We start from the raw sequence: 55,017 nt of genomic DNA on the forward strand, positions 1-55,017 counted from the left end.
CGCGGCGGGCCCACGGAGCAGGACCGGAGCGAGGGCATGCCGAGCCACAGCGAGGCACCGAACGAAAGGGGCAAAAGCGCTTGGTTACTTGGCGCTTCTCCAAGTGACTCGCCGTAAGGGCGAAACCAATAGCCGCCGTTACCCCAATAACGGATATGTACACCCCCCAAAAAAACCCAAACACCCCACACAAAGCCTTCGCGAGCAAATCCCACCAACACCGCGAAAAACAGAATTACCGCAAACACGAGCCGTTTTCGCTACTCTGGCTCAAAGCACCCATCGCCCCGCCACTCACCCGACCGAGGCACCATGATCATTTCATCCGCATCCGACTATCGCGAGGCAGCCCGCCGCAAACTCCCCCGGTTCTTGTTCGATTACATCGATGGAGGCGCTTATGCGGAGCACACACTAAGGGCCAACAGCGCCGACCTGACAGGCATCAGCCTGCGTCAGCGCATTCTGAAAAACGTCGAAACCCTGAGCCTGCAAACCACCCTCTTCGACCAGCCCCTCGCAATGCCGATCATCCTGGCGCCCGTAGGCCTGACAGGCATGTTCGCCCGTCGAGGCGAAGTACAAGCCGTGAAAGCGGCGCAAAACAAAGGCATTCCCCTGTGCCTGTCGACGGTCTCGGTGTGTTCGATCGAGGAAGTGGTGGCGCAAAGCCAACAATCCATCTGGTTCCAGCTGTACGTGCTGAAAGACCGGGGCTTCATGAAAAACGCCCTGGAACGGGCCAAGGCCGCCGGGGTGAAGAACCTGGTGTTTACCGTCGACATGCCCACGCCCGGTGCCCGATACCGGGATGCGCACTCGGGCATGTCCGGACCGTTTGCGTCATCGCGGCGAATACTTCAGGCGATGACCCGGCCCGACTGGGCCTTCAACGTCGGCGTCATGGGACGCCCGCACGATCTGGGCAACATCTCGAAGTACCTTGGCAAAGCCGTCACGCTCGAAGACTACATGGGCTGGCTGGCGAACAACTTCGACCCGTCGATCAGCTGGAGCGATCTGGAGTGGATTCGTGACTTCTGGAAAGGCCCGATGATCATCAAGGGCATTCTCGATCCTCAGGACGCGCGAGACGCCGTCAGCTTTGGCGCGGACGGCATTGTGGTATCGAACCACGGCGGACGACAGCTGGACGGCGTGCTTTCCACCGCCAAGGCATTGCCGCCCATCGTACAAGCGGTGGGCAATGATCTGACGGTGCTGGTCGACTCGGGGATCCGCTCGGGGCTCGATGTCGTGCGGATGCTGGCCCTGGGCGCGAAAGGTGTATTGCTGGGGCGATCGATGGCCTATGCCCTGGCCGCCGACGGTCAACGCGGGGTGGAAAACATGCTGGATATTTTCGCCAAAGAGATGCGCGTGGCCATGACGTTGACCGGAGTGACCTCGATTGCTCAGATCGATGAGTCGACGCTGGTGCAGGCGGTTCGTGAACTGAACGCTTGATCGTAAAAACGCCCTGTCGATGCAGGGCGTTTTCAATCACTCGACGTCTTTGAGAATCTCGAACTTCACCTGATCGGGATAGAACGCAATGTAGCCCCGAATCTGTTCTACCGACACCTTGGGATCTTCATAACTCCACGCCGCATTCGCGCCCTCATGCCCCGGGACCTGCAGGCTGAAATAGCTCGCATCACCCTTGTAGGGGCAGTAACTCGTGTGGTCGGTGCGGGCAAAATACTTCTCGTCGATATCCTCCCGGGGCACGTAGTACACCGGAGGGTAATTGGCCTCCAGCAGCACCAGCGCGCGCGCCGACGCAGCCACCTGAATGCCGTGAAACTTCACCAACAGACAGCCAGGCTGCTCGGCGATGGTAATGACAGGGCTAGGACCGGAGCTTTTCATGAAATGCGTTCCTCGGGACGGTGAAAAACCTGTGGGAGCGTGCGATGCGGCAATCCGACTTGCCCGCAATGGGTCGCACAGTGCCCCAAAACTTGAGAACACAGCTTTGTCAGGTATAACCCAGATTTCATCAGCGCGACGGCTTCACAGCCGAACGGGGCGCTGAAGCTATCCGTCGCAGGACCGGCACAAGCGCAGAGGCGGATAACGTCAAATGCAGAAGCGAGATGCCGTTCGTTGCAATGAGTCGAAACGCACGAGCTGTACATCCATACAGATAAAGATTGCTCCATCGCTCATCAGCCGCCATTCTGTGCACCTCCCGGCAGTTGATGAACGATGGTGGTTATGCGGTTGTACCTCTGTGAAAAACCTTCCCAGGCCAAAGACATTGCGGCCGTGCTCGGCGCCCGGCGTCGCGGCGACGGCTGCTGGTTGGGAACGGACGTCACGGTGACCTGGTGCATCGGCCATCTGCTGGAAACCGCGCCACCGGATGCCTACGACGCACGCTACAAGCGCTGGGTGCTGGCGGATCTGCCGATCATTCCGGACAAATGGAAAATGACCGTCAAACCGCGCACCGCCAGTCAGTACAAGGCCGTCAAACGCTTGCTCGGCGAGGCCGATGAGTTGGTGATCGCCACCGACGCCGACCGTGAGGGCGAAATGATCGCCCGGGAACTGGTGGAGCATTGCCGTTATCGTGGGCCGATCCAGCGGTTGTGGCTGTCGGCGCTGGACGATGCGTCAATCCGCAAGGCATTGGCTGCGCTGAAGCCGGGGGCGGAGACCTTCAGCCTTTATCATTCGGCATTGGGCCGTTCACGGGCCGACTGGCTGATCGGCATGAACATGAGCCGGTTGTTCACGCTGCTGGGGCGCCAGTCCGGTTATCAGGGCGTATTGCCGGTCGGTCGAGTGCAAACGCCGACCCTGCGTCTGGTGGTGGACCGCGACCGCAGCATCGCCGATTTCGTCCCCGTGGCTTACTGGGCCATCGACGTGCAGCTGCTGCACGATGGCACCGCGTTCACTGCACAGTGGCGTGCGCCGTCCGACGTTTGCGACGACCAGGATCGCTGCCTCAATCAGGCACTCGCACAACAGGCAGCTGCGGCGATTGGCAACGCGGCGAGCGCCCGGGTGATCAAACTGCGTACCGAGCGCATGCGCGAAGTGGCGCCATTGCCGTTCGATCTGGGCACCTTGCAGGAGGTCTGTTCGAAGAAACTCGGGCTTGGCGCTCAGGAAACCCTCGACATCGCCCAGGCACTCTACGAAACCCATAAAGTCATCACCTACCCTCGCAGCGACTGCGGTTACCTGCCGGTGAGTCAACACAGTGAAGCGCCCGGTATTCTCGCCGCCCTGCGGCAAGCAGATCCGACGCTGAACGCCTTGCAGGACCACCTTGAACCGCAACGGCGCTCACGGGCCTGGAATGACGCCAAGGTCAGCGCTCACCACGGCATCATCCCCACGGCTGCGGCAAAGAACCTGGATCGACTGGTGGGCAAGCAGCGAGCGGTCTACACGCTGATCCGCGCGCGGTATCTGGCGCAGTTTCTGCCCAACCATGAATACGACCGGACCCAGGCCGACTTCGACTGTGCCGGTGAAGCCTTGCGCGCGGTCGGCAAGCAGATCGTCGAACCCGGCTGGAAACGCGCCCTGCCCGAGGCCCTTGCTCCGGCCAAGGGCCGCGAAGTACCGGCGCCGCAAACACTGCCGACATTGAGCGAAGGCCGTGATTGCGCGGTGGCCGAAGTGAAGCTCAAGGACCTTTGGACGCAGCCGCCCAAACCGTTTACCGAGGGTGATTTGATCAAGGCGATGAAGAACGTCGCCAAGCTGGTCGAGGATCCACTGCTGAAACAGAAACTCAAGGACACCACCGGGATCGGCACCGAGGCCACCCGCGCCTCGATCATTCAGGGCCTGCTCGACCGTGGTTATCTGATCAAGAACGGCAAGGCCCTGGCCGCCACCCCGGCGGCATTCAGCCTGATCGACGCCGTGCCGCGCGCGATTGCCGACCCTGGCACCACGGCGATCTGGGAGCAGGCGCTGGACATGGTGCAGAGCGGCGAAATGAGCCTGGAAGAATTCGTCACCAAACAAGCGGCGTGGATGAGCAAGCAGGTTGCCCGCTGCTCCGGCCTGAGCCTGACCATCAGCGGGCCTGCAAGCCCTGCCGGGCGAGGTGCCACACCCTGGAAAAACAAACGCAAGCCGGCCAAACGCAAGCCATCGACCGGCGCCAAACGTGCAGCAAAAACGCCGGGTAAAGCTTGATGGCACTTCGACTGGCCAGCGATGGTCTAGTGTTCTTCAAGCCCGGCTACAGCCCTGTTTCCTGAAAAGGCATCGACCATGATTATCGTGCACCACCTGAACAACTCCCGCTCCCAGCGCATTCTGTGGCTACTGGAAGAACTGGCCATCCCTTACGAACTGAAGCTCTATCAGCGCGATCCGAAAACCAACCTGGCCCCGCCGGAACTGAAAGCGATCAACGCCCTGGGCAAATCGCCGGTCATCGAAGACGGCATGCAGAAGCTGATTGAGTCCGCCGCAATTATCGACTACCTGATTCGTCGCCATGGCGAGGGGCGGCTGCAACCCGATCCGTCCACCCCGGCCTACGATGAATACGTGCAGTGGCTGCATTTCGCCGAAGGCTCGGCCATGTTGCCGCTGATGTTGAACCTGTATGTCGGACGTCTCGGTGAAGCCGGCGCACCGCTGCATCCACGGATCAACTCGGAAGTAGCCAACTACCTCGGCTATCTGAACACGGCACTGAACCAGTCCGATTACCTGCTGGGCAAGGAATTCAGCGCAGCCGATATCCAGATGAGTTTCATAGGTGAAATCGCCCGCGCCCAAGGCAAGCTCGGCGACTACCCTCATGTAGCGGCCTGGGTCGAGCGCTTCCAGGCGCGCCCGGCCTATCAAGCCGCACTGAAGAAAGGCGGAAAATACGACTTCGCGCCTCACTGATTGATTCCGCTCTGAACAGGAGCCAGCCCGCATGCCCTCGATAGAACTGCACGCCGCTCAGCGCGACGAACTGGAAACGCTCGAAAACCTGATGCAGTTCTATATGTACGACCTCAGTGAGTGGCTGCCGCTCAAACTCGGCGGGCATGGCTTCTTCCACATCCAGCCGCAACAGGACTACTGGCGCAACCCCGCAACCCGCCCGTTCCTGATCAAGGTCGACGGGGAGCTGGCCGGTTTTGTGACCGTGGATGACAACACCCATCTGCCTGGCGCCCAGAACAACATCGGCTACCTTTTTGTCAGCCGACGCTTTCGTGGCCAAGGAGTCGCGACGTTTGTCGTTTCTACCCTCTTGAGCCAGCTGCCCGGGCAATGGCAGATTTTCCACATCGATGCCAACCCGCCTGCACGGCAGTTCTGGGCCAGTGTGATGCCACACCTCACGGGTGACGCGTTCTCCCGGCATCAGCACTCAGTGGACGGTTATCCCTGCACCTTTTACCGCTTCCAAAGCGCGCCGCCCTCGTCCTGAGGGGCGCTTTCTCCCTGCTGCTTTCTAATTCCAAACAGCTTTGTCCGACAATATGTAGTGACTGAAAATAATCACTACAAAACCGTTGACGCCTCCGATTTGCCCTTGCATGATGCAGACATCTCCCCGATCGGGAGTACAGCAACATGTTTGAGCAAGCTCGTCTGACCGCCGAGCTGTTTTTCCCGGATACACGCTGCCCACAAGGCAGATTGAAGAAGCTGACCTGGCCCGAACGTCCAGTACAAGGACGAGAAGCGCTGGCGATCAATCCTCATGAAGCTTGTGGCCGACCCTGAAAACGTCGGCAGTGGCCTGAAGGTATTCGCTGCTTCTCTTCGTTGTGACGCTATTGCGTAGCAGTTATTCAACACGACTACATGCAACAGACGCGGAACCCCGTCACTCTCGACGGCCGAACGCTGACGTCCTGGTTTCGGTGCCAGGGATCAACTAACCGATGGGCTACTTGTATTAGCGAATCAACTTTGAAAGATCACCAAATGGTCAAGGGGCATATTATGAATCTGAACAATCAACCTACTATCGATGAACTGGCTCGTATGTTCGCTGCGCAAAAAGACAGCCACGACAGCCACATTCTGTGGATCAGCAAATCGGGCCAGGTTCATATCGATTGCCTGTCGCCGCATGCCCATGAAGCCGAGTTCGACCAGAACAACCAGAACCTGTTGGCCCGATTGAAAATGTACCGTCGCGGCCAGGGTTATGTCGGCAAGAAAGCTGCAGCCGACAAAGACTTCATCGGCAATGTCCTGCAAACGCTGAAGCAGGCTTGGGACTCGATGCAGAACCAGAATGAAGTTCGGGTGATTGATCGGTTCTACTGATAAACCATCGCAATAAAAAAGGCCCCGCTCGAATAAACGAGCGGGGCCTTTTTGTTTGTCTCCGGTTTGCCAAACAAAGCTATTGTTAAGCGTATCCGCTGTTGGTCACTGGAGACTTGCGATGAAAAACAAGCTGATATTCCCGCTGTTGCTGGTTCTAACAAGTATTGCTCAGGCAAACAGCGTCGACGGTGTCCCGTCATTCGCGGTGGAGTGCCCCGGCAAGTTTCTCGTCCAGGCGGATCAGGATGGGCCAGTCATGATCAACGGCAAGGAAGCCGATACCAAAATCATCAGTGAGCGCCGCTTCGAAGCCAAAGGCTCCGGCATCACCTTGTCAATTGTCCTCGCCGATGACGATTCGGTCGCCGTGACCTCCACCGGCAAAGCCTCCAACGGCGTGTGTCAGTCAGTGGATGACTGACGTCGCCTCAACGGTTCCCAGCAACAGTTCCATGAAGGCCACCGACGCCGCGCTGTGGTAGTTGTTTTTACGCCGCAGCAGCGCGGCCCCGCGCTTGGGCGCCTCCCCCAGCAACGGGATCCTGCGTAATGCGCGGTCCTGAGTGGCGATGGGTTCCGGAAGGATGGTGGCAATCGCCGTGTGGCGAATGACTTCCAGCAAGGTGCTGACCGAGTTCACCTCGATGGCCACTTTTGGCGTGATCCGCTGCTCAGCGAAATACTCATCGATTCGGGTTCGGGTGACGAAGTCCGTGGCCAACAGGGCAAATTCCAGCTGGGCCACCGCTTCAGCGGATAACGCGACCCGGCTTTCGTACAACGGATGATCCCGCCCGACCATCACTCCCAGCGTCTCGGTAAACGCCGGGATCGACTCGATGTCGGCATTCCTGACCTGATCAAATGCAATGGCGATGTCCAGTGAGTCATCCAGCAGCCCGGCCTCAATGTCGTCCATCGACAACTCGAAAATCTCCAGGTGAATATTCGGATAGCGCGCCACGTAGTCGCGCACCAATGGCCCGACCAGATACGCCATGAACGTCGGCGTCATCGCCAATCGCAACGTCCCCCGGGACAAGTCCTTCACGTCATGCAACGCCCGTTTACCCGCCTCCAGTTCCACCAGCACCCGCCGAGCGCACTCGATGTAGGCCTCACCCGCATCGGTCGGCTTGACTGTGCGCGAAGTGCGATCGAACAGGCTCACGCCGAGGGTTTCCTCCAGTTGGCGGATCTGTTGCGACAAGGTCGGTTGGGACACGTGCAAAGCCTCGGCAGCACGGGTGAAGCCGCCGTGGTCGGCGACCGCCAGCAAGTAGCGCAAATGTCGGAGCAACATCGGGATCAACCTATAGGCAGGGCTTATGCAATGCATTGTATATCGGTCTTGGACGCTATGAATCAATCGGCAGAAGATTGCTTCACACCCAAGCAGTACTCAACCCGATAGGAGATTCACCATGCAACAGTCCCACGCTTACAACGACCCGAGCCTGGCCCTGACCACCTCGATCCTCGATGCCAAGGCGCGCAAGAACCTGTCGTGGCAGGACCTGACCGACGGCACCGGCCTCGGCCTGGCCTACGTCACCGCCGCCCTGCTCGGTCAGCACCCACTGCCGGAAAGCGCCGCCAAAGTGATTGGCGAGAAACTCGACCTGGACGCCGACACCGTGGCCCGCCTGCAAATCATTCCACTGCGCGGCAGCCTCTCTGGCGTGCCGACCGACCCGACCATCTACCGCTTCTACGAAATGATCCAGATCTACGGCACCACGCTCAAAGCCCTGGTTCATGAACAGTTCGGCGACGGCATCATCAGTGCGATCAACTTCAAGCTCGACATGAAAAAAGTCGAAGACCCGGAAGGCGGCTCCCGCGCCGTGATCACCCTCGACGGCAAGTTCCTGCCACTGCGTCCTTTCTGACTTGATCCCGGCCCGCACTCAAGTGCGGGCCAGTTCCAGAACCCCACTTGTTTCTTTGTTCACCACATTGGCCTGGAGGATGCCCCATGAAAAAAATTCTGTTGGTGCTGTCGTTGTTAGCGGGCATGTCTGCCCAGGTTTACGCAGAAGAAACGGCCGTCGCGTACGAGTACGGCATGAAACTGGACATCGTGCATGTCGTGAGCATCACGCCGATTGCCGATGAATGCGGGGTCGTCCCCGTGGAAATGACGTACCAGGACTCCACAGGCGCCACCCACATTCTGGACTACAGCGTGTTTGGCACCGGCTGCTCGAACTGATCCCCCATCATTTGAAAGGAAATTCCCCCATGAAAGCGCTCATCGACGGTTTTTTGAAGTTCCAGACGGAAGCCTTCCCGCAACGGACCGACCTGTTCAAACACCTGGCCACCACGCAACACCCCGGCACGCTGTTCATCACCTGTTCCGACAGCCGTGTCGTGCCGGAACTGCTGACTCAGCAAGAACCCGGCGAACTGTTCGTGATCCGTAACGCCGGCAATATCGTGCCCTCCTACAGCCCGCATCCGGGCGGTGTATCGGCCACGGTCGAATACGCGGTGGCCGTACTGGGCGTCACCGACATCGTGATTTGCGGCCATTCGGATTGTGGCGCGATGACAGCCGTCGCCAGCTGCAAATGCATGGATCACCTGCCCGCCGTCAGTGGCTGGTTGCAACACGCGGAATCGGCGAAGGTCATCAACGAATCCCGGCCTCATGCCAGCGACGCGGCGAAAGTGAGTTCGATGGTGCGGGAAAACGTGATCGCGCAACTGGCGAACATTCAGACGCACCCGAGCGTGCGACTGGCTCAGGAAAAAGGTCTGCTGAACCTGCATGGCTGGGTCTACGACATCGAAACCGGGTCGATCGATGCACTGGATGCCAACAGCCGCACGTTCGTGTCGCTGGTCGAGCACCCGAGCACGTGCGCCGTTCACGGCAAAGCGGTTGAAGCGGCTTGATCCGCGCACCAGAGGGCCATCGCCCTCAGCTGGCACCGTGCAGCCAATCAGCATCCGCGCTCAATAGCCGCGAAGTGAAAATGCAGCGCGCCCGATTCACGGAAGCGCTGCACCCCGCTTTATTTGTCTTCCGGTTTGGCTGACGAGGATGGCCGGATCTCCGGGTTTTCCTCGGCGTTGGGCGGTGTTGGAAAGCTTCCAGGCGTGAACACGTGAGTCAGCAATTCCCTGGCATCGATTTCATTGACACCATTGACCGTGCGAGCCAGCGCAACAGCTTGCTCACATTGCTTATGCGTGTTGACGCGACCACTCAACATCACCGTTCCCGCGAGGGTTTTGACATGGACTTGCAGGCCAAGGGTCGGATCGGCCAACGCCATGGCCGACTTCACCCGGGTTGTCAGCCATGCGTCGTGCGCGGCCATTTCCAGCATATGAGAGTAATGATCGAAGGATTGAAGTTTCATGGCGGACCCCTGTCTCAAGACGCAGTCGCAGACACCCTTAATTATAGTGCGGACTGCGCTTGAGGTCGGGTTCTCAGCGTTTGACCGACAGATCGATCTGCGTCATGCGACTACGGATCGTGAACACACCGTCGCCCGAGAGAATCGCACTGCGAGCGAACAGGCGACCACTCTCCCAGTTCGAAAGCCCCAGTTCCGGTTTGTTCAGCGCGTACTGTCCGTCAACCCAACGGGTAATCCCGTTGCCGACAAAAGGCGCGTTGACTGCGTTGTAGAAGCGCTCATGCGCCTCGGCATCTTCACTGATCAACGACACGGTGAATTGCGGGCTGTAGCGATTGAACAAGACGATGGCCTGGCCCAGATCATCGACGATCTTGAGGCTGACCTCCGGGGTTTCTTCCCATTCCCACTCGCGGCCCAACTGGTCTTCGGGCAGTGGTTCGGCCAACGCTTCAGTCTGGTAGCCGTCAGGACGATAGACCTCGACGGTTGCACTCCGCCAACGGCCAGGCAAATACGTTTCGCTGCCCTCGACGATGTGCAACTTGCAGCCCTCTTCCCGGGCGCTGCCGGCTTTTTCCAAGGCGTCCAGAAACAGCGGCACCAGTTCGGCGGCGCGGTCGCGGTGGATCAGGCAGACGTTCAGGGTGTTGCAGACTTTACGGTCCAGGGAATTGCGCACGACGGCGGCAAAACGCTTGGCGTCGGCGTCCTTGTCGGCGACCAGCCAGGCGCCACCGGTGCCATGCAGGCTGACGGCAGTGCCGACCTGTTGCGCGATGCTGCCCAACTGACTGACCGCACGCCCCGAACCACGGGCCACCGCCAACGACAGACGACGGTCGGCGAACATGGCCCAACCGGCGGCGTGATTGACGCTTTCCACCAGCGACACTGCGCCCACCGGCAAACCGGCCTCACTCAATGCCGGATTCAACGCGTGGGTGACAATGGCTTGCGCCGTGCCCAAGGCATCGCTGCCAATGCGCAGCACCGCGGTGTTGCCGGTGCGCAACACGCCGGCGGCGTCGGCGAAGACATTCGGCCGGCCCTCGAAGACGAAGGCGACGATGCCCAACGGCGAAACCACCTGCTCGACTTTCCAGCCGTCATGCTCGACGCAACTGATCACTTTGCCGCGCGTGGCTGACGCATCGCGCCAGGCCCTGAGGCCCGCGATCATGTCACGACGCATGCGCTCATCGGCCAGCAACCGTGTGGTGGAGCGTCCACGCGACTTGGCCCATTCGATGTCGGCCCGGTTGGCGGCTTCGATCAAGTCCCAGCAGTCCTGGTTTTCCAGGCGTTGGGCAAAAAGGTCGAAAAACGCACTGATCGCCTGATCGGAAACGGCAGACATCGCCGTAAACGCCGCTTCAGCCCGCTCAATCGCGACCGCCGCTGCTTTCTGGTCAGCAACGGGAATCAGCAGCAACTCGCCGCTGACCTGCTCCACCAACAGGTGGTCCCCGGGCTGAAAGCGCAAGGCCAGTTCGGGGCTGACCACAGTGACTCGGTTACCAGCGAAAGGGATTGGCGTGCCAGCGACTAGACGTTCGAGCGCAAGAGACATGAAGCGGTTTCACCATGCAATGGGCGGTCAGAAAATGTATAGCAAAACTTCTGGAGCGTCATTAACCGGTGGCCATCCTGCGCATTTCGTTCGATTGCAAAACCGTACGCAAATCCCCTGTAGGAGCCGGCTTGCCGGCGATGGACGTCGGGGCAACGCGTTCATTCAGACAGCCCGCGTTATCGTTGACGTCCATCGCCGGCAAGCCGGCTCCTACAAGAGAGATGCATATGTGTTTGGATAAATACGATCAACTGTAGGAGCCGGCTTGCTGGCGATAGCGGTGGATCAGTCAACGTGTGTATTGGCTGGACAGACGCCATCGCCAGCAAGCCGGCTCCTACAGGGGATCGGTGGACATGTCCAAAATGAGCGGTCGCAGTAGTGAAGGAGAACGCGGACAACTGAGAAACAGGTCGGCTTTCAGGCCGCCTCGGCGGCTGTGGCGGTAGTCGCGCCGGCCACAACCCCGCGCTATCAGAACACCGACCAGCCGATCCGCTGGCTCAACAACTCCAGCGCGGCCATGCCCGCCAGTGAGTTACCGGCGGCGTTGAGTTCCGGCGACCAGACGCACACCGTGAACTGCCCCGGCACCACCGCGACAATCCCGCCGCCCACGCCGCTCTTGCCGGGCAAACCGACGCGATAGGCGAAGTTGCCCGCCTCGTCGTAGAGGCCGCTGGTGGCCATGATGGAATTGACTTGCTGGGTCTGGCGGCCGCTGAGGATCTGTTCGCCGCTGTGCTTGCAGAAGCCGTCGTTGGCCAGGAAGCAGAACGCCCGCGCCAGGTCCACGCAGCTCATGCGCAAGGCGCAATGGCTGAAGTAGCTGCGCAGCACCGCCTCGACATCATTGTGAAAATTGCCGAAGGATTGCATCAGGTATGCCATGGCGGCGTTGCGCGCCCGGTGCTGGTATTCGGACTCGGCGACCTTGCCGTCCACCATGACTTGCGGATTGCCCGACAGGCGCCGGACGAAATCGCGCATCGACAAGGCCGGTGCGGCAAAGCGCGACTGATTGATGTCGCAAATCACCAGTGCGCCGGCATTGATGAACGGATTGCGCGGGCGCCCGCGTTCGAATTCCAGCTGCACCAGCGAGTTGAATGGCTGCCCGGAAGGCTCGTGACCCAGGCGCTGCCAGATGGCTTCGCCGGAATGCTCGATGGCCTGCACCAGGCTGAACACCTTGGAAATACTCTGCACCGAGAACGGCGTGTGGGCGTCACCGGCGCAAAACAGCTCGCCGTCGTTGCCGTACACGGCGATACCCAGTTGATTGGCCGGCACGGTGCCGAGGGCAGGAATGTAGTCAGCCACCTTGCCCTGACCGATCAGGGGCCGAACTGCGTCAAGGATCTCGCTCAACAGCGCTTGCATGCCGGGTTCCGAAGTCTCGCCCCAAGGGATTGCGGGGACACTGACGCTAGACGCTGGTGGTCAGCAGCGGATCACAGTTGTGAATTGGAATGCCATTGTAGGAGCCGGCTTGCTGGCGATAGCGGTGGTTCAGTCGACACATTTATCGCCTGAACGGACGCTATCGCCAGCAAGCCGGCTCCTACAGGAGTTTGTGTAGGCCAAGGAAATTTAGGGGGTTACGTATCAGAGTGTGTACAGCCCCGCCCTTGACACACCCCGGCCATAAAACCCCACCCCAACGACACATCGCAGATACACCCGATTGATGAAATGTGCCTGTCGATTGGCTCAGCCGATCAAAGCGCTCAACTCACTCAATGCTACGGAGTATCACCATGTTCAAGCTCTCGACTTCCTCCCTGACCCTCGGCCTGATCATCGCCGGCGGCCTGGCCCTGTCCAACGTCGCGTCGGCCTCCGAGTCCGAAGCGTTCAGCATGAAACAGCTGGCCCACGGCTACAGCCAGGCCCACGCCGACACTGCGGAAAAACCGGCTGAAGGCAAGTGCGGCGAAGGCAAGTGCGGCGCCGGCGAGTAACCCTTGCGCGGGGCCGCGAGCCCCGCATCCCTGACTGAACGGAGACCACGTCCATGAACTCTGCAATCTCGTCGGCCGTGAAAGGCCTGCACCTGAATCTCGACCGTGCCGGTAGCTGGCTCGCCCCATTGACCCTGCGGTTGTTCATTGCCTGGGAATTTTTCGAGTCAGGCCTGGAAAAATGGAATGGCGAAAACTGGTTCGCCGACATTCAGGATCGTTTTCCGTTTCCCTTCGACCAGATACCGGCGACGCTGAACTGGGAACTGTCGATGTGGGCCGAACTGCTTTGCGCCCTCGCCATCCTCGTCGGCCTTGGCACGCGGATTTCGGCCATCGCCTTGATCGTGGTCACCCTTGTGGCGACGGCCGCCGTCCACTGGCCGGCCGATTGGTCTACATTGAGTGAGCTTGCTCAGGGTTACTCCATCAGCAACAAGGGCTACGGCAACTTCAAACTGCCGCTGATTTACCTCGCCGCCCTGATGCCGCTGTTGCTCTCGGGTGCCGGCAAGCTCAGTCTCGATACGTTGTTGGCTCGCTTCTTCTGGCGTCGCAATCATCGCTGAGGCGCCAGGGTTTCGATAACGTACCTGCCACTCCCAATAGAACAGGAGCAATCGCCATGAGTCTCACTCTCTACGGTTTTGACGGCAGTACTTATGTGCGCACAGTGAAGATGTTGCTGGTGGAAAAAGACGCGGACTTCGAGCAGGTGCAGGTCAACGTCATCAAAGGGGAACCGCACCTGCCGGAGCATCTGGTGCGTCACCCGTTCGGCAAGGTGCCCGTCGTCGACCACGACGGCTTTCGGGTGATCGAAACCGGCGCGATCATTGCTTACCTGGACGAAGTCCTGCCCGGCCCGTCAATCACCCCAGACAACGCCCACGACCGCGCGCGCACCCACATGGCCCAGGGCATTTATGATTCTTACGGTTATGGCGCGCTGGTCTCGGTGTTCGGCTACCATCTGTTTCCCGACTTCATTGGCGGGCAGAATGAAGATTCGCGCCGCCAAGGCATCGAGAACTCGAAACGAGTGCTGCGCGAGTTGATGAAGATTAAAGGCACCGATCCGTATATCGCCGGCCTTGAACCGAGCATCGGCGACTTCTACCTGGCACCGGGTTGCGCCTACATCGCGATGACTCCGGATGCGCCACAGGTATTTGCCGTGGACGGCTTCAACAGCTGGTGGAAACGGATGCAGGGGCTGACGAGCTTCAAAGCCACACAGCCGCATTAAGCTACGCCCCAACTCACTTGCGAAGACAGGAGCCACCATGAGCGTGACCACCCAATGGATCGAGATCGACAGCGCTGAAGGTAAATTCGGCGCTTACCTGGCGATTCCGCATACCCAGAAAGGCCCGGGGATTGTGCTGATCCAGGAGATCTTCGGTGTGAATGAACACATCCGCTCGGTCGCCGAGCAATATGCCGCCGACGGCTACCTGGTGATTGCACCGGACCTGTTCTGGCGCAACGGCCCGCGCATTGAACTGACCTACGACGAAGCCGGCTGGAAACGCGCCGTCGAATTGATGAACGCCACCGACGTCGGCAAAGCGCAGAAAGACATCGAGCTGGCCATTGACGCTCTGAAAGCACAACCGGGTCTGGATGGCGGCATTGCCTCCATCGGCTACTGCTTCGGCGGCTTGCTCTCCTACCACACCGCTGCCAACGGGCTGGTGGACGTGGCGATCGCCTATTACGGCGGCGGCATCCAGAACCAACTGGACCGCGCCGATGAAATCGAAGTGCCGCTGTTGATGCACTTCGGCGAACAGGACAGCCACATCCCGCTGGACGCCGTGGAGAAAATCGCCGAGCGTTTCGACAACAACGATAACGTTGAAATCGTGGTTTACCCGGAAGCCGAGCATGGCTTCAACTGCTCGCATCGCGACAGCTACAACCAGCGTGCCGCGGCTGAAGCCCATGGCAATACGCTGATCTTCCTGGGCATGGAACTCTAAGACCGACACGCTTCAGGTAGGAGCCCGGCTTGCTGGTGATGGTGATTTCAAAGACGCCTTCGCCAGCAAGCCGGCTCCTACGGATCACAGGTGTGTTCGGGGTCGCGGGTTGACGCACAACCTGTAGGAGCCGGCTTGCTGCGGGCGGCGTTCCGACGATGGCGATTTCAACGACGCCTTCGCCGGCAAGCCTGGCTCCTACAGGTTTGGCGTTTATTGATTGATCGTCATGACTTTCATAATCACAACTCTTCCGCTTGCGCAGTGTCGGCCAGCTTCGGCTGTGCGTTGCGCTCGTGCACATGGCGATGCGGTGTGCGGTCGATGTTCAGGCTGAGGATTTCCGGACGGCTGTAGTGGCCGCGCCCATCCATCTGACGCTTACGCACTTCGATCTGGAACAAGTCGATGTCGGCAATGACTTCACCTTCACCTTCGGTCAGTGCGCCGACGACTTCACCTTGCGGATCGATGATCGCGGTGTAGCAACCACCGGAGATCGGACCAATGCCGCAACCGGTGTCAGCCATGATTTGCGCCTGCTGTTCCGGGTACAACCAGGCCGTCGAGTTGACCACGAAGCACGCCGATTCCAGCGCGTGCATGCGGATGCTGACTTCCATCTGGCGGGTGAACCGCTCACCGGCGAACGAACCGGGGTACATCGAGGCGTGGATCTGTTCGCCATCTTCGATCAAGGCATAACGCGCCAGCGGATTGTAGTGTTCCCAGCAAGCCAGTTGACCAATGCGGCCAACAGCGCTGTCGGTTGCGCGCAGGCCGGAACCATCACCCATGCCCCAGATCATGCGCTCATGATAGGTCGGCGAAATCTTGCGACGGGCCTGAATCAGGGTGCCGTCCGCATCAAACAGCAATTGCGTGTTGTACAGGGTACTGCCATCGCGCTCGTTGACGCCGATGGACACCACCATGTTGGCGTCCTTGGCGGCTTTGCCAATGGCATCGGTGGTCGCGGAAGGCACGACGACAGCCTGATCGAGCAATTTGTAGTGCTCGGAACCCATTTCGAACGGCGCCTGCACAAAGGAAAAGTACGGGTAGTACGGCACGATGGTTTCCGGGAAAACGGCGAACTGCACGCCTTTCTCGCCGAGTTCACGGATCTTGTTGACGACCTTTTCTACAGTGCCTTCACGGCTGTAGAGCACAGGTGCGATCTGGACGGCAGCGGCTTTGACGATGGTCATGGCGGTGATCTCAGTGGGGAATGGGCTTCAACGAGACCGAGATTACGACAATAATATTTTGGCTCAAATGTCGAATACACCACCTTTTAAGCCACACAGATAGCGATTTCAAATACGCCATCGCCAGCAAGCCGGCTCCTACAGATCGAGGGGATGTCCAGAATCGAGGATTCACACCCAACCTGTGGGAGCCGGCTTGCTGCGGGCGGCGTTCCGACGATGGCGATTTCGAGAACGCCGCCCGCAGCAAGCCGACTCCTACAACGTCAGCCTCGATTCGCACGCTGGATGACTTGCGGCGGTTGACCAAAGGCGCGAATAAACGCCCGGCGCATCCGCTCGCGATCACCAAAACCGGTCTCTGTCGCCACCACATCGATGGCGTGCCGGCCGGTTTCCATCATCAGGCGCGCGGCCTCCACCCGCAGGTTTTCAATGGCCTTGGCAGGAGACTGACCGGTTTCGGCATGGAATACGCGACTGAACTGTCGCGGGCTGAGGTTGGCGGCACTGGCCAGTTCCTCGACCGACAGCTCGGACTTCAAATGCTGCTTGGCATAGGTCAACGCGGCTTGAATGCGGTCAGTCTTGGGCTCGAGTTCAAGCATCACCGAAAACTGCGACTGCCCGCCCGCGCGTCGGTGGTACACCACCAATTGCCGGGCCACCCGCCGCGCTACGTCTGCACCGAGGTCACTTTCCACCAGGGCCAATGCAAGATCGACACAGGCACTCATGCCCGCAGCGGTCCAGACGTTGCCGTCGTTGATGAAGATCCGGTCCTCCTCCACCTTCACCTTCGGGTAAGCCCGTTGCAACGCAGGCGCATGGCACCAGTGCGTGGTTGCTCGCCGGCCATCGAGCAGACCGGCCTCGGCCAGCGCGATGGCCCCGGTGCAGATCGAGCCGACCCGGCGGCAGCTCTGACTGGCGCTGCGCAGAAACGCCACCATGCCCGATGAAACCGGACGGATCAGGTTGTCGCCCATCACCAGCAGCGTGTCGAACGAACGCTGATCGAACGCGGTGGTTTCCACGCCGAAGCCGGCGGAGGTCTGCACCGTCCCGCCGTGTTCCGACAACAAGGTGAGGCTGTATACCGGCTCGTCGGCGGCGCCGTTGGCCATTTCAAACGCCGCGCACATGGCCAGGCCCAGCACCTGGAATTCGGGGTAAACGATGAGGCCGATCTCGTGCATGACGCCAATTCCTGATGACCGCAAAGGAGGCTTGATAGCTTTTAAGGCCATCTAACTTGCACTGTACGCCCTGATCAGGTCTACACCTAACGGAAAGCCGTTGGCCGACAACACGAGGCTCAGCCGTAGTCGATGCGTTGAACTATGCGAAGTTCTGAAGGAATAGCGGCTGGCACTCAGTGCCGAGACATCAACCCATGCAGCACACCGAACCGCAAACCGGGCTCGGACGGTGTCATGTGCGAGACGCCGAAGACTTTGAACGCTGCCAGCATCAGCACCAGCCCACCGGGCAGGATGCTCAGGCGGTGACTTTGCAGGCCCGCGAGCCTGAGTTGATTGACGTGCCCCACTTCCAGCAGGCGCAGCGACAGACGCAACAGGCCGCTGTAGGTAATGCCGCTCTGGCCTTCTTCGTTCAAACCGTTGGCCTTGAGCACTTTGGCGAGCATCCGTGCGGTGCCTGATGAGCCGATCACCTGCTGCCAGCCCAGCGAGCGATAACGGCGCGCCACGCGTTCGAATTGCAGGGTGGCGACACGCTCGGCTTCCAGCAGCGCCGGGGCCGTGATGCGCCCTCCTTGAAAATAACGCGCACCAAAGGTGCCGCTGCCGATGGCAATGCTCTCGGTCAACAGCGGCTGCGCGCCCTGCCCGAGGATCAATTCCGTGGAGCCGCCACCGAAGTCGATCACCAGCCGTTTGCGTTCCGTACCGGGAACCGTGTGAGCCACACCGGCGTAAACCAGCCGCGCTTCTTCATGCCCGGAGATCACGTCGATGCGAAAACCCAGATGCCGCTCAGCGCTGGCCAGGAATAATTGGGCATTGTCGGCTTCACGCACGGCGCTGGTCGCCACCGCCCGCACACGACCGGGCTCAAAGCCGCGTAACTTTTTGCCGAATCGCGCGAGTGCCTGCCATCCGCGATCCAGTGCCATTTCGTCCAGCGCACCGCCCTGAAAACCCTCCGCCAGACGCACTGGCTCGCGCAGGGTTTTCACCTCCTGGATCACCAGTTGCTGATTCCGCTTGACCGACTGGCCGATCATCATGCGAAACGCATTGGAACCCAGGTCGATGGCCGCAAACAGGGAGGCATCTCCTTTCATTGAGGTATTCCTTGCAAATTCATCTGTCAGCAGACCCAGGCCCGCTGAACGTTCAAGACGGTTTGCAAGAATTTTTACATGGGTTCGATGACATCCAGATGACATCGCTAATGGGCCTCTCCACCCTTGGGCTTATAGAAGAGAAACATGCTGGTCTCGGTGGTCTTGATGTATTTGCTGGCCCAATCGGGGTTCACGTTGCGGTCGTGAAAATACATCGCCCCGTGGGTGCGGTCGTTGAGCTGCTTGTTGAGCGCCTTGCGCGCGATTTCCTTGGCGATCGTGTATTGAGTTTCTTCCTGGACCTGATCGGAACGCCCGTCACACCACCAGGAAAACTGGCAATTCTTGGTTTCAGATCCCTGTTTGACCACCGCGCACACCGTGTCCGGAAAGCCCTCATGGCCCAGGCGATTCATCACCACGCTGGCCACGGCTTCCATGTCGGCGGAGGATTTGCCCTTGGCTTCCCAATAAATGGAGCGCGCCAGGCAGGTGATTGCATCGTCCAGCGGCGACGCACCTGCCGGGTCGACTGCCTGCACTTCGGAGGTGGTAATCGCTTCGGACTTGGGCACCGGCACATCGGCCCCTTTCTCCGCCGCTTTCTGTTCCAGCACTTCGGCCTTGTTTTCGGCCGCTTCCTTTTTTTGTTCCTGTTCAGTCGCCGCTGCCTGGCCGCCGAGTAACGTGATTGCAAAGCAGGTCGCTATCCAAATCAAGCGCATGATCGACCCTTCTGAGTGGACTGGATTCAAGCAACAAACTGTCGACGCTGAGCGCCCCTGGCCGGCGACATCGCTTGATTGTAGTTGCCCGTTTTCATTTCGACAGACGGCCGACAACCTGTATTTCGGTGTGAAAAGGCATTGCGCTCACAGGGGTGAAATCGCGCATCATGGGCGCAGTCCGAACAAGGGAGATTTCCATGCGTGTCCTGCCACCCGTTTTGCGTCTTGCCACGTTGTCGCTGGGGCTGTTGTTCGCCATGAATGCGCTGGCGGCCGACGAGAAACAACTGATCGACTCGATCAACGATTACCGCAGCCAGAACCAGCGGTGCGCAGGCCAGGTCTCGTCGGAACTGCCACCGCTGGCGGGTGATCCACGGCTGGTGTTGTCCGCCACCAGCATCGGCAATCTGCAACAGGCCATGGTCGCCGCGAATTATCCGATGAAGAACGTGCAGGCGATCAGCCTGTCCGGGCCGCGCGATGCTGCGGCGGCGATGAAAGCGATCCAGGAGAGCTTTTGCCAGATCGTGCTCGATCCGCAATTCGTCGACATCGGCGTGAGCCGCCAGGACCGTGAATGGCGCATCGTGGTGGCCCGTCCATTGTTGAGCGCGCGCCTGGGCGACTGGCAGGCGGAAGGCCAGAAGCTGCTGGCCGAACTCAACGTCGCTCGCAGCCGTGCACGTCAGTGCGGCACGCAATCCTTTGCCGCCGCCACGCCGTTGACCTGGAACGCCACACTGGCGACAGCCGCCGAGACGCATGCGCGGTCCATGGCCAACAACAATTACTTCGATCACAAGGACCGCGACGGTCGCACGCCGGGTGACCGGGCAGAACTGGCGGGTTACAGCGGCCAGCAGATCGGCGAGAACATCGCCGCCGGGCAAGACAGTGTGCGCAAGGTCGTCGATGGCTGGGTCGCCAGCCCCGGTCACTGCGCGAACCTGATGAACCCGCAGTATCACGAGCTGGGCGCGGCGTATGCGGTGGACCCGAAGAGCGATTCGGGGATTTACTGGACAGTGATGTTTGGTTCGCCGTAAACGCCCGGCCCCTGTAGGAGCGAGCCTGCTCGCGATGGACTTCTGGGCGCCGCGTTCATTCAGGACAACGCGTTATCGTTAACGTCCATCACGAGCAGGCTCGCTCCTACAGGTTTCGTGTGCGATCCGCGTTTGGCGTTGTCATAGACTCTGTCAATCAACTGGTCATCTAAAGTGATTGGACGCCCCGGCCCGTTGCTTCTAGCCTGCGCGCACTCATTTCGTGAACAGCGCCCTCCGACACAGGCAAAGCACCATGATCGTCCGCCCCAAACCCAATCTGATCAACATCCTCACTTCGCTCAAGGGCTCGATTGCCAGGAAAATTGCGCTGCGTTGTCTGATGGTGACGCTGCTGGCTTCCATCATCGTGCTCGTGGAAACCCTGCATCCCAACTATTTTGCCAAAGTGAACGCGACGCCGTTCACCTTGCTCGGCCTGTCGCTCTCGATTTTCATGAGCTTTCGCAACAACGCCTGTTACGACCGCTGGTACGAAGCCCGTAAAGCCTGGGGCGAAATGATCGTCGCGATCCGCTCGATGATCCGCGAAACCCAAGTGATCAAGGACGCGCACGCGCGGCAGACCATCCTGCGCAACCTTTGCGGGTTCGCCCACGCGTTGAACGCAAAATTGCACGGTAAGCGCGAACTGGACGCCGCTAGTGAGTGGCTTGAGCCGAGGCCGGACGACAACGCGCCGGACATCAGCGGGCGCATTCTCAACCATGTCGGTGAGCAATGTTCAGCACTCGGCGAGTCCGAAGCCATCAGTGAGTTTCGCTACACGATCATGGCCAACCACCTGACGAGCCTGAGCCGTTCGCAAGCGGCCTGCGAACGGATCAAGCACACGCCACTGCCCTTCGCCTACACCCTGTTGCTGCACCGCACGACCTACCTTTTCTGCCTCTTGCTGCCCTTCGCCATGGCAGAGTCGCTGGGCTGGCTGACACCGGTTTTCACCGCCATTGTCAGCTACACGTTCTTCGGCCTGGATGCGATTGGCGATGAACTGGAGGACCCGTTCGGGCGTGACGAAAACGATCTGCCGACCCATGCGATGGTGCGCAACATCGAGCGCGAAATCCTCGCGGCACTGGGTGAAACGCAACTTCCCCCGGCCCTTGAACCCGTCGATTTCGTGTTGAGCTGAAACACCAGCGGGACAGGTTCAGGCCTGTGCCTGAACCACCTCGATCCCCAGTTTCCGATAATCCCCGACATCGCCCGACGCCACATGGCGCTCGGTGATCAACGTATGGATACGGTTGCACGGCGCGACCACAAACGGCTCGACCGCGCCCAGTTTGTCCGCCGTGGTGACGGCGATCACCTGCGAAGCACTGTCGAGCAGCGCCTGTTTCACCGGCACCTCATCGAAGTGCAACGAGCTGATGCCAACTTGCGGATGAATCGCGCAAACCCCGGTGAACAGCACATCCGCCTTGATACCCTGCAACAAGCGCAGGGTCTCGTGTCCGCTGACTGACATCGTCGCGAGGTTGAGTTGCCCGCCTGCCAGAATCACCTTGATGCCTTTGTATTCGGCCAGGGTGATGGCGGTCATCGGCGAGGTCGTGATGGCGGTGATGGAAATGTCCGAAGGCAACGAACGCGCGATCTGCAGCGTGGTGGTGCCGGAATCGAACATCACGATCTGGCCATTCTCCACGCGACTGGCGGCGAGCTGCGCGAGGTGGGTTTTCACCTCATCGGTTTCGCTGACCCGCGTGAAGTAATCCTTGCCCGTGTCCTTGGGCCGAGGCAGCGCGCCGCCGTGCACGCGTTGCACCAGACCAGCCGTGGCCAACTCCGACAGGTCGCGGCGGATGGTGTCTTCCGAAACGGCGAAATGCTGACTCAACTCGGAGGCCATGACCTTGCCGTCACGTTCGAGGATCAGCAGGATTTTCTGCCGGCGCAGATGCGGGAGTTCGGCGGCCGAGTGATGATCGTGCATGTTTACGCCTGAGTTTGCGGGTTTGTGCGAGATTAGCCAAACCTTCGTGCAAACACAATCGATGCAAGGCTCAGGGGGCCCCATCGCCGGCAAGCCGGCTCCTACAGGATTGCGGTGAAGCGTCAGTTGATCGCGATTTGGGCCACATGGCCTGAGGTCACCAGCGCCTTCAGCGAGGTGTCGAACTGTTTCAGTGCATTCACTTGCAATGCGGTTTGCTGGTCGATCTGCGCGGCGATCTCCGGCGCGGCTTTGCCATGCACCCAGACCGAAGGCATTTGTTGTGCGCGCGAGCCCTCGGCCTTGCCGATGTATTGTAGGTTCGAGTCGTAGAATTTGGCCATGAACCGCGCTTCAACCTGGTTATTGCGCTTGGACACCAGGCGGCTGTAAGTGTCGAGCATCACCACCACGTCCGGGTGCGCCTGCACCAGCGCATCGAGGTTGTCGTAGACCGTCACCGAGGCAAACTCTTTCTGCAACGACCCCATCAGCCAGTTGATCGCCCGTTTTGGATCGGAGCTGTTGACGAAGGCGCTGCTGATGCGTGAATCCAGTTCAGGGTTCTTTGCGCCGTTCAATGCAACCGAGTGGTACTGCTCAAGGTATTCGAGGGTGCTGACGGTGTTTTCGCTGTAGAGCACGCCCACTGATTGCGCGTGTTGCAACGTCGCGGCGCTGTCGGCGACCGGCGGGAAGTGGCAGGACTGTTCGGCGGCGTAAGCCGGCACGGTGGCGGCAATGCTGCCGGTCAGGACAGCGACAAGGGCCAGCAGGGTAGAGATTCTCATCGCGCAGGTTCCTTCGGTGGCGAATTCGGTATGTGGCTATCCTCCTCCCTTGGCGAAAAAACAGAACTTGCGATTCTTGATGATGGTTATTGATCAAACGAATGGTTGCGGCAAAAGGGATCGTTACCCCCTAGCCTCATGCCCCCGGCCGATCAGCAACCGGCGCATGCTGCGCCATCAACTCGACCACCCAATCAATAAACACGCGCAGCTTCAGGCTGATGTGCCGGTTCGGCGGGAAGGCCACATACAAGGGCATCGTCTCGAGACTCCAGTCCTCGAACAGCGGTACCAATTCACCGCGAGCCTCGTAGTCCCGGGACATGTATTTGGGCAGCCAAAGCACACCGAGCCCGGCGAGGCCCGCCGCAAGAAATGCGTTGCCATCATCGACGGCCAGCACATATCGTCCTTTGACCTGCACACGCTCACGTTCGTTGTACATCGCGTAGGGCACCGGTTTGCCGGTGCGCGCCCACAAAAAGCCGACGACTCGATGATCCGAATCCTCCAGCTCTTGCGGATGCAAAGGCACGCCGACGCGAGCCAGATAGCTCGGTGCTGCAAACACCCCAAGCGGCAGGTCAGCGACACGCCGGGCCATCAGCGACTGGTCCATCAGCTCGCCGCCGCGCACCACGCAATCGACGTTTTCATCGATGATGTCGACGATGCGATCGCTGACGCCCATGTCGATCTGGATGTCCGGGTATCGCGCATAAAACGCAGGCAATGCCGGCACCAGAATCATCCTCGCCAGCGGGCTCGGCACATCCACGCGCAGCCGGCCTCTGGGCAACGTCGACGCACCGGACAGGCTGGCTTCGGCATCGTCCATGTCGGCCAGCAGCCGCAACACCCGCTCGTAATAGACGGCGCCATCAGCCGTGACGTTGACCTTGCGCGTGGTGCGGTTGAGCAACTTGACGCGCAACCGGGCCTCCAGTTGCTGCACCAGTTGGGTCACGGTGGTCTTGCTCATGTGCAGGGTTTCGGCCGCCTTGGTGAAACTGCCCGCCTCCACCACGCGCGCGAATGCCTGCATTGCATCAAAACGGTCCATTGCAGCCCCAGGTATCGATAGGATTGTTTGGATATCACAAACAGTGCTGGCCAAGGTTGCTCGTTTATCGCCCTGATGCAAGTCCTTACAGTCCCTTCATCGTTCACACAGAGCCCTTGATGGAGGCCTTTCATGACCCAGCGCGATGTTGTTTTCCCAGCCAAACGCCAGGCGCTATATGAGCGCAATCGCTACTCGCCGGCTATTCGCTCCAACGGCTTTTTGTTCGTCTCGGGGCAAGTCGGCAGCGCTGAGGATGGATCGCCCGAACCGGATCTGGAGAAACAGGTGCGGCTCGCCTTCACCAATTTGAACGCGATCCTCGTGGCGGCCGGTTGCGCCTTCGACGATGTGATTGATGTCACCGTGTTCATCGTCGACCCCGAATCGACCTTCGAAACCATCTGGAAGATCGTGCCGGAGTTCTGGGGTAACGCACCGCACCCGACGTTGACCGGAGTCGGCGTAACGTGGCTGTATGGCTTTCAATTCGAGATCAAGGTGATTGCCAGGCTTCCAGACACCGCCGAGGAATGAACTGACGCCTGCACAGGGAATGAACGCGGCTATCCGTTCGGCGTTAGAATCGGAAAATGTTCAGCCCACACTTTTGAGGATGACCCTGGCATGTCCACACCCGACATTTCCCTGCAAGACACCGCGGCGCCGGAAGGCGTTTGTTATGGCTGTGGCAGCCGCAACCCGCATGGGCTGCACGTCAAGAGCTACTGGCATGAAGACGGCGTGCATGTCATCGCCGAGCACGTGCCCGACGCCAGGTATTGCGGCTGGCCGGATCTGGTCTACGGCGGTTTGATCGCGATGCTGGTGGATTGCCATTCCAACTGGACCGCGATGGCCTATCACTACCGGGCAGAAAACCGCGACGCCGCCAGCCTTCCGCGCATCAATTGCGTCACGGGCAACCTCGGCATCAAGTTCATCAAGCCGACGCCGATGGGTGTCCCGCTGACCCTGCGGGCGAAAGTCGAAGGCGATGTCGGGCGCAAGACCCGGGTCATCTGCGAGATCTACGCCGGGGACGTGCTCACGGCGGTGGGCGACTCCACTTTTGTTCGCGTGGACACCGCTCAATTGGCCGACGTCGCGCATAACCGATAGGTCGCCGCGTGATAACGTGCGCGCATCCTCTTTTGGAAGCGCACGCCCATGTCCATCGCCGACAATCTTCTCGCGTTTACCTTCGCGGCCACGTTGCTGACACTGACACCCGGCCTCGATACCGCATTGATCCTGCGAACCGCAACGGTGGAAGGCCGACAACAGGCCTTCCGCGCGGCATTGGGCATCAATGCTGGCTGCTTCCTGTGGGGCGCTGCGGTCGCTTTTGGTCTGGGCGCGTTGATTGCGGTCTCGGAACTGGCCTTCAACGTCCTGAAATACTGCGGCGCCGCTTACCTGGCGTGGCTGGGCCTGAACATGCTGCTGCGCCCGCGCCGCTCGCTGTCGCCCCTCGAAACCGACGCAAAACCAACGGCCAACTGGTTTCTGAAAGGCATGATGGGGAATGTGCTCAATCCGAAAATCGGCATTTTTTACGTCTCTTTTCTCCCACAGTTCATTCCCCAGGGCCACTCGCTGATTGCCTGGACTTTTGGCCTGGTCAGCATTCACGTGGTGCTCGGTTTGATCTGGTCGTTGACGTTGATTCGCGCTACACAACCACTCGCCCTGGTGCTGCGGCGTGAAAAAGTCATCAAGTGGATGGACCGCACGACGGGCATGATCTTTGTTCTGTTTGCAGCGCGGTTGGCGTTCAGCAAGCGGTGAACAGCGCTCCTACAGTTTTGTGTTTCCCGGGATTGTGTGAAGAACCCAAAAAAATGCCCGCCTCTTGCGAAGCGGGCATTTCGTTCACGGGTCATGCGTCGTTTTCAGCGCGGCCTGCGTTAAAAACTAGCTTTGACCGACACCATAAAGTTGCGTGGATCACCGTAGTAGTTGCCGAAGGTCTCGGTTCCGATGGTGGCGTAGTAGCGCTTGTCGAACAGGTTGTTGCCGTTGAGCGCAACCGACCAGGTGTCGTCGATGCGGTAACCGATGCGGCCGTTCCAGACCGCATAACCTGACTGGCTGATTTTGTCGCCACTGGAAGGTGAAACCCGGAAGTTATCGCTTTGCGCGTTGACGCCGGCACCGATCGTGAATCGCTCAAGCGACCCGCTCAGGGCGTAATCGCCCCACATGCGCAGCACATGCCGAGGCACATAACTGTTGAACGCCGCGCCGTTCAGGCTGGTGTCGATGTCGTCGAGGGTTTTGGTCTGGGTATAGGTGTAACCCGCCAGCACTTGCAGGCGTTCAATGACTTCACCGCTGATCTCGGCCTCGAATCCCTGGGCGCGAACCTTGCCGGCATTGACGTAGCAGTAACCATCGGATGAAGGACAGGATGAGTTGTAGTCCGTCTGCGCCTGATCTTTCTGGATCGTGCGGAACAAGTTGAAGGAACTGTTCAGGCGACCGTCGAACCAGGCGCCCTTGATCCCCAGCTCATAGCTCTGGCCCACGAGCGGCTTGAGCGCCGAACCGTCTTCCGAGCGGAAATTGCCTTGCGGGGTAAAGATATCCGAGTAGCTGGCATAGGCCGTCAGGTTCTCGTTAAGGTCCAGAAGCACACCGGCAAACGGCGTCACCTGCCCGGTCTCGGTAGCGCTGGAATGTTCCGAGGTGCCTGTGTTGATGAAGTCGGAGTCGGTTTCGGAGTAGTACCAGCTCACCCGACTGCCGACGACGAATGTCAGCGGATCGGCCAGTTTCAACCGCAGTGTCGAGTAGATGCCCTTCTGTTTGGTCACCGAATTGACCGGCCCGCCGCGAGACGAGTTGTCGATAAAGTAACTGTCATCCGGCTCCGGAATATGTTTGTCGGGGTTGAACACATTCTGGCGTTGCTTCAGAAACGCCACCGAGTAGAAGTCGTCCTTTTTCGAACGGCTGGCGTTGGCGCCCACGATCAATTCATGTTGCTGGCCGAACGCGTTGAACTTGCCATCCACGTACGCATCAAGGCCGTAATCGACTTGATCGTAATCGTACATGCTGCCCAGCATGCCGGTGGTATTGGTGCCAGGCGTCACGGCGCCGGAAGCGAATGCGTACTTGATGTCCTGGGTGTTTTTTGTATAAACACTGGCGACCTTCAAGCTCCAGTCATCATTGATCCGGTGATTCAAATCACTGAAAACGGTGGTGCGCTGGCTGCGCCACGTGTTCCACGAAGGATCGAGGCAGGTCGAGCGGCTGAGTTTCAAATCGCTGCGGTCCCGGTAACGCGGCAGGCCACCCCAGCAAGGGTTGGCGTCCACATCTTCATAGGCAACGCCCAGGCCGAGTGTCGTGTCGGGGCTCACATCAGCGTCGAGCGCGCCGTAATACACCTGATCCTTGCGACTGGCGTCATCTACCGAATAATGCCGACTCTGCTCGGCGACAACGGCCCGTCCGCGCAGGGTGCCGGATTCGTTGAGCGGGCCACCGGTGTCAACCTGTCCGCGATAGTTGTCCCAGCTGCCACCGGAGAGCGTGATGTCGGTGTGCGGGGCCGTCTGGCCGCGTTTGCGCACGAAGTTCACCCCGCCGGCGGTGCCACCTGAACCTTTCATCATCCCGGCTGCGCCGCGAAGGATTTCGACACGGTCGTAGTACGCCATGTCACCGCTGAAACTGTCGGCCTGAACATAGAGGCTGCCCATGTCCAGAGGGACGCCGTCGTACTGATACTGGCCCGACATGCGGAACCCGCGCGAGTAGAAATACTTGCCGCCCATGGTCGAGTCGTAGACGGTGATGCCCGGGGTCTTTTCCATGACCTGGTCGATGGTGTTCAGGTTCTGGTCATCGAGCATCTTGCGCGTCATCACCGTGACCGACTGCGGCGTTTCCTTGAGTGAGTGCTCACCCTTGCCGATAGTCACCGCACCCGTGGTGTACGAACCGCTGTTTTCGGTGGTCGCGCCGAGCATTTGTCCATTGATGTTGGTCGCGCCCAGTTCCAGGGCCGAGCCGGCAGCCGGGGCTGGTCGCAGGACATATGTACCGTTGGCCTGGGGTTCGGCTTGCAGGCCACTTCCACCCAGAATCCGCGCAAACCCTTCGCTGATCCCGAACGCACCGTTGAGGCCCGGGGATTTCAACCCTTCGAGTTGTCGCGCATCAAAGGAAATGGCGGCACCCGCCGCACTGGCGAATTGGCTGAGCACTTCGGTCAGGCTGCCGCCGGGAATGTTGAACGATTTCACCGGGCTCTGCTGTTGCGCCGGCACCTGTGCCGCAAGCGTTGCCGTTGACCAGACGCCCGCCGTCGTTGCCGCCAATAGCCCGACCGTCACTGCGGTCGCCAGACGATCAGACTTGTACACCCGAGACATGCTTACCCTCCCCCAAAAACAATCAATAAAAACTCACTGAGGGATGAGCCGAACGATGTGTATGAAAAGTGCAAAGGCTGGAAAATTATTTTCAGATCTATCGCGAGCAAGCCCACATTCAGAGCAAATCACCACGCGACACGTCGACCCAATAGCGGCTGAACCGGGTGATCCGCAGCGAGAAACCACTCTCCAGCGCAGCCAGCGCCAGGTCGGTGTTATCAATGGGGAAAGCGCCGGACACCTTCAGTTGGGCGATACGCGGATCACAGCGCAACACACCTGTGCGATAGCGCGAAAGGTCGGCCAGCAACTCGGTCAAGGGACGATTGATGGCAATGATGCTGCCCGTTTGCCAGGCGCCGACGGCTGCGTCGTTGCGCCGTACCGCCCCCAACGAGTGACCATCGAAGTCCAGGGACTGGCCGGCCTCCAGACGCACCGTCGAGCCACCGCCAGCCGAACGAACCTCTACGGCCTTCTCGATCACCGCCACCCCGCCGCCCTGCTCAAGGGACCGGACGATAAAACGCGTCCCGAGCGCCAGCACCTCGGCATGACGGGTGAGCACCTTGAAGGGTCGCTGCAAGGGATCGACAGCGGTCGTCACAAGGATCTCGCCACGCAACAGTTCGAGCACACGTTGACGACCGTCAAAACGAAGGTTGACCGAGGTGTCGGTATTGAGCAGCAACGAACTGCCATCCGCCAACCGGAACTCACGACGCTCACCCACGGCGGTGCGAAAATCGGCGAACAGGTTCTGCGAGGTTTCACTGCGCCAGCCCAGCCAGCCCAGCGAACTGGCGGAGGCAAGCACCAGCACACTGCGCAACACCTGACGCCGGGATCGATCAGCACCACGCAACGCTGGCGATGCCAGGGCACCCGGCACACTGGCCATCTGCTCGCCGACGTCCGCCATGCGTTGCCAGGCTTGTCGATGAGCAGGGTCGGCGACCAGCCAGTCGTTCCAGGCAGCCAGGTCCGAATCGGTGGCGACACCCGACCGAAGTCGGGCGTACCACTGGGCGGCAACGCTGATCGCCTTCAACTCAGCGGGCGAAAGGCTCATGCCAGTTGCAACTGAATCTGCATCAGGCAGCAATGCTCCATGGCTTTGGCCATGTAGTTGTTAACCGTGCGAGAGCTGATATTCAAGCGCTCGGCAATCTGCGGGTAGGTCAAACCGTCGAACTGAGACAGGATGAACGTCTGTTTGACCTTCGTCCCCAATCCTTGCAGCAAGCGGTCGATCTCCATCAGGGCTTGCAACAGGATCGCCTGTTCCTCCAACGAAGGCTGCTGCCATTCGAGCATGGCCGCCAAGGCTTCCAGATAGGACTGTTCCAATGACCGCCTGCGGAACAGATCGATCAGCAACCCCTTGGCGATCATCGACAGGTAAGGTCGCGGCTCGCGAATATCGAGTGCGTTACGCGCCTTGATGACCCGGACGAAGGTGTCCTGCGTCAGGTCTGCCGCATCGAACGCATTGCCCAGGCGCTTGCGCAGCCAGCCATTGAGCCAACCGTGATGGTCGCAATACAGATCATTGACGGCGCTACGCAGGGATAAATCGTTGGCGGACATGACGATGGAATAATTCGCGAGTGATAATGACTCGCATTGTCATGTGTGCAATGGGTGATTTGCAATAGCCACATTGGCTGACAGGCGCGACGCCAGGCAGATGCATCAAGCCCATCAATAAATACATGCAGGCGGCTATCAGGATATTTCTGAAGTCGCATGATCAATGTCGCTGACGCTTACCCCTGCATCACACGGATGAAAATCGCTTGCGATAATCGCTCGGCCCCACTCCGAGGCGTCGCATAAATGCCCTTCTGAACCCGTCCGTATTGGCATAGCCGACGGTATCGGCCAAGCGCTTGAGTGATACGTCCGAGCCTTCGATTAGCCGCCTGGCCGCATCAATGCGCGCCAGCTCGACAAATTCGGCCGGGGTCGAATTCGCTTCGGATTTAAAGGTACGGGCGAAGTTGCGCTCGCTCATCCCGGCGCGGGCAGCCAGGGTGGGTACGCTCAAGTCAGCCTTCAGGTGCTCCAAAACATAATCCTGCACGTCTCTGATTACGCTGCGCTCTGCGGTTTGCGCTGCCAGTTGCGCGCTGAACTGCGACTGTCCGCCAGGCCGCTTGAAGAACATCACCATTTCACGGGCAACGCTCAGCGCCAGTTCTCTGCCGTGATCCTCTTCGACCAGCGCCAGGGCCAGGTCCATGCCGGCCGTGACACCCGCCGAGGTGTAGATGTTGCCGTCCTTGATGAAGATGCTGTCGGGTTCGACCTGCGTTTGCGGGTGCTCCTTGGCGAGTTTTGCACTGGAATTCCAGTGAGTGGTGACTCGGCGTCCGTCCAGCAGGCCAGCGGCGGCGAGCAAGAAAGCACCGCTGCAGACCGAGCCGATACGGCGTACGGATTTCGCCTGTCGGCGCAGCCATTCTTGCAGTGCGGGGTCGAGCGCAATTTCATCGATGTGTGGGCTTCCGGCCACGAGCAACGTATCGATCTTGCCTTTATAGGTATCGAAGGTCTCGTCGATGCCCAGCTTCAATCCGCTTGAACCTTTGATCATCCCCTTGTCGGTACCGATGACTTCCACCCGATAGGCGCGCGGATTGCCGAGCTGCTTTGCCGCTTCAGCAAAGACGTCGGCCGGGCCGATGACGTCCAGAAGCTGCACGCGGGGGAACGCCAGGAGGGTTATGCGCATGATGTCTGTCCTCGTCGAATCATTGGCTGAATACGTCGTTATGTGACTATTTCAGCCATGGCCTTTTCGGCTGAAAATAGCTCCAACAGCAAATTCAGTCAAACGGGAGACCGCCATGAACACTGCATACACTTCCTCCGTCGCAGCTGCACAATCGGTATCAAGCAGTAAGACGTCGATCAAAAACCTGCCCATCAACCTGTTCGGTTCCGTCATGGGTCTGGCTGGCCTGGGACTGGCCTGGCGTTTGAGTGGCCAATATTTCGGCGTCGGCGGCGCATTGGGTGAAGCGATTGGCGCACTGGCCGGCCTGGTATTCGTGCTGCTGACCCTGGGTTACCTGAGCAAATGGGTGAAACACCCTGAAGCAGTAAAGGCCGAGTTCAACCATCCGATTGCCAGCAACTTTTTTGGCACCGTCACCATTGCCCTGTTGCTGCTTTCGGCAGTCGCTGCGCCCCACAGCCAGTGGCTCGCAGAGGCTCTGTGGATACTGGGCAGCGCGCTGACGGTGTTGCTCGCAGGCCTGGTGGTTTCGCGTCTGCTGTCGGGCAATCAGGATTCGGTGAATGCCGTGCCTGCCTGGCTGATCCCTGGTGTTGCCACCCTCGACATCGCGGTAACCGGTGCGCACATGCCCATGGTTTGGGCTGCGGAGTTCAACCTGTTTGCCCTCGCCGTGGGTGCGGTGCTGGCATTGGTTTTCTTCACCCGGATCTTTTCGCGACTGGTGCATGAGGCCGCTTTGGCCAAAGGCATGGTGCCTTCGTTGATGGTCCTGATTGCACCCTTTGAGGTAGGTTTCCTGGCGTACACCAACGTGTTCGGCGAAATCGACCGGTTTGCCAGTGTGTTGTTCTACTTCGGCCTGTTCCTGTTCGTGGTGCTGAGCTTCAAAGTGTTCCGTCGCGATGTGCCCTTTGCCCCTTCGTGGTGGGCTATCAGCTTTCCCATCGCGGCCCTGAGTAATGCGGCGCTGAAATATGCACATGCCCAGGACAACGCTCTGCTGATGGTCATCGCTGCGGCGATCCTGCTGTTTCTCACTATGGCACTGGCCGTGCTGTTGGTGAAAACCCTGATCAGCCTGTTCAGCGGCAAACTGTTGGCCAACTGACGTTTTACCTCCCTTTGGCGAGCCTTCACCGGCTCGCTTCTTTTTTTGCCCCTTCAGGTTTCATCGAATGACACACAGCACTTCGTGGTTAATGCTGATCGTTGCCGGACTTCTGGAAATCGCCTTTGCGGTCGGTTTGAAATCTGCAAACGGCTTTGAACGGCCCGCCGTGTTGGCCGGTACCGTCATCGTGTTGGCCGGCAGTTTGTGCCTGTTGACGATGGCGTTGCGCGTTCTGCCAGTCGGTACCGCCTATGCAGTCTGGACCGGCATCGGCGCCGCCGGCACAGCCATTGTCGGCATGTACTGGTTGGGTGATGGGGTTTCACTCTGGCGATTGGTCTGGATCGGATTGATCCTGCTGAGTGTCGCGGGGCTACGCTGGGCAGCTTGAACGAGCAAGGACTTCAGAATGTCTTTTGGGCTCAAGCAAGAGAGGAGTTCGGGGATTTCAGGGGCAGACCACATCTAGAAAATGTGGTCTGCCCCTAATGACCCTACACAGATCAGCCGTTGGTGCGATCGGTCGCCTTGGCTTTGCTTTCGGCAACAGCGGCTTCAGCCTTCTGTTTCTGTGCAACCTGGAAGGCTTCCATCGAGACTTTCCGGGCCGACTCCATGCGTGTGAAGGTCCGATCACCGCCACCTGTGGCCATAGCCAGAGTGGAAGCGGTCAGAGCGGCGGCGACGAAAAGAACTTTCATGGATTTCATTTGGGTATCCTCAAGTAAGAGTTTATTAATAGATAACAGTGGTAGTTATTTGCTAAAGCATTACTTGCTTATTCAACCTGGCTTTAGCATTAAGCCAGGGCGGCGTTTTGTTGCGTCCAGGTGCCTTGCTCCATACGCCCGTCGGTATCTCTGCTTTTTGCCCAGGCGGTGAGCATTACCATCATTGCGAATCCACCGACGATGAGAACCGGATAGGCTGCCAGCAACTCGATCAGCGAGTATTTCCAGGCCAGCGGACGACCAACACCCAACATGGCGGCATAGAACCACGACACACCAGAGAGCGCACCCGAGAACAGCGCCAGCATGCGAAGGCTGAAGGAAAGTTTGAGTAACGAACCGGCTTTTTTCAGCGCCGGCAATACAGCGCTATGCAACAGGAAGCCGTTAAATGTCAGCAGTACAACGATCCCGATTTTTGCTTGCAACTTTGGATTCTGGAAATACTCCATCCCCTTGCCGGCATAATCGATCCCGATAATGCCAATGCCCGTAATCCAAAGGGCTACAAGTGCAAGTACGACGGTTTTTTGAAGGCTTTCCATATGTGCGTCATCATGGTGACCCGACACGTCCCCCTTCAGGAGTTGCTTGACCATTGCAACGTCACTGGTCAAGACAAGACCGATTGCAACACAGCAGGCGATAAGATGGAAATATACAACGCCCAAACGAAAATATTCCACGGTGGACGAAGAAATCATACTAAGTTCCATGGTTACCTCTTGACTTCAATAGTGAATCAACATAGTTCTCGGCACAGCCTGATTGGAGTTTGCCGTTGCTGATTGTAATTAGGATCCAACAATTATTATTAAATAATCTCGCAGTGTTACGCTGCCAGGATAATAGTGATTTTCGCGAATGAACTTTTAATCATCCGTACTTAGTGCATATGAGGTTTAACTTCCGCTTCTGGGGTCGGCGAGATCCAGAACCCTATCGGCGAGCGGATCAGGCAATGCTGGTGGGATTTGCCGGGCTTGCGCCCCATTCGAGGAAACGGATCTTGTGAACCTCACCCAGGCTGTCTTCATAGACCAGGGTCACCGGTACCACGCCTGTCTTGTTGGATGTATCAGTGCGCTGCAGTACCCGCTTCACATCGATTTCCATACCGTAGTGGTAATCGACGGCTGAGACATGCGCGCCGGGTTCTTGCAGGCCGTTCTGGTCGAAGACAGTTGGCGCGAGACTGGAAATCACGGCACTGACAATTGTGGCCATGTTCATAAGGCTGTACCTCCACTGAAGTTCTCTTAACGAGGACTTAATGTGACACGTGATCAAAGTGAAGTTCACTTCACCGCGACGAACGCGCCGATCTGAGTCGCCTGTAGTGGCTTCAGGCCCCTAGCAATTCCCCGCGCTTGACGCCTTACGACCATTCGTCCATTAAACGCCGTATTTGTTGGGCCAAACGGCATTTTTGAGTGAGGTCATAACATGTTATGACGGATTTTCGAGCAAGATTTCACGTGCTGGCTGTGACGGCACATGGACCGAAAACGTCTGCGAGCCAGGGTGAGAAATATCGGGTATTGGCCGATTTCTGCCGTCCATGACTGGCCGAAATCGGCCAGTTTCCGCCGTTCGAGCGTCCAGGTTCAGTACTTGATATCCCGGGCTTTTTGACGTCCTTCCTGCTTCGTTTGTCGCTTGTCTTGTCGGCAACCGGGATTGCTCTGGGCATCGGCTGCTCGACAATCCTGTTTCGTCTCACGCGCACCCTGGCGCGTCTCCTGCCTGACATCGCGCGCGGAACGACGCGTCTCGGCTCGTTCGGTGGCCGCCCAAGCTGCCCCGTTCGCCACCAGAAGAAAAATCATCGCTACCCAACCAAACGTCCTGTGCTTTCTCATAATCTGATCTCCAGGAACTCGATGTCGGAATTTAAGTACAGCTGATTTCCAGACGTCCCGCAGGCTGAGGAACTGCCATTCATCCAAGCGAAATCCATTGCTCGAGTCCAAGGGGGCAGCTGGTGAGCATCATTAATGATGATGGTTTGTATGATTTTCACTGAGCCATTGATGACGGTATCTGACCGAATGCAGTCGCTCGTGAACGGCAACAATCGGCCAGAAACGGGCGCTGGCTACCAACACTAGCAATGACCCAGCAGCGTCTCGATGGTTCACTCAGCGCAGAAGGGATCTGCTTAAAGTTTTCCGCAGGTAGCTTGCTGACGAAGGGCACAAATGCTTGAACTGAGCTGTCTGGGTAATTGCGACAGGCGCCTTACCCCTATCAAGCAGTTCGTACCCATTTGCCGTGAAAAAATTAACAGCACTTTGGGTCAGCAAATGCAGTCGAGCTGCGCCTCGGGAGACCGCGTATTGTTCCAGTTCCGACAACACCGCCGTACCCAGTCCCGCACCGCGATGTTTCTCGCAAACGACCATAGAGCGCAGTAGGAGATCGGGGCCCGAGCCCTCCAACCCACCATAAGCAACCAATTCCCCATCCACGTCGAATCGGTAGAACTGCCGCCCGGGATCGCTCACATCATCGTAGGGTAATCCAGCTTGACTCAAAGACGCACGGAGCTGATTCAAACCGCTCGCTCCTACTTTAATCATCTGCATCGTCAGTGCTCTTACTAGGCTCTCTGACCTCAATGCTAGCACGCTCAATCTTTATCCCCGATCAATCGAGAACGGCACTGGAATTCGTCTGCTTCGGGTCGTTTTCTGCCTTTCGCCACCGGCAGCTATGGGTCGAATGTTGTCTGTCGCGAAGGACGCAACCGACCCAAAGCAGCCTCTGATTACCGACCGCTGTCGGTCGATTGAAAGTCATTGTTTAACCGGTTCCGTTGTGCACATTACCGCAAACTCGTAGCCGTTGGTAAACACGCACTATAGTGTGCTGTTTTCGAAATAACTTACCCACGCACCTTCGCCTCCATCACATCGTGTGCTCACCGGATCTTGCTCAAGATTTCCTCTCCCTCTGCGTTCCAAACGTACCGGGGCGGTCGCGCTTCGGGTGATCAAGCGCCAGTTCGGTTATCTGAAGGTACGCTATCGTGGAGTGATGAAGAACACCGCTCAGTTGGCCACTCTGTTCGCCGTGTCCAACCTGTGGATGGCTGATGGGTATGGGTGAGTTGCGCGTGTAGCGCATAGAAATGGGCTGAAAAGCCCGAGAATAGGATGCTTTCGCGATAATTTGGCGCTGAACGTCATGGAACTTTCAACTCGTGGCAGGTACCTTGCAAGTTGATCTGAGCTTCCGTAAAGAAAGGTTGAGGAGTGTCGCTAATGGCTGATTTTGCGTGGTTCTTGTTAGGTTTTATACCGGCACTAGCATTCGCGACCCACTCATTTGTCGATCACAGAAAGGCCACAGGAAAGCCTATAGGTGAAGCATTCAAATTTTTTAATAAGGCGCTGGCCGTTCTGGTTGTACTAGAGCTTATTTTCTTCGTCTGGATGTTTATCGCTAGATCCTAATATTAAGGTACTCATAATGCATGTCGCATGCTGATTTCCAGTATTAGTGCAGAATTCGATACTCCGATATCCCTATCATGCTGTTTTCAAAATAACTTACCCACGTACCTGAGTTTCCATTACATCGTGTGTTCGCCGGTGCGTAATTTTCAAGGCGCTCACCAGGAATTCTCCAAGGTAGGAATGGCACCTGAAGTCTAGTGCACGTATGGAGAGAATTATTTCGCGAACATCACACTAGCGCGAAGCCGTGGACCCTTTGTTCATCCGTGATTTAACGGTATGTTGGAGCCCTCAACTCAAGGACGACCCATGGCCATCCACGCTCCCACTCCCACCCAAAAACATTTGGCAGTGTTGATCGACGCCGACAATGCCCCCGCAGCAATTGTTGAAGGTTTGTTCGAAGAGATCGCCAAGTATGGCGTCGCCAACGTCAAGCGGATCTATGGCGACTGGACTGGTCCTCAGTTGGGTGGATGGAAAAAGGTGCTACTCGACCATTCGATTCAGCCCATCCAACAGTTCGCGTATACCAAAGGTAAGAACGCAACAGACAGCGCCTTGATCATCGACGCAATGGACCTGCTGTACACCCGACGCTTCAACGGCTTCTGCCTGGTTTCGAGCGACAGTGACTTCACACGCCTCGCTTCGCGGCTACGTGAAGAAGGTTTGACCGTCTACGGGTTTGGTGAAGAAAAAACCCCAAGACCGTTTGTGTCAGCCTGCGACAAGTTCATCTATACCGAATTGCTGCGCAGTGAAGTGCTTGTTGCTTCGAGCAATGGGCATGATCGACCCGATCCCGAGTCATCCGCCGCAATCCAGGCCGTCAAAGTCGCCAGTACCCTAGAGGTAAAGAAGCTACCCAAGGCACCCGTAAGTTTCATTGCAAAGATCTTGGATGACATTGCCGACGAGGACGGCTGGGCTCACTTGGGTGCGCTGGGCGCCAACATCAGCAAATTGAGACCTGAATTCGATCCCCGCACCCATGGTTATAAAAAACTCAGTGAGTTGATCAAGGGGTATCCGGATATTTTTGAACTGCAAATGAGAGGAACGTCGGGAGTGAGCGGTTCAATACTCTATGCCCGGCACCGACAGCCAAGCTCGTAGCACCTGCCACCAACGTCCGCTTTTGGCCGAAAGCGGAGAAAAATTATGCCGCATAATGAAGATGTCAGATCTTTTTTATAGTTGAAAAAAACGGGCGCCTTCAGCGCCCGTTTTCATTCACTCCTTCGTCTGCGCCCGCAATCGCCGACCAATAACATCCATTAAATCACAGCCATCGCGCAACGGAATGGCCAGCAGTTTGGAGAAGTCCGACAACACCACCGTGTCGCAACCAATCTCGGCGCGAAAGGCAATGTTCTCCAGCACCTGAGTAACCGCGCGAATTCGGTAGTCAGCGGCGGCTTGTAGTACGTCGAGTGGGGCTTCGGTGTCGATGAGCAGCGAGGCCGGAACCAGGTCGATTCCGGTGAGGGGCATGTATCTTTCCATAGGTGAGATCTCGTTCAGTTAGAGGAGACCGCCAACAGATCGTCGCCAAACGAATAGGGTGGCAGTTGCGCGCAGGTTGGCGAACCGGGAACGAGTAACCGGCAGACCCGAAGGTCTCCCGCGCGCAACCGCCATAGTACAACGGTTTTGCGGATGCGATGACGCCTGCAAATGAGCAGGCAGCCCTCGCACTCGTATATCAGGTCGCCAAACCTGATCGCCATTTTGGGCGACGGGTAGGACTATAGGCTTCATCAGAACGGCGGGAAAGGTGACGCATTCCCAGGTTTGTGTAGGAATTTTTATAGCGTCCTAGGACCTTTACGCCCCTTCCGTGGGCGACTGCTATCGACTGAAGCGCTCATTCCAGGTCCTCTCGATTTCCCCCACGCAAATGACGCCTTTTTCCTGCCAGGGGTTATAGATGCCCTCTCCGCCCCTGACATTGCATAGGTATAGGGGGTATGCCTATCATGCGCAATACATAGGTAGGGGGGGTATCCCATGGGCCATATTGCAGCAAACAAAGGCGATCTTCTCAAACGCGTAAAACGTATCGCCGGGCAAATCCAAGCCGTTGAACGGGCATTGGAATCGGATCTCGATTGTGCCAAAACACTGCATCTTGTTGCCGCTACCCGCGGAGCCATCAGCGGTTTGATGGAGGAAATCATCGAGGACCACGCGCGGGAGCATGTCGCGAACCCAGCTCTCAGCGAAGAGGAGCGTAACAAGGGCGTCGAAGAACTTCTTGAGGCCATTCGCCGTTACTCCAAGTGAACGCAGGTACACACTCATGAGCAGCTCCAACATCAACTATACACACGACCACATGTTCCTTGGCTCAGCGCACGACGAAAATGCCAAGCGTACGCTTTGGGTTGTGATACTGACCGTTGTGATGATGGTCGGCGAGATCACCGCCGGGTATATGACGGGCTCGATGGCGTTGCTGGCCGATGGCTTTCACATGGCAACCCATGCCGGCGCATTGGGCATCGCGGCGGCCGCTTATGGATACGCAAAACGCCACGCTTTCAGCCAGCGCTACAGTTTCGGCACCGGAAAGGTTGGAGACTTGGGCGGGTTCGCCTCGGCGCTGATTCTCGGTATGGTCTCCCTGGGAATTGGCGTCGAGTCCGTCATACGTCTCTTGCAGCCAACGGAAGTTCAGTTCGGCACCGCTACGCTCATCGCGATTGCCGGCTTGATCGTCAACATTGTCAGTGCTCTGCTGCTGGGTCACGGGCATAGTCATGGGCACGATCATGACCATGCCCATCATGGGAACGACAACAACCTGAAATCGGCCTACGTCCACGTCATCGCGGACGCGCTGACTTCGGTTCTGGCCATTGCTGCACTGCTCGCCGGCCGGTATCTCGGTTGGGTGTGGCTGGACCCGGTCATAGGCATTGTCGGCGCTATCGTTATCGCGCGTTGGGCGTGGATCTTGATGGGGGTCACCGCAGGTGTACTGCTGGATCAGACAGACGCACACGTTGCCGAGGAAATCCGTGAACTGGTTGAGAAACCTGGGGATGCCACCATCACCGACTTGCACGTCTGGCGAGTTGGACCACAAGCTCATGCGGCCATCGTCAGCGTCCTTGGTGAAGCCACTGCGAACGCCGACAGCATTCGTGAACGCCTGAAGCCGGTTCATGAAGTCAGCCATCTGACGGTCGAGTTTCGACCGGCCTGATTCAGCCCCTCCCCTCCATTGCCTCCAAAGGAAACCGTAATGCCTCCAGGGAAACGTGAACTGGCGCGGATCGAACGCCGATTGATTGCCACGCTCACTGATGCGTGCGAAACAGCAAAAGGTGAAATCAAGGGTTTTACCTGGCTCACCCACATCACTGACCTGAACGCATTGGCTGAAACCCTGAAGGTGATCTGGGTGTTCGAAACCCTGGCTGACAAAAAGCTCGCCCAGGTTAACGCGAAGACACGCACCCTTGAGCTGACGGCCATCGCCTTGAATGAGGCCAACATCGATCTGAGCCCATCAGACCTCAATGTCCGCTTTGACTCCGAGGAAGAATGCCAGCGCACTCACGGTGGTGATTGGCAGAAGCGCCTGGCCAAGGGTTATTGACGATGGCTAAAGAAATCGAAAACCCCTGCATCTCGGTTTGCCAACTGAGTGGCGACCTGTGTGTGAGTTGTGGACGGAGCAAGGAAGACATCAGAAAGTGGAAACGCATGAAGCGGCCTGAAAAAATGGCCGCTGTGCAAAGGGCGAATGTGCGCTTGAAAGGGTTGAAGAAAGCGCAGGGATAGTCGCTTGAGCTGGATGCCCGCAATTGGGATTTAAGGGACAGACCACATTTAGAAAATGTGGTCTGTCCCCTAATAACCCATGGCTTCATGGCGCCGAATACAATCGGCCCGCTACCTTTCACAAACTGGCTATCGAAACCGAATTGAGAGCCTATGGATTTTCGTACTCTGGACTAACGTTGGTCATAGCGACCTCCGGTTAGGTCGTTTTTTACAGGCGTCACCGCTGAATGAAAAGCGCGACGACTCAATCACTGCTTTCGGTCAGTGCATCAACCGGAGGCTTTTAACGCTGACTGGAGTGTGAGCAGGTAAAAAACGCCGCTGGTCGATGGCGATTTGGACAAGAACGACTGGAGCTAACCTCTCAATGTCTGGATAATGGCCATATGCCTCCACCCGCATAGCCCATAGATAAGGACATCCATTCAGTGAAGCTGCCGTCCCCCATTTTGCTCCTCGCTTGCGCTCTGCTCCTGCCCACCGTCGCCCAAGCCAACGATGCAGCGTTGACCGAAACGCTCAAGGCACTCACCCACTGCGACGCCAACTTCTTCGCCAGCCTGAACACACACCGCGATGCCTGGGGCGCGATTGCGCCTATTGAACAGCGAAAAGATGCGGCGTGGATAGCCGTCAAAAACCGTGGCAGCAACCCGGAAAATTCGGTGCCTCTGCGCGGTACGCCGATTGTTGCCGGTATGAAACTGCTGTCCTATGTCGACGAAAGCAGCGACCTCGGCCAACTGGGTCACTACTATTACTGGGGCTTCATTGTTGAAGGCGGCGTAGACGAAGTGGCCAGGCGCCTCGCGCCGCTGATGGAACAACCGGGGCAACTGCAGAATATTGGCTCGTCTTATGTGCGCAGTGAACTCAAGGTCGGTGACCAATGGCGACTCATCCAGCCGCAGCCAGGCACGGCGCCGGGTAGCAAGCGTGTGGAACGCATCTTGATCGTCGAGGCGGAAGGCAAACAGGGCACTCAGTCGCGGGTCAATTGTTCCCTGCAAGGCGCCGTTGACGGTGCGATGCTCGCCCAACTGCGCCCGGACATCACGCCGGCTGATTATCCTCAGCCACAACCGGATACGAGCATTGCCGGCGTCGCCGTACCGGAGGACGTGCTCAAGCGCCTCGACTCGCCGCTGCTCAAACCGAAATTCAAAACGTTGAGCTACACCTATGCCACCCGAACCGGCGATGCGATCAAGGATCGTCCGGTGACGGTTGAGTACACCGCAGACGGCGCTTTGCTGAAGAAGAATGAGATCTACAACGAAGCCTTCCACGTCGAGCGTCTCACCCAGGCGGGCCTGATTCAGTTGAAGTCGAAAATGAACGGCATAGGCGATGGACGTGTGTTGCTCACCCGCGAACTTGAGGTCAAGGCCCCGACGAGCTGGAGCCCCGGCGAGACGTTGAGCACTCGTCTGGTCATGGAAGAAGTGCCTGCTCGGCCAACCGACAAACCCATGAAGCAGTCGACGACTTGCACCGTGGGTCAGCGCTTTCCTGCCCGGCAAGTATTCACCTCGCTGACAGGTGACGCCATCGCGCTGGAGTGCGACCAGGGCACCAGTAAAACTTCCGCCGCCTTTATCGAGGATTTGGGGGTTTCCCTGACACTGGAGTCGACGTCGAAAAATACGAAGAGCGTTTACACGTTCACAGCAGTGAATGTTGTGCGTTGAGCAGTCATCGAGACTGAACTGTCTGCCAGACCCGGACAGGACAAATAGCATTGTTTTTTTGCGCAACAATAGGATCTATTGATGAGAAAGTTCGTCCTTCCATTTGTTATCGCACTGCTGTGCCTGCACGGTTGTGCGGAAATGCCCGCGTACTCCAACGTCGATCCCGCCACGGCGGATGACGAGTCGCGTTATACCGTGGTCGAGACAGATACTTATGCGGACAGGGCCCAGCGTCACTTCGCCGATCTCCAGCCGGACCTGAACATCATAAGGATCAACGACAACAAAGTCGGCAACATCCCGTTCTCTACGTACTACTACAAGAACGACTCCCCGCAGCGCGCGGTGTTGAAGCCTGGCACCTACACCATCCAATTGGAATACCAGTTGCCCCGCTACTTCCTGTTTGCGGACCTGAAGTTCGAGGGCAAACCTGGCCAGAAAATAATGGCGCGCTCAAGGTATGTGGGTCTCAATCGGCTTGAAGTGTGGCTGGAGGATGCAGTCACTGGCGAGGTAGTGAGCACCCGCGTGCACTGACGGCCCACGTCCGTAGCACCAGCGTCGCTGCCCAGAAAATCGTTCAGCGGGTGTTTCGTTGTCTAGTGTTTTTCGAGGGCGGCTGTTTTCTCCTGCTCTCGCGATTGCTTGACTCGTAGAGTGTTGAAAGAAGAGATTTGCAAAAAATATTCGTCATTTACATGTACCTTCCAGCAGCAAAGGACGCTTGATGAGAACCCCGCTACTCGCCCTTACCCTCGCAGCTCTATTGAGCGCATGCGCCATCCCTTACGAAACCCCGGAAGCCCGCGCCAATATTGAACGCGATCTGAAGCTCAGAGCAGACGAAATCGTCACTATCACCGAAACCAACTGGTGTTTATCTGCCTATGGTGATTTGCAAGTGTGCAGACCCAAGCAAGGCCTGGGTGTGCTGACCAAGAGCAAGCTAGTACTGGCCTTCTATAAGGGCGGCATCTACCAGCAAGCTGAAGTCATCAACGCCAGCGATGTGCAGTGTGCCCACCTGCAAAGTGGCAGAGCCGCAGCCGATACCTTCTACCTATTCAGTGAACGTTGGGCCGCCATGCTGGCGCCAATTACCGTGGGAGGTGCCTTGGCCCTCGACAAGAAAGCCCAGTTCCTGAGCGTGCTAGTGCCGCCAAACACTGAGAGCTTCACGGCTGGGCAAGGAAATTTTATTCAGGTCACCGATCGCAAGAATTACTCGGCGGTGGCGGTTCCAGGTACCAAAACCTATGTAGGATCCAGCGAGAGTATTTACCAGATTTTTAATCCGTGTACGCAGGGAAAGAATCGCTCAGCCGGATCCTAAGTCCTGACCTGACCTGACCTTTCGAGCGAAACAGTCCCAGCAGCAATTGCAGCGCAAGAATCCAATGCAGGCCCGATGCGCCGGGCCTGTCGAGAGCCGACAGTTACAGACGCAATGAAAAAGAAGGACTGCATTGGGTCGATATCTGCCTTTCACAACAGGCAACAAACGGCCAGACCATCAGCCGCGACTTGTGCAACAAAGCCTTACCCACTGAAAAATCACCGCAGATTAAAAATCAATTTGCCTGCCGCCGATTTGAGTTTCCGTATCACTCTGACCGGCAACCTTAGCCGAAGCGCTAATTGCATTTTGATTCGCCCAATCACGAAGTTTTGTAAACTCGTCTTTACGCATTTTGCTCATTGGTACTAAACGCGAAATAGTAGTTTCAAAATCAACCATAGTCAGGTCGCTTACATCACCGGAGCCATTCATCCGCCGTGAGAATGCTTCAATCAGCGAGTCCCCAACCCAAGCTTCGATTTCAGCACCAGAAAGCACAATGTCTTTACCAAAATTCGACTCGCCTCCTAGAGCAGCCAATCGATCCAAATCAAATTTTTCTGGGTCACGTTTCAATTTCTTCAGATGTATTTCAAGAATCTTCTTTCTTTCTAATGTCGACGGGAAGTCAACGAAAAATATTTCGTCGAATCGCCCCTTTCTCAACAACTCCGGAGGTAAGCTGTTGATGTTGTTAGCGGTGGCAAACACAAAAACAGGCGCCGTTTTTTCTTGCATCCAAGTCAACAGTGTGCCGAATACGCGTGTAGCCGTGCCACCATCAGATGCTCCTCCGGAAGAGCCGGAAAGTCCTTTTTCAATTTCATCGATCCATAGGATGCAGGGCGAAATAGCTTCGGCAGTACGTAGTGCGGAACGAATATTGGATTCTGAAGAGCCAACCACCCCTTGGAAGATTTTCCCCATGTCCAAGCGCAACAAGGGCATGTTCCAAGACGACGATACGCATTTCGCCGTTAGAGACTTACCGCAACCAGGAACTCCAGTTAAGAGCAAACCCTTCGGGGTTCCGACACCGAACTCCTGAGCAATCTGCCCAAAACACTGGCTACGCAAATGGAGCCACTTCTTAAGAGTTGCCAGCCCTCCAACATCCTCGAGATTTACCTTTGAGTCGATGTATTCCAAGATACCTGTTTTCCGTATAATTTGTCTTTTTTCGGAAAGCAGATCTTTTACGGTATTTTCATTTACACTAAGACTGGATACCAATGAACGAGACAAGCTATTGTCAATTTCTAATCCCGTGAGGCCCAAAGCGGCATCAATGAGTTTATCTTTGGTTTCGCTAGAAAGATCAATCTTAACGCTGCTGTTGCCTTGCCAGGAATTAACAAAGTTATTTATCTGAGCCTTAACTTCATCTCTTGATGGCAAAGGAAAATCAATCAACGTGATTTCCTTTTGAAGATCATTGGCAATTTCAAAGCTGGGCGCCACGATAATGCAATTGCTTCGATATCCACGTGAGCGGATATTTATGGCTAAATCTCGAAGTCGACGACGATAGACAGGATTTGAGCTTGAGGAAAGGTAGTTATGAGCATCACAAAAAACAAAAATATTTTTGCTGCCCTCCTCCTTCGCCTTTTCTTCGCAAAAGTCCAAGGCCATTTTCAAATCAAAGGTTTTATCCCCAGCCACGACGCCATTTATCTGGACTCCTAGCGTCGAGTTCCAAACGAACAAACGATGGCCAAGCGCCTTGGCGATTTCAGAAACTTCAATGAGTGCACGCTCTTCCTCGAAAGTTTCAATGACCAAAATCGCATAACGCGCTTTGAGGTAATCTGTTATCTGCTTGGTACGGCTCATGCCTATTATCCCTGCGCTTGAACTGAGTTATACATGCATCGGAAGACCGGTTTTGGTAACGCCAGATTTTGAAACAACAAACTCGACAACTCTTCTAGTACGGAAAAAGTCAATGTCGACTCTGTCGCTGGTTTTGATAATCTGCTTGTGCTGATAGGGATGTTTCGCGTTATGCCGATACCGACCAGCCAGCGTCAAGTCTACGGCTTTAACAACACGAATCATGGCTTCATTCTGGAATATCTCTTTTGGCGTATAGCCTGTATAAAGTATCCAGTTTTTCTCGCCATTGACGGCATGTATTAATTGCTCCAAGGCTGGTGCCTGGTCGAGCGGCTCCCCCCCAGAGAGGGTAACCCCAGCGATGTCCAGCGCATTTATCTTCTGTGCCAATTCATAAACAGGCATCAGCGTACTCGCTTCGCGAGCGTGGGTCTTCTGATTGAAGCACCCCTTACAATTCAGCGCACAACCCTGCACCCATAATGTCAAGCGCAACCCGGGGCCGTTAACGCTGCTCAACTCCATATGGTGTACATTGATTTCCATTTAGAAATTCGCACTGAGAATTTGAAGGGTTTGCTCTTCATGGACTACGGTATATTCCGGCTTCCACTCAGTCATAAGTTCCGCAGTAGGGCTAGAAAGTAGAGATTCAAGTTCTTCAGTAAGTTTTGTGCAAATATCGCCTTTCACGCCATGCACTTCCTCCGTAATTTCATCGCCCGTAAAGGTGACATGAATGCTGTATTCGTAGTTAGGTCCGAATTCGACCTCGAACCCTTGAAGAGTTTCTTTCACTCTTGCTGGAACACCTGATGCGTCTATGCGCTTGATGGTTTCATCGATGGCTACGCTGATGTACGCTTTCTGAAAGCTTAAAGCCAAATCAGCCATTATCGCTTCGTCGTCGGACGAAATAGTTCCCCGTTCGATGAGGAGTTTGTAGGAGCCCTCCTCAATTTGGCAAACAAATAGATTGAATTTATCAGCCGCTTGGCCACAAATAGCCCTAAATTGATGCTTGCCCATATAGCCTATTTTGCTCAATACCTTTTTACTGAAGTCGCTGGCAAATACGGAAACCAGACCAGTCGTTGGGCTTAGGCCCATCTTGCCGAACGCTTTGGCAATGGCTTCTTCATTAACATAAGAAAATTCAAACTTTGTACAATGAGACATTGTTAAAGCTCCAGCCTGCGACCGGGAACAACTTCTTCGGCGTTCTGGATAGCAATTATTACGTCAGGGGCTACCTCAATGTTGCGCATAGGCGCCGTGGATGCAAGCGCAGCCTCAGGCGCAACAATTTCTGAAACCGATGTTGGAGTTCCAGAGTTGACAACTACCCGACGTCTTTGTGCTGTCTGTGATGCACCACTACCACAAAGAAGACTTGCATCAATCGCTTCCAGCAGCCTTCTTACTACCAGAATGGGATTTGATGTGAGCTTTTCATATAGCCCAATGCGCAACAAAGCATCGGCTCCATCATTGAATTGCAATTTAACGAAGTAATTTTGATTTTCATCGCCAGCGATCCCAATGCGCGAGACCTGATTCAGATCCCGCGACAGCTTTCTCCAAAGATACCCATCAAACGACGCTACAATGAATTTTGTCGCTGTTGCGGCAAAAGCATTGCTACCAACTTCAACCTCGTCAGCATCAAAATTCTGGTAGCTGACCAGAATTTTCTCCCCCACAGGCAATCCCAGAGCGGTTGCCAAATATTCATTTGTCGAAAAATCGATATCTGCGTGAAATTTTAAGCTTTTTGACAGAACATAAAGGCTAAAGATGCCTACTAATCCATAGCCTATTGCTCTCAGCGCGTCTTCCGGTGCAAGAGCCACAAAAACTGCGAAAATTAAAACAATGATTCCGTAACCGTAATTTATGGCCGTCTTTGTACTGAGCTTTTTATTTCTATAAGCCTGAAATGTTTTGCCGGGAATATATTTTTTTGAAGGTGCAAATAGCAGGAGGCACACACCAAAAAAATCAGACCAATAAGCCCCATTGCAGCCTGGCGCTTTTGCCCATTTTGCAACCCTTCAAGAAACATCCACGCACCGGTAACGATGAAAACAGGTAAGCATGACAGTATTGCAAGTCCCGTTTTCTTACCTTTGGTGGCCATCATCATTTTCCACATCGGGATAGTCTTTATCATTCACAAACCTTCTAGAGTTGGTGCAGAAGCGCGTAGTGAGGGGCTGACTGTAGAACTACTCATTGATCTATGCTACATGACAATCTTTGCTTTATCACGCGCTAGGGATGGTCTGAAGTAGCCATACGTTTCGGGCTAACTTCGACCACTGCCGATTTTGAAAGTGGCGAGTCGATCCAAAACGCTCAGATCACTCACTCATTTCTGGTTTTTCAGCCGCAGCGAGCACCTCGCAGCGGCCATTCCCCGTATTACAGGCGCACCTCTCCTGCGTTGCTCTATAAATGTCGGCGGGCCATCCACAGATTTCCGATTTTGTAGTGGCCTGGGCTGTTGCAGTTACACATGCAGCAAGCACGAACGATTAAACACAATATTTCAAGGTAATTACCTTACGCTCAATACCTAACGCTTTGGCATCATCAATAGAGAGCATCACGGGTAGTTGGCTCCGCTACAGATCGTAGCTGCTGTGTACATTACACTCGAGCGGTAGCTCCGGCAAGGCGCCAAGCACTCGTTTGCGAATGCCAAGATCGGACTTCAAAAAACGCCTCCAGTTATTGAAACTGAACGGGGAACACTATCGGCATAGTTGTTGCGACACAAATCAGCTAACCCTGAAAAAGGCTATCAGTGCTAAAGCGCCCTGCGGAAACGATGATTCGGCAAGAACCCCTGTTTCGATTATCGTTTCCAGGTCTTACTTCAACCCGAAGTTACACTTCAGTTCGACGATACGGGCCCACGATGCTGGTGGGCCTCCGGAGTGGTTGGCCGGCCACAGCCGTTAGCTGCCCTCTGCGAAGGGCAGCTTCGGGTCGTTTTCTGCCCTTCGTGACAGGCAGCAATCGGCCAGAAGCGTTCGGTGGACGGAGCGATAGAAAATGAGTAGCTATGCTTGGTCTACTGCCGGAACTGATTGAGCAGATTGGGCTTTCCGTCCATGGTGTATAAGCCCCTTCAGCGGTTACCCGACTATCACAATGCCCGGCCTGGTCAGGGATAGACGACAGAGCAAGGAATGTTATCCATCAAGCCTGTGAAGGCGTTATCACCCCAACTTGGGGTCTTAGGCCCAAAGAGGAGTCCGCCATGACCGTAGTCGATCGCCTCAGGTATTTGCGTGTCGTTCTAGTTTTGGCTGGCCTCGCGTGCCTTGCTCTCTACCCACTTATGTTGTTCTGGCCGTCCGGCTGGGCCTGGCACGTCGGTCACTCGGACTACCCGATGATGATCGTTGGCATCTACGCCACACTTGGCGTGTTCTTGATCCTGGCCGCACGTGATCCATTAGCCAATCTGAGCCTGATCTGGTTCACCGTGTGGTCTAGCGCCATACACGGAGGAATCATGGCCGTCCAGGCGGTCACCCAGCCGGGGCAAATGGGGCACTTGGCAGGTGACGTGCCAGCGCTCTTCATCGTGGCGGTTGCCTTGGCCATCTTGACGCCCCGTTCGTAATTGGCCGCCGAATGGGTACGCCCTCACGTTTTGGGAATTGTCGGGTTGTCGATTTTCGCCTGGCTGTTATCGAATATGCAGTCGATTCACCGATATTCCTTGGTCAAGCTACCTGCGGAGGATCTTGCGCGCTATATGCGATTGAAAAACTGCCTGCAGAGAATCACATTGCGCAGCAAGGGCCAGCTAACCCAACTCGCCAGCAGACCACCGATGACTCCCACCAATGGCGCTCCGAGATAATTCAACCGGCTTTTACTTTCCACGCTTACCCTCATCACTACACGCTAAAACAGAAATATCTGATTTCAAGGTAATCTTCGATGCCGCACTTGGCGCCTTCACTTTTCAAACACTGAACAACGATGTCCGAAAACTGGAGCAAAAATGCTGTCTGGATTAGTACGCTTTTGGCAGTGCCACTCGCGCATCATGTTGCCCACTTTCGGCTAGCGCATTTGCCACGAAGCCATCTTTTACGCGACGACTTATAAAATCCTGAATGTACGCAGCTGCGATGCTCCGAGCCTTCGGAACAGCCATCGCCTGGCGAATTTGGGTGAAGTTGTCTGCCAGCACCCTTACTCCCTGAGCTGACTTTGCAAACCGCTCCAATGGCTGTCGCACTCCCGCTGCGGCCTCCAATCCCTGCTCATAAAACAGATCAATAGCGCTCGCTGAGGTCTCCCCTCTGACGAGCTCAGCTCTCTGAAGAGTGCGTGTGAGATACAAGTCATACGCGGCACCACGACCTACAGAAATCCTGTGACCTTGCGCATCCAGGTCAGATGCACTTTGGTAAGGGCTTTGCTCACGAACGAGGTAGGTGCCGTCGATACTCACATAAGGTTCTGAAAAGGCGATCTTCTCCGCGCGTACTGGTTCAATAGCTAGGAACGCCAAGTCCCACTGCCCGTCCTCCAAGGCAGCAAACACCTTCCCAGCGGCATCGTATGCAGCCAGCTTGACCGCGACACCCAACTCCTGTGCCAATGCATTTGCCAACGCAACAGATACACCTCCTAAAGTGCCGGTGGCTTCATCGCGCTGGGCCAGGACTGGATTACCTAGATTAATGGCTACCCGCAGTTCGCCATAAGGGGCCAAATCGCGACGCACAGCTGCAATATCGGAACTCATAACTGCTCACCTCTTTCAATCTCTGGAGACGGCTCGCCATCAGTTTGCTGACGACGCTTCACGAGCATGCCCACAATCAAGACCAACATCGCACCGACCACACCAGTTGCGTAGTGCGACCGTGACGGGAGGCTTGGCAAGCTGATGTCACCGACAGCCATGCTTCCGGCGATCCAGCCAAGCAATGCCGCCCCGAGTGTGATGATCAATGGAAACCGATCCATAAAATGGAGCACCAGCTTGCTGCCCCAGATGATGATTGGAATGCTGATGACGATGCCAAAGATCACCAGCTCCAGGCTTCCTTTAGATGCTCCCGCGACCGCAACAACGTTATCCAGGCTCATGACAGCATCAGCGACAATGATTGTCTTGATCGCCCCCCACAGCCGAGGACTGGCTGCAAGGTTGTCATGCGCATCCTCCTTCTCTGGAACGAGCATTTTGATACCAATCCAGAGAAGCAGTGCTGCCCCGATGAACTTTAGGTACGGCAATTCCAACAATTGCAGTGCAAAGAAAATCATCACAATGCGGAGCACTATGGCTCCCAGCGCGCCACCAAGAATGGCGCGATTACGCTGAGCTTCCGGGAGCTTGCGGCATGCCAATGCAATGACAACTGCGTTGTCGCCCCCGAGCAAGATGTCGATGGCGATGATTTGCGCCACTGCCAGCCAGAACGTTGGCGAGTTGAGTAGTTCGATCAAAGTAAGCATTCCAGGTCTCTGCGAATCAGGCGGTCAGGTCGTTTTGAAAGTCATACAAACAGGGCTGCCGGTTTTAATCACATGGCCATTTTCAGTGAGTCCACCTGAATGTCTGTCAACGTCAAATGCGACATTGAATCAGGTGTGCTCATGCCGAGCGTCGCTCGGCATGACACTGGCAAATCAAACCACTTCGGGGATGCGTACCCAGCCTTCCATCAGTCGACGAGCACTGCGGCTCATGACTGCTTTTTCGACTGTCCAGGCCCCCTCTACAAAGGCGGTTTTCGCACCAACAGCGACGCTGCCGGCGGTGTGTCCCATGCGTACCTGACGATCTCTGACGTCGCCGACGATGCGATTGACCAACGTGCCATCAAGTGCTGCTGCAACTGCGACAGCAACAGCGCCGGTGCCAGTGATTGCATGGTGAAGCTTGCCCATCGAGAGAATCCGGGCAATCACGTCGATGTCACCTGGCTCTACCTGTTTGCCACCCGCTGCCTTGTAGGCTTGAGGTTTAGCAACCATGCATAGCTTCGGAGTATGAGGACGCAATCGCGTTGCTTCTTCCGCACTCTCGGCCAAGCCCATGGCCACCGTGCAATGGGCGCGAATGATTTCAAGCCGTGCAAGCAACTGCGCATCACCGTTAACCTGGTCTTGAGTTTCGGTGCCTTTCAGGCCCACCTTATCCGCGTCTACGAATATGGTCGGGTTGCCAGCATTCAGCAGTGTCACTGCAAGATTACCGACGCCCGGAATGTCCAATTCGTCGATGGCATTTCCGGTTGGCAGAATGCTGCCATCTGAACCACCGGGATTGAGGAATTCCAAGACAACTTCGGCAGCAGGAAAAGCTACGCCATCGAGTACGAAATCACCCTCTTCCTGAACCTCACCATCACGCATTGGCACGTGGGCGATGATTCGCTTCTGGATGTTGGCTTGCCAGATGCGGACAACTGCCATGCCATCGCGAGGTGCATCCACCAAGCCTTCGGAAATCGCGTAAGGGCCAACCGCCGAGCTCAGATTTCCGCAGTTACCTGACCAATCGATTACAGGGGTCTCAATCGCCGGCGCACCAAACAGGTAATCCACATCACAGTCATCACGGGTGGATTTACCGATGATCACAACCTTGCTGGTACTGGAGGTGGCGCCGCCCATCCCATCGATCTGCTTGCCATACACATCCGGACTGCCAATCACACGAAGCAGGATCGCATCACGCTCCGCACCTGCTGGTGGCAGATTCTCGCCAAGAAAGAACACGCCTTTGCTGGAACCGCCACGCATGTAAACGGCAGGAATACGTCTTTGGGTCATTTTTTTACTCCAACGAATCAGCGGTGCATCAGTTAACGGATGCGTTCTTCATGCTTTCGATCAGAAGCTGTGGCAGCAAACCACCGCTGCGGAAGTAGCGGACGTCTTCGAAGGTATCCAGACGACTCACGACCGTGACGCGCTCTTTCTCACCACTCTCACGCTCGATCACCAGCGTGATTTTTGCGCCCGGCTGGAAGTCTGCGGTGATGCCTTCAACGCTGAATGTTTCACGTCCATTCAGGCCCAGACTCTGACGAGAAACACCGTCCTCAAACTGCAACGGAAGAATGCCGAGGCCAGCCAGGTTGGTGCGGTGAATACGCTCGAAGCTTTCGGCCACGACCACACGAACACCCAACAGACGGGGGCCTTTTGCAGCCCAGTCGCGCGAGGATCCACTTCCGTACTCCTTACCGGCGACAACGATCAGCGACTGCTTACGTTGTGCGTAGATCTCGGCGGCCTGGAAAATCGTGGTGACCTCTTTCTCGGGCAGAAGCAACGTCCACGGGCCCTCACGGCCATCTTCAAGCAGTTCGTTTTTCAAACGAGGGCTTGCGAAGGTCGCACGCTGCGCCGCTTCATGGTTGCCACGACGCGTACCGTAGGAGTTGAAGTCTGGTACTGCGATGCCGTGCGATTGCAGGTACTGGCCCGCATCGCTTTCTGGAAGAATCGCGCCAGATGGTGAGATGTGGTCGGTGGTGATGTTGTCCGAGAGCATGGCCAACACACGCATGTTGCTGAGGTCTTTGGCTGTGTCTGTCGCAGTCACCGCGTCGCTCCAATATGGAGGTTTGCGGATGTAGGTGCTGCTTTCTTGCCAGGCATATTGGTCTCTGACGCCCGCGCGCAGATCGCTGGCGATCAAGCCTGCTTCACGCGGAACATCCTCGTAGGCCTTGTCGAACAGATCGGCAGTCAAATTATCAGCTTCGATTTGCGTCAGCTCCTCATCGCTCGGCCACAACTCGTGTAGGTAGACCGGTACGCCCTTGTCGTCGAGACCCAATGCGTCCTTTTCCGGGTCAATCAAGTAGGTGCCGGCAATCGCATAAGCGACGATCAACGGTGGCGACATGATGAAAACTTCGCGCGCCAGTGGGTGGACTCGGCCTTCAAAGTTACGGTTGCCTGAAGTCGCAGCCACAGTCTCCAACTTGCGAGCACGAATTTCGTCTTCGATTTCGGTGCTGAGCAACGGGCCGGACATACCGTTGCAGGTGGTGCAGCCATAGCCAACCAGGTTGAAACCTAAAGCGTCCAGATCTTCATTCAGGCCAGACCGCTCAAGATAGTCCGATACCACCATGGAGCCAGGAGCGAACGAAGTTTTCACCCAGGGGGCTCTCTTCAGTCCACGCTTTCGTGCGTTACGCGCAACCAGCCCCGCAGCGATTACTCCCCTTGGGTTGGAGGTGTTGGTGCAACTGGTAATGGCAGCGAGAACTATCGAGCCATTGTCCAGACCGGCAGGAAGATTGGTGGCAGGCGCCTTTTGTCCCAATACGATGCGTTGGTGTGGCTGCTTAGGCCCGGCTATCGAGCGTGCAACAGTGCTGAGATTGAGTGTTACCACACGGTTGTATTCAGCCTCGGCAAGACTGTCATGCCAGAGACCTTGTGCCCGCGCATACGCTTCCGTCAGTCCCGAAATCTGACCGCCACGCCCCGTCATACGCAAGTAATGCAGCGTCCGGTCATCAATTGCGAACATTGCTGCTGTTGCACCGAATTCCGGCGCCATGTTCGACAAGGTTCCACGGTCTGCCAGTGATAGCTGGGGCACGCCCGGGCCAAAGAACTCGAGGAAGGAACCGATCACACCTGCATTACGAAGTTGTTCAGTCAACGCCAGTGCAATATCGGTCGCGAGGTAGCCTTGAGGCAATGTGCCTTCCAGACGCACGCCAACGATTTCCGGCAGGCGCAGCATCAGTGATTTGCCCAGCATCGCGGCTTCGGCCTCAATGCCGCCAACACCCCAGCCCAACACACCAATGGCGTTGATCATAGTGGTGTGGCTGTCAGTACCTACCAACGTATCCGGGAAAGCCCATAGCTCGTCGCCACGGCGCTGAGTACCCACAACGGTGGTCAGACGCTCGAGGTTGATCTGGTGAAGGATGCCTTTGCCCGAGGGAATGATGGAGAGATTGCTGAAAGCCTTGTTACACCAGTCCAGAAACTGGAAACGCTCCGCATTGCGTTCACGTTCGATAGCCTCGTTATCAGCAAGAGCACTGGCATCGCCCCAACGTTCGACGTTGAGCGAGTGATCCACAACGAGATGGGTTGGGGTCACCGGGTTCACCAAGCGCGGATTACCACCTTTCTCCGCGACGGCATCTCTCAAACCAGCGAGGTCTACGAGTGCTGGCGTACCCAGCAGATCCTGCAGCACAACCCGGGCCGGGCGGAACGGGATGTCGAATTCTTTGGAACGGGCACATATCACTTTAAGTGCGGCTTCAGGATCGCCCTCACCACGCAAAACGTTCTCGGCAAGAACTCGCAGGCTATAGGGCAGCTTGGCGTAGTCACCGCCCAGGTCAGTCACAACCCCCCGAATATCACTTACACGGTACTCGATGCCGTTGGCGGAAACGGTTCGACCCTTTGACTTAGGCATTGGCTAATCCTCACAGGCTGTACGGGCAATGTTTTTGTGAGAGCCATATTGCACTTTGTCACGATATAGATCAATGTTGATTTGTCCGAGTCATCTCAAACCCGAGATCGGACGTACCCCAACCAACGATTTCTACTGTGCACAGTCGCTCCTTTGACG

Annotated in this window: 61 protein-coding genes and 1 pseudogene; 31 read left to right on the forward strand and 31 right to left on the reverse strand. The window is 56.8% G+C overall.

Translation table 11 applies throughout. The features are described from left to right. The first annotated feature begins 312 nt into the window (after nt 1–312). Nucleotides 313–1,467 carry an FMN-dependent L-lactate dehydrogenase LldD gene (gene lldD / locus IB245_RS27745; RefSeq protein WP_008028170.1) on the forward strand — a complete coding sequence of 385 codons (1,155 nt, stop codon included), beginning with the start codon at nt 313–315 and terminating at the stop codon, nt 1,465–1,467. Between the two features lie 36 nt (nt 1,468–1,503). On the opposite strand, the gene IB245_RS27750 is transcribed toward lldD, so the two are convergent. Beyond that, entirely contained in the window at nt 1,504–1,872 is a 369-nt protein-coding gene (locus tag IB245_RS27750) for a DUF427 domain-containing protein (RefSeq protein WP_008028168.1), read from the reverse strand. A gap of 348 nt (nt 1,873–2,220) precedes the next feature. On the opposite strand from IB245_RS27750, the gene IB245_RS27755 reads away from it, so the two are divergent. The 5 genes from IB245_RS27755 to IB245_RS27775 all read left to right on the forward strand — a co-directional run bounded on the left by IB245_RS27755 (nt 2,221) and on the right by IB245_RS27775 (nt 6,688). Next, the gene (locus IB245_RS27755; protein WP_192229294.1) at nt 2,221–4,170 is read left to right on the forward strand and encodes a DNA topoisomerase III; all 1,950 of its coding nucleotides are present in this window, start codon (nt 2,221–2,223) and stop codon (nt 4,168–4,170) included. Between the two features lie 78 nt (nt 4,171–4,248). After that, entirely contained in the window at nt 4,249–4,878 is a 630-nt protein-coding gene (locus IB245_RS27760; protein ID WP_192229295.1) for a glutathione S-transferase family protein, read from the forward strand. 31 nt (nt 4,879–4,909) lie between these two features. Next, on the forward strand, nt 4,910–5,413 hold the full coding sequence (locus IB245_RS27765) for a GNAT family N-acetyltransferase (RefSeq protein ID WP_192229296.1): 504 nt from the start codon (nt 4,910–4,912) through the stop codon (nt 5,411–5,413). Nucleotides 5,414–5,934: 521 nt separating this feature from the next. Continuing rightward, nucleotides 5,935–6,264 (forward strand): hypothetical protein, encoded by a 330-nt coding sequence (locus IB245_RS27770; RefSeq protein WP_008028159.1) that lies wholly within the window; start codon nt 5,935–5,937, stop codon nt 6,262–6,264. A gap of 121 nt (nt 6,265–6,385) precedes the next feature. Continuing rightward, nucleotides 6,386–6,688: a hypothetical protein gene (locus IB245_RS27775; RefSeq protein WP_192229297.1), complete on the forward strand. Its 303-nt coding sequence runs from the start codon at nt 6,386–6,388 to the stop codon at nt 6,686–6,688. Here IB245_RS27775 and cynR read toward each other — a convergent pair. Next, nucleotides 6,674–7,570, reverse strand: a complete 897-nt coding sequence (gene cynR / locus IB245_RS27780) for a transcriptional regulator CynR (RefSeq protein WP_192229298.1) — start codon at nt 7,568–7,570, stop codon at nt 6,674–6,676. The two genes, IB245_RS27775 and cynR, sit on opposite strands and share 15 nt — an antisense overlap. A 121-nt stretch (nt 7,571–7,691) precedes the next feature. Here cynR and cynS point away from each other — a divergent pair, with 121 nt between their 5' ends. From cynS to IB245_RS27795, 3 genes are all read left to right on the forward strand, one after another. Next, on the forward strand, nt 7,692–8,159 hold the full coding sequence (gene cynS, locus IB245_RS27785) for a cyanase (RefSeq protein ID WP_008043963.1): 468 nt from the start codon (nt 7,692–7,694) through the stop codon (nt 8,157–8,159). 86 nt (nt 8,160–8,245) lie between these two features. Beyond that, the gene (locus tag IB245_RS27790) at nt 8,246–8,482 is read left to right on the forward strand and encodes a DUF2790 domain-containing protein (RefSeq protein WP_192229299.1); all 237 of its coding nucleotides are present in this window, start codon (nt 8,246–8,248) and stop codon (nt 8,480–8,482) included. A 29-nt stretch (nt 8,483–8,511) separates the two neighbouring features. Then, entirely contained in the window at nt 8,512–9,171 is a 660-nt protein-coding gene (locus IB245_RS27795; RefSeq protein WP_192229300.1) for a carbonic anhydrase, read from the forward strand. 119 nt (nt 9,172–9,290) lie between these two features. Here IB245_RS27795 and IB245_RS27800 read toward each other — a convergent pair whose 3' ends face one another. From IB245_RS27800 to glsB, 3 genes are all read right to left on the reverse strand, one after another. Beyond that, nucleotides 9,291–9,641, reverse strand: coding sequence for a BON domain-containing protein (locus IB245_RS27800; RefSeq protein WP_192229301.1), 351 nt, complete (start codon nt 9,639–9,641; stop codon nt 9,291–9,293). Nucleotides 9,642–9,714: 73 nt separating this feature from the next. Beyond that, complete coding sequence (locus tag IB245_RS27805; protein ID WP_192229302.1) at nt 9,715–11,217, reverse strand: aldehyde dehydrogenase family protein; 1,503 nt, start codon at nt 11,215–11,217, stop codon at nt 9,715–9,717. Nucleotides 11,218–11,694: 477 nt separating this feature from the next. Further along, the gene (gene glsB / locus IB245_RS27810) at nt 11,695–12,603 is read right to left on the reverse strand and encodes a glutaminase B (protein WP_192229303.1); all 909 of its coding nucleotides are present in this window, start codon (nt 12,601–12,603) and stop codon (nt 11,695–11,697) included. Nucleotides 12,604–12,980: 377 nt separating this feature from the next. Between glsB and IB245_RS27815 the strand changes: the two genes are divergently transcribed. Genes IB245_RS27815 through IB245_RS27830 form a run of 4 tightly spaced genes read left to right on the forward strand, consistent with a single transcriptional unit; the run spans nt 12,981 to nt 15,169 of the window. Next, nucleotides 12,981–13,184 carry a hypothetical protein gene (locus IB245_RS27815; protein WP_008043946.1) on the forward strand — a complete coding sequence of 68 codons (204 nt, stop codon included), beginning with the start codon at nt 12,981–12,983 and terminating at the stop codon, nt 13,182–13,184. A 53-nt stretch (nt 13,185–13,237) separates the two neighbouring features. Next, on the forward strand, nt 13,238–13,753 hold the full coding sequence (locus IB245_RS27820; RefSeq protein ID WP_008028137.1) for a DoxX family protein: 516 nt from the start codon (nt 13,238–13,240) through the stop codon (nt 13,751–13,753). Nucleotides 13,754–13,809: 56 nt separating this feature from the next. After that, on the forward strand, nt 13,810–14,433 hold the full coding sequence (locus IB245_RS27825; protein ID WP_008043943.1) for a glutathione S-transferase family protein: 624 nt from the start codon (nt 13,810–13,812) through the stop codon (nt 14,431–14,433). Nucleotides 14,434–14,470: 37 nt separating this feature from the next. After that, the gene (locus IB245_RS27830) at nt 14,471–15,169 is read left to right on the forward strand and encodes a dienelactone hydrolase family protein (RefSeq protein ID WP_192229304.1); all 699 of its coding nucleotides are present in this window, start codon (nt 14,471–14,473) and stop codon (nt 15,167–15,169) included. Nucleotides 15,170–15,411: 242 nt separating this feature from the next. On the opposite strand, the gene IB245_RS27835 is transcribed toward IB245_RS27830, so the two are convergent. The 4 genes from IB245_RS27835 to IB245_RS27850 all read right to left on the reverse strand — a co-directional run bounded on the left by IB245_RS27835 (nt 15,412) and on the right by IB245_RS27850 (nt 19,419). Then, nucleotides 15,412–16,380, reverse strand: coding sequence for a nitrilase-related carbon-nitrogen hydrolase (locus tag IB245_RS27835; RefSeq protein ID WP_192229305.1), 969 nt, complete (start codon nt 16,378–16,380; stop codon nt 15,412–15,414). 266 nt (nt 16,381–16,646) lie between these two features. Further along, nucleotides 16,647–17,579, reverse strand: coding sequence for a GlxA family transcriptional regulator (locus IB245_RS27840; RefSeq protein WP_192229306.1), 933 nt, complete (start codon nt 17,577–17,579; stop codon nt 16,647–16,649). A 176-nt stretch (nt 17,580–17,755) separates the two neighbouring features. After that, nucleotides 17,756–18,691, reverse strand: a complete 936-nt coding sequence (locus IB245_RS27845; RefSeq protein WP_192229307.1) for a Ppx/GppA family phosphatase — start codon at nt 18,689–18,691, stop codon at nt 17,756–17,758. Between the two features lie 107 nt (nt 18,692–18,798). Continuing rightward, nucleotides 18,799–19,419 (reverse strand): cell wall hydrolase, encoded by a 621-nt coding sequence (locus tag IB245_RS27850; protein ID WP_192229308.1) that lies wholly within the window; start codon nt 19,417–19,419, stop codon nt 18,799–18,801. A 200-nt stretch (nt 19,420–19,619) separates the two neighbouring features. Here IB245_RS27850 and IB245_RS27855 point away from each other — a divergent pair, with 200 nt between their 5' ends. Then, nucleotides 19,620–20,471 (forward strand): CAP domain-containing protein, encoded by an 852-nt coding sequence (locus tag IB245_RS27855; RefSeq protein ID WP_192229309.1) that lies wholly within the window; start codon nt 19,620–19,622, stop codon nt 20,469–20,471. A gap of 256 nt (nt 20,472–20,727) precedes the next feature. Next, nucleotides 20,728–21,627, forward strand: coding sequence for a bestrophin family protein (locus IB245_RS27860; protein ID WP_192229310.1), 900 nt, complete (start codon nt 20,728–20,730; stop codon nt 21,625–21,627). Nucleotides 21,628–21,645: 18 nt separating this feature from the next. Here the strand turns inward: IB245_RS27860 and IB245_RS27865 are convergent, their stop codons facing one another. The 3 genes from IB245_RS27865 to IB245_RS27875 all read right to left on the reverse strand — a co-directional run bounded on the left by IB245_RS27865 (nt 21,646) and on the right by IB245_RS27875 (nt 24,288). Further along, nucleotides 21,646–22,434, reverse strand: a complete 789-nt coding sequence (locus tag IB245_RS27865; protein WP_192229311.1) for a DeoR/GlpR family DNA-binding transcription regulator — start codon at nt 22,432–22,434, stop codon at nt 21,646–21,648. A gap of 122 nt (nt 22,435–22,556) precedes the next feature. Further along, entirely contained in the window at nt 22,557–23,225 is a 669-nt protein-coding gene (locus tag IB245_RS27870; RefSeq protein ID WP_192229312.1) for an ATPase, read from the reverse strand. Between the two features lie 136 nt (nt 23,226–23,361). Continuing rightward, on the reverse strand, nt 23,362–24,288 hold the full coding sequence (locus IB245_RS27875) for a LysR family transcriptional regulator (RefSeq protein ID WP_192229313.1): 927 nt from the start codon (nt 24,286–24,288) through the stop codon (nt 23,362–23,364). Nucleotides 24,289–24,420: 132 nt separating this feature from the next. On the opposite strand from IB245_RS27875, the gene IB245_RS27880 reads away from it, so the two are divergent. The 3 genes from IB245_RS27880 (at nt 24,421) to IB245_RS27890 (ending at nt 26,079) form a co-directional block, all read left to right on the forward strand. Then, nucleotides 24,421–24,825: a RidA family protein gene (locus tag IB245_RS27880; RefSeq protein WP_192229314.1), complete on the forward strand. Its 405-nt coding sequence runs from the start codon at nt 24,421–24,423 to the stop codon at nt 24,823–24,825. 90 nt (nt 24,826–24,915) lie between these two features. After that, nucleotides 24,916–25,410 (forward strand): PaaI family thioesterase, encoded by a 495-nt coding sequence (locus IB245_RS27885; RefSeq protein ID WP_192229315.1) that lies wholly within the window; start codon nt 24,916–24,918, stop codon nt 25,408–25,410. Between the two features lie 48 nt (nt 25,411–25,458). Continuing rightward, nucleotides 25,459–26,079 (forward strand): LysE family translocator, encoded by a 621-nt coding sequence (locus IB245_RS27890; RefSeq protein ID WP_008024109.1) that lies wholly within the window; start codon nt 25,459–25,461, stop codon nt 26,077–26,079. A 119-nt stretch (nt 26,080–26,198) separates the two neighbouring features. Here IB245_RS27890 and IB245_RS27895 read toward each other — a convergent pair whose 3' ends face one another. The 4 genes from IB245_RS27895 to IB245_RS27910 form a co-directional block, all read right to left on the reverse strand. Then, nucleotides 26,199–28,679 (reverse strand): TonB-dependent siderophore receptor, encoded by a 2,481-nt coding sequence (locus tag IB245_RS27895; RefSeq protein WP_192229316.1) that lies wholly within the window; start codon nt 28,677–28,679, stop codon nt 26,199–26,201. A gap of 118 nt (nt 28,680–28,797) precedes the next feature. Next, the gene (locus tag IB245_RS27900) at nt 28,798–29,754 is read right to left on the reverse strand and encodes a FecR domain-containing protein (protein ID WP_192229317.1); all 957 of its coding nucleotides are present in this window, start codon (nt 29,752–29,754) and stop codon (nt 28,798–28,800) included. Continuing rightward, nucleotides 29,751–30,272, reverse strand: a complete 522-nt coding sequence (locus IB245_RS27905; protein WP_192229318.1) for a sigma-70 family RNA polymerase sigma factor — start codon at nt 30,270–30,272, stop codon at nt 29,751–29,753. The genes IB245_RS27900 and IB245_RS27905 overlap by 4 nt, the downstream gene beginning before the upstream one ends. 190 nt (nt 30,273–30,462) lie before the next feature. Continuing rightward, the gene (locus tag IB245_RS27910) at nt 30,463–31,419 is read right to left on the reverse strand and encodes a GlxA family transcriptional regulator (RefSeq protein ID WP_192229319.1); all 957 of its coding nucleotides are present in this window, start codon (nt 31,417–31,419) and stop codon (nt 30,463–30,465) included. 115 nt (nt 31,420–31,534) lie between these two features. On the opposite strand from IB245_RS27910, the gene IB245_RS27915 reads away from it, so the two are divergent. Then, nucleotides 31,535–32,536 (forward strand): SLAC1 anion channel family protein, encoded by a 1,002-nt coding sequence (locus IB245_RS27915; RefSeq protein WP_192229320.1) that lies wholly within the window; start codon nt 31,535–31,537, stop codon nt 32,534–32,536. Between the two features lie 67 nt (nt 32,537–32,603). Then, complete coding sequence (locus IB245_RS27920) at nt 32,604–32,930, forward strand: DMT family transporter (RefSeq protein ID WP_192229321.1); 327 nt, start codon at nt 32,604–32,606, stop codon at nt 32,928–32,930. A gap of 112 nt (nt 32,931–33,042) precedes the next feature. Here the strand turns inward: IB245_RS27920 and IB245_RS27925 are convergent, their stop codons facing one another. The 5 genes from IB245_RS27925 to arsN2 form a co-directional block, all read right to left on the reverse strand. After that, nucleotides 33,043–33,249 (reverse strand): co-regulatory protein PtrA N-terminal domain-containing protein, encoded by a 207-nt coding sequence (locus tag IB245_RS27925; RefSeq protein WP_008033360.1) that lies wholly within the window; start codon nt 33,247–33,249, stop codon nt 33,043–33,045. A gap of 89 nt (nt 33,250–33,338) precedes the next feature. Continuing rightward, a complete protein-coding gene (locus IB245_RS27930) occupies nt 33,339–33,986 on the reverse strand; it encodes a hypothetical protein (RefSeq protein ID WP_192229322.1) in 648 nt (215 codons plus the stop codon). 238 nt (nt 33,987–34,224) lie between these two features. Beyond that, nucleotides 34,225–34,503 (reverse strand): DUF2790 domain-containing protein, encoded by a 279-nt coding sequence (locus IB245_RS27935; RefSeq protein WP_008033362.1) that lies wholly within the window; start codon nt 34,501–34,503, stop codon nt 34,225–34,227. A gap of 374 nt (nt 34,504–34,877) precedes the next feature. Then, nucleotides 34,878–35,219, reverse strand: a complete 342-nt coding sequence (locus IB245_RS27940) for a hypothetical protein (protein ID WP_223435654.1) — start codon at nt 35,217–35,219, stop codon at nt 34,878–34,880. 192 nt (nt 35,220–35,411) lie between these two features. Next, nucleotides 35,412–35,858, reverse strand: coding sequence for an arsenic resistance N-acetyltransferase ArsN2 (gene arsN2 / locus IB245_RS27945; protein WP_192229323.1), 447 nt, complete (start codon nt 35,856–35,858; stop codon nt 35,412–35,414). Between the two features lie 400 nt (nt 35,859–36,258). Between arsN2 and IB245_RS27950 the strand changes: the two are divergent. The 3 genes and pseudogenes from IB245_RS27950 to IB245_RS27960 all read left to right on the forward strand — a co-directional run. After that, nucleotides 36,259–36,381 (forward strand): annotated as a pseudogene (locus tag IB245_RS27950) (IS5/IS1182 family transposase); the annotation flags it as partial. Nucleotides 36,382–36,536: 155 nt separating this feature from the next. Next, the gene (locus IB245_RS27955; protein ID WP_192229324.1) at nt 36,537–36,728 is read left to right on the forward strand and encodes a hypothetical protein; all 192 of its coding nucleotides are present in this window, start codon (nt 36,537–36,539) and stop codon (nt 36,726–36,728) included. A gap of 312 nt (nt 36,729–37,040) precedes the next feature. After that, nucleotides 37,041–37,850: an NYN domain-containing protein gene (locus tag IB245_RS27960; RefSeq protein WP_192229325.1), complete on the forward strand. Its 810-nt coding sequence runs from the start codon at nt 37,041–37,043 to the stop codon at nt 37,848–37,850. 117 nt (nt 37,851–37,967) lie between these two features. Here the strand turns inward: IB245_RS27960 and IB245_RS27965 are convergent, their stop codons facing one another. After that, entirely contained in the window at nt 37,968–38,240 is a 273-nt protein-coding gene (locus tag IB245_RS27965) for a hypothetical protein (protein ID WP_008030842.1), read from the reverse strand. A 504-nt stretch (nt 38,241–38,744) separates the two neighbouring features. Here IB245_RS27965 and IB245_RS27970 point away from each other — a divergent pair. From IB245_RS27970 to IB245_RS28000, 7 genes are all read left to right on the forward strand, one after another. Then, complete coding sequence (locus IB245_RS27970) at nt 38,745–39,020, forward strand: metal/formaldehyde-sensitive transcriptional repressor (RefSeq protein WP_192229326.1); 276 nt, start codon at nt 38,745–38,747, stop codon at nt 39,018–39,020. Between the two features lie 16 nt (nt 39,021–39,036). After that, nucleotides 39,037–39,945: a CDF family Co(II)/Ni(II) efflux transporter DmeF gene (gene dmeF, locus IB245_RS27975; RefSeq protein ID WP_192229327.1), complete on the forward strand. Its 909-nt coding sequence runs from the start codon at nt 39,037–39,039 to the stop codon at nt 39,943–39,945. 39 nt (nt 39,946–39,984) lie between these two features. Next, nucleotides 39,985–40,341: a hypothetical protein gene (locus tag IB245_RS27980; protein WP_192229328.1), complete on the forward strand. Its 357-nt coding sequence runs from the start codon at nt 39,985–39,987 to the stop codon at nt 40,339–40,341. 2 nt (nt 40,342–40,343) lie between these two features. Further along, complete coding sequence (locus IB245_RS27985) at nt 40,344–40,526, forward strand: DUF1289 domain-containing protein (RefSeq protein ID WP_008033373.1); 183 nt, start codon at nt 40,344–40,346, stop codon at nt 40,524–40,526. A gap of 431 nt (nt 40,527–40,957) precedes the next feature. After that, complete coding sequence (locus IB245_RS27990) at nt 40,958–42,220, forward strand: hypothetical protein (protein WP_192229329.1); 1,263 nt, start codon at nt 40,958–40,960, stop codon at nt 42,218–42,220. 81 nt (nt 42,221–42,301) lie between these two features. After that, nucleotides 42,302–42,763, forward strand: coding sequence for a hypothetical protein (locus IB245_RS27995; RefSeq protein WP_192229330.1), 462 nt, complete (start codon nt 42,302–42,304; stop codon nt 42,761–42,763). A 190-nt stretch (nt 42,764–42,953) separates the two neighbouring features. Further along, nucleotides 42,954–43,559, forward strand: a complete 606-nt coding sequence (locus IB245_RS28000; protein WP_008044181.1) for a hypothetical protein — start codon at nt 42,954–42,956, stop codon at nt 43,557–43,559. Between the two features lie 231 nt (nt 43,560–43,790). On the opposite strand, the gene IB245_RS28005 is transcribed toward IB245_RS28000, so the two are convergent. The 5 genes from IB245_RS28005 to IB245_RS29155 are packed head-to-tail and all read right to left on the reverse strand — an operon-like array spanning nt 43,791 to nt 47,577. Next, nucleotides 43,791–45,401 (reverse strand): AAA family ATPase, encoded by a 1,611-nt coding sequence (locus IB245_RS28005; protein WP_192229331.1) that lies wholly within the window; start codon nt 45,399–45,401, stop codon nt 43,791–43,793. A 27-nt stretch (nt 45,402–45,428) separates the two neighbouring features. Beyond that, nucleotides 45,429–45,950 carry a 4Fe-4S single cluster domain-containing protein gene (locus IB245_RS28010; RefSeq protein ID WP_192229332.1) on the reverse strand — a complete coding sequence of 174 codons (522 nt, stop codon included), beginning with the start codon at nt 45,948–45,950 and terminating at the stop codon, nt 45,429–45,431. Beyond that, nucleotides 45,951–46,583, reverse strand: coding sequence for a DUF2997 domain-containing protein (locus IB245_RS28015; RefSeq protein WP_192229333.1), 633 nt, complete (start codon nt 46,581–46,583; stop codon nt 45,951–45,953). A gap of 2 nt (nt 46,584–46,585) precedes the next feature. Next, nucleotides 46,586–47,257 carry a hypothetical protein gene (locus IB245_RS28020; RefSeq protein WP_225610013.1) on the reverse strand — a complete coding sequence of 224 codons (672 nt, stop codon included), beginning with the start codon at nt 47,255–47,257 and terminating at the stop codon, nt 46,586–46,588. Between the two features lie 41 nt (nt 47,258–47,298). Then, a complete protein-coding gene (locus IB245_RS29155) occupies nt 47,299–47,577 on the reverse strand; it encodes a hypothetical protein (RefSeq protein ID WP_225610014.1) in 279 nt (92 codons plus the stop codon). Nucleotides 47,578–48,672: 1,095 nt separating this feature from the next. Here IB245_RS29155 and IB245_RS28025 point away from each other — a divergent pair. Further along, entirely contained in the window at nt 48,673–49,041 is a 369-nt protein-coding gene (locus tag IB245_RS28025) for a DUF6632 domain-containing protein (RefSeq protein ID WP_192229334.1), read from the forward strand. Between the two features lie 399 nt (nt 49,042–49,440). Here the strand turns inward: IB245_RS28025 and IB245_RS28030 are convergent, their stop codons facing one another. The 4 genes from IB245_RS28030 to IB245_RS28045 form a co-directional block, all read right to left on the reverse strand. After that, the gene (locus IB245_RS28030; protein ID WP_192229335.1) at nt 49,441–50,181 is read right to left on the reverse strand and encodes a transporter substrate-binding domain-containing protein; all 741 of its coding nucleotides are present in this window, start codon (nt 50,179–50,181) and stop codon (nt 49,441–49,443) included. Next, nucleotides 50,178–50,891 (reverse strand): TerC family protein, encoded by a 714-nt coding sequence (locus tag IB245_RS28035; protein ID WP_192496252.1) that lies wholly within the window; start codon nt 50,889–50,891, stop codon nt 50,178–50,180. Before IB245_RS28035 ends, IB245_RS28030 begins: the two co-directional genes overlap by 4 nt. Before the next feature lie 183 nt (nt 50,892–51,074). Next, entirely contained in the window at nt 51,075–52,223 is a 1,149-nt protein-coding gene (gene prpF, locus IB245_RS28040; protein WP_192229336.1) for a 2-methylaconitate cis-trans isomerase PrpF, read from the reverse strand. Nucleotides 52,224–52,251: 28 nt separating this feature from the next. Then, a complete protein-coding gene (locus tag IB245_RS28045; protein WP_192496249.1) occupies nt 52,252–54,858 on the reverse strand; it encodes an aconitate hydratase in 2,607 nt (868 codons plus the stop codon). Nucleotides 54,859–55,017: the final 159 nt, after the last annotated feature.

Source organism: Pseudomonas sp. PDM02 (assembly GCF_014852285.1).
GTDB classification, from domain to species: domain Bacteria; phylum Pseudomonadota; class Gammaproteobacteria; order Pseudomonadales; family Pseudomonadaceae; genus Aquipseudomonas; species Aquipseudomonas migulae.

Excerpts from the sequence above, each read along its gene's own strand:
- lldD (WP_008028170.1), top strand. The coding sequence starts at position 313 with ATGATCATTTCATCCGCATCCGACTATCGCGAGGCAGCCCGCCGCAAA.
- IB245_RS27750 (WP_008028168.1), bottom strand. The coding sequence starts at position 1,872 with ATGAAAAGCTCCGGTCCTAGCCCTGTCATTACCATCGCCGAGCAGCCT.
- IB245_RS27755 (WP_192229294.1), top strand. The coding sequence starts at position 2,221 with ATGCGGTTGTACCTCTGTGAAAAACCTTCCCAGGCCAAAGACATTGCG.
- IB245_RS27760 (WP_192229295.1), top strand. The coding sequence starts at position 4,249 with ATGATTATCGTGCACCACCTGAACAACTCCCGCTCCCAGCGCATTCTG.
- IB245_RS27765 (WP_192229296.1), top strand. The coding sequence starts at position 4,910 with ATGCCCTCGATAGAACTGCACGCCGCTCAGCGCGACGAACTGGAAACG.
- IB245_RS27770 (WP_008028159.1), top strand. The coding sequence starts at position 5,935 with ATGAATCTGAACAATCAACCTACTATCGATGAACTGGCTCGTATGTTC.
- IB245_RS27775 (WP_192229297.1), top strand. The coding sequence starts at position 6,386 with ATGAAAAACAAGCTGATATTCCCGCTGTTGCTGGTTCTAACAAGTATT.
- cynR (WP_192229298.1), bottom strand. The coding sequence starts at position 7,570 with ATGTTGCTCCGACATTTGCGCTACTTGCTGGCGGTCGCCGACCACGGC.
- cynS (WP_008043963.1), top strand. The coding sequence starts at position 7,692 with ATGCAACAGTCCCACGCTTACAACGACCCGAGCCTGGCCCTGACCACC.
- IB245_RS27790 (WP_192229299.1), top strand. The coding sequence starts at position 8,246 with ATGAAAAAAATTCTGTTGGTGCTGTCGTTGTTAGCGGGCATGTCTGCC.
- IB245_RS27795 (WP_192229300.1), top strand. The coding sequence starts at position 8,512 with ATGAAAGCGCTCATCGACGGTTTTTTGAAGTTCCAGACGGAAGCCTTC.
- IB245_RS27800 (WP_192229301.1), bottom strand. The coding sequence starts at position 9,641 with ATGAAACTTCAATCCTTCGATCATTACTCTCATATGCTGGAAATGGCC.
- IB245_RS27805 (WP_192229302.1), bottom strand. The coding sequence starts at position 11,217 with ATGTCTCTTGCGCTCGAACGTCTAGTCGCTGGCACGCCAATCCCTTTC.
- glsB (WP_192229303.1), bottom strand. The coding sequence starts at position 12,603 with ATGCAAGCGCTGTTGAGCGAGATCCTTGACGCAGTTCGGCCCCTGATC.
- IB245_RS27815 (WP_008043946.1), top strand. The coding sequence starts at position 12,981 with ATGTTCAAGCTCTCGACTTCCTCCCTGACCCTCGGCCTGATCATCGCC.
- IB245_RS27820 (WP_008028137.1), top strand. The coding sequence starts at position 13,238 with ATGAACTCTGCAATCTCGTCGGCCGTGAAAGGCCTGCACCTGAATCTC.
- IB245_RS27825 (WP_008043943.1), top strand. The coding sequence starts at position 13,810 with ATGAGTCTCACTCTCTACGGTTTTGACGGCAGTACTTATGTGCGCACA.
- IB245_RS27830 (WP_192229304.1), top strand. The coding sequence starts at position 14,471 with ATGAGCGTGACCACCCAATGGATCGAGATCGACAGCGCTGAAGGTAAA.
- IB245_RS27835 (WP_192229305.1), bottom strand. The coding sequence starts at position 16,380 with ATGACCATCGTCAAAGCCGCTGCCGTCCAGATCGCACCTGTGCTCTAC.
- IB245_RS27840 (WP_192229306.1), bottom strand. The coding sequence starts at position 17,579 with ATGCACGAGATCGGCCTCATCGTTTACCCCGAATTCCAGGTGCTGGGC.
- IB245_RS27845 (WP_192229307.1), bottom strand. The coding sequence starts at position 18,691 with ATGAAAGGAGATGCCTCCCTGTTTGCGGCCATCGACCTGGGTTCCAAT.
- IB245_RS27850 (WP_192229308.1), bottom strand. The coding sequence starts at position 19,419 with ATGCGCTTGATTTGGATAGCGACCTGCTTTGCAATCACGTTACTCGGC.
- IB245_RS27855 (WP_192229309.1), top strand. The coding sequence starts at position 19,620 with ATGCGTGTCCTGCCACCCGTTTTGCGTCTTGCCACGTTGTCGCTGGGG.
- IB245_RS27860 (WP_192229310.1), top strand. The coding sequence starts at position 20,728 with ATGATCGTCCGCCCCAAACCCAATCTGATCAACATCCTCACTTCGCTC.
- IB245_RS27865 (WP_192229311.1), bottom strand. The coding sequence starts at position 22,434 with ATGCACGATCATCACTCGGCCGCCGAACTCCCGCATCTGCGCCGGCAG.
- IB245_RS27870 (WP_192229312.1), bottom strand. The coding sequence starts at position 23,225 with ATGAGAATCTCTACCCTGCTGGCCCTTGTCGCTGTCCTGACCGGCAGC.
- IB245_RS27875 (WP_192229313.1), bottom strand. The coding sequence starts at position 24,288 with ATGGACCGTTTTGATGCAATGCAGGCATTCGCGCGCGTGGTGGAGGCG.
- IB245_RS27880 (WP_192229314.1), top strand. The coding sequence starts at position 24,421 with ATGACCCAGCGCGATGTTGTTTTCCCAGCCAAACGCCAGGCGCTATAT.
- IB245_RS27885 (WP_192229315.1), top strand. The coding sequence starts at position 24,916 with ATGTCCACACCCGACATTTCCCTGCAAGACACCGCGGCGCCGGAAGGC.
- IB245_RS27890 (WP_008024109.1), top strand. The coding sequence starts at position 25,459 with ATGTCCATCGCCGACAATCTTCTCGCGTTTACCTTCGCGGCCACGTTG.
- IB245_RS27895 (WP_192229316.1), bottom strand. The coding sequence starts at position 28,679 with ATGTCTCGGGTGTACAAGTCTGATCGTCTGGCGACCGCAGTGACGGTC.
- IB245_RS27900 (WP_192229317.1), bottom strand. The coding sequence starts at position 29,754 with ATGAGCCTTTCGCCCGCTGAGTTGAAGGCGATCAGCGTTGCCGCCCAG.
- IB245_RS27905 (WP_192229318.1), bottom strand. The coding sequence starts at position 30,272 with ATGTCCGCCAACGATTTATCCCTGCGTAGCGCCGTCAATGATCTGTAT.
- IB245_RS27910 (WP_192229319.1), bottom strand. The coding sequence starts at position 31,419 with ATGCGCATAACCCTCCTGGCGTTCCCCCGCGTGCAGCTTCTGGACGTC.
- IB245_RS27915 (WP_192229320.1), top strand. The coding sequence starts at position 31,535 with ATGAACACTGCATACACTTCCTCCGTCGCAGCTGCACAATCGGTATCA.
- IB245_RS27920 (WP_192229321.1), top strand. The coding sequence starts at position 32,604 with ATGACACACAGCACTTCGTGGTTAATGCTGATCGTTGCCGGACTTCTG.
- IB245_RS27925 (WP_008033360.1), bottom strand. The coding sequence starts at position 33,249 with ATGAAATCCATGAAAGTTCTTTTCGTCGCCGCCGCTCTGACCGCTTCC.
- IB245_RS27930 (WP_192229322.1), bottom strand. The coding sequence starts at position 33,986 with ATGGAACTTAGTATGATTTCTTCGTCCACCGTGGAATATTTTCGTTTG.
- IB245_RS27935 (WP_008033362.1), bottom strand. The coding sequence starts at position 34,503 with ATGAACATGGCCACAATTGTCAGTGCCGTGATTTCCAGTCTCGCGCCA.
- arsN2 (WP_192229323.1), bottom strand. The coding sequence starts at position 35,858 with ATGCAGATGATTAAAGTAGGAGCGAGCGGTTTGAATCAGCTCCGTGCG.
- IB245_RS27955 (WP_192229324.1), top strand. The coding sequence starts at position 36,537 with ATGGCTGATTTTGCGTGGTTCTTGTTAGGTTTTATACCGGCACTAGCA.
- IB245_RS27960 (WP_192229325.1), top strand. The coding sequence starts at position 37,041 with ATGGCCATCCACGCTCCCACTCCCACCCAAAAACATTTGGCAGTGTTG.
- IB245_RS27965 (WP_008030842.1), bottom strand. The coding sequence starts at position 38,240 with ATGGAAAGATACATGCCCCTCACCGGAATCGACCTGGTTCCGGCCTCG.
- IB245_RS27970 (WP_192229326.1), top strand. The coding sequence starts at position 38,745 with ATGGGCCATATTGCAGCAAACAAAGGCGATCTTCTCAAACGCGTAAAA.
- dmeF (WP_192229327.1), top strand. The coding sequence starts at position 39,037 with ATGAGCAGCTCCAACATCAACTATACACACGACCACATGTTCCTTGGC.
- IB245_RS27980 (WP_192229328.1), top strand. The coding sequence starts at position 39,985 with ATGCCTCCAGGGAAACGTGAACTGGCGCGGATCGAACGCCGATTGATT.
- IB245_RS27985 (WP_008033373.1), top strand. The coding sequence starts at position 40,344 with ATGGCTAAAGAAATCGAAAACCCCTGCATCTCGGTTTGCCAACTGAGT.
- IB245_RS27995 (WP_192229330.1), top strand. The coding sequence starts at position 42,302 with ATGAGAAAGTTCGTCCTTCCATTTGTTATCGCACTGCTGTGCCTGCAC.
- IB245_RS28000 (WP_008044181.1), top strand. The coding sequence starts at position 42,954 with ATGAGAACCCCGCTACTCGCCCTTACCCTCGCAGCTCTATTGAGCGCA.
- IB245_RS28005 (WP_192229331.1), bottom strand. The coding sequence starts at position 45,401 with ATGAGCCGTACCAAGCAGATAACAGATTACCTCAAAGCGCGTTATGCG.
- IB245_RS28010 (WP_192229332.1), bottom strand. The coding sequence starts at position 45,950 with ATGGAAATCAATGTACACCATATGGAGTTGAGCAGCGTTAACGGCCCC.
- IB245_RS28015 (WP_192229333.1), bottom strand. The coding sequence starts at position 46,583 with ATGTCTCATTGTACAAAGTTTGAATTTTCTTATGTTAATGAAGAAGCC.
- IB245_RS29155 (WP_225610014.1), bottom strand. The coding sequence starts at position 47,577 with ATGATAAAGACTATCCCGATGTGGAAAATGATGATGGCCACCAAAGGT.
- IB245_RS28025 (WP_192229334.1), top strand. The coding sequence starts at position 48,673 with ATGACCGTAGTCGATCGCCTCAGGTATTTGCGTGTCGTTCTAGTTTTG.
- IB245_RS28030 (WP_192229335.1), bottom strand. The coding sequence starts at position 50,181 with ATGAGTTCCGATATTGCAGCTGTGCGTCGCGATTTGGCCCCTTATGGC.
- prpF (WP_192229336.1), bottom strand. The coding sequence starts at position 52,223 with ATGACCCAAAGACGTATTCCTGCCGTTTACATGCGTGGCGGTTCCAGC.
- IB245_RS28045 (WP_192496249.1), bottom strand. The coding sequence starts at position 54,858 with ATGCCTAAGTCAAAGGGTCGAACCGTTTCCGCCAACGGCATCGAGTAC.